This is a genomic window from Arhodomonas sp. KWT2 (assembly GCF_041949875.1).
Taxonomy (GTDB): Bacteria; Pseudomonadota; Gammaproteobacteria; order Nitrococcales; family Nitrococcaceae; genus Arhodomonas; species Arhodomonas aquaeolei.
Map to the genome: position 1 here is coordinate 1 of NZ_JBHFPQ010000020.1, position 57,671 is coordinate 57,671.

The 57,671-nt window shown below is 68.6% G+C and carries 41 protein-coding genes, 1 tRNA gene, 1 CRISPR repeat array and 1 riboswitch (1 of these 44 running past the window's edge); of the genes, 24 read left to right on the forward strand and 18 right to left on the reverse strand.

The window, feature by feature from the left end; translation table 11 throughout:
- On the forward strand, positions 1–523 hold a 523-nt coding region (locus ACEZHJ_RS00965; protein WP_375036137.1), incomplete at its 5' end, for a 3-hydroxyacyl-CoA dehydrogenase family protein.
- Between the two features lie 3 nt (positions 524–526).
- On the opposite strand, the gene ACEZHJ_RS00970 is transcribed toward ACEZHJ_RS00965, so the two are convergent.
- Genes ACEZHJ_RS00970 through ACEZHJ_RS01010 form a run of 9 tightly spaced genes read right to left on the reverse strand, consistent with a single transcriptional unit; the run spans position 527 to position 12,360 of the window.
- The gene (locus tag ACEZHJ_RS00970) at positions 527–2,002 is read right to left on the reverse strand and encodes a cobyric acid synthase CobQ (protein ID WP_375036138.1); all 1,476 of its coding nucleotides are present in this window, start codon (positions 2,000–2,002) and stop codon (positions 527–529) included.
- Entirely contained in the window at positions 1,999–2,871 is an 873-nt protein-coding gene (locus tag ACEZHJ_RS00975; RefSeq protein WP_375036139.1) for a cobalamin-binding protein, read from the reverse strand. The genes ACEZHJ_RS00970 and ACEZHJ_RS00975 overlap by 4 nt, the downstream gene beginning before the upstream one ends.
- Positions 2,868–3,863, reverse strand: coding sequence for a threonine-phosphate decarboxylase CobD (gene cobD, locus ACEZHJ_RS00980; RefSeq protein ID WP_259202293.1), 996 nt, complete (start codon positions 3,861–3,863; stop codon positions 2,868–2,870). The genes ACEZHJ_RS00975 and cobD overlap by 4 nt, the downstream gene beginning before the upstream one ends.
- Entirely contained in the window at positions 3,856–4,755 is a 900-nt protein-coding gene (locus ACEZHJ_RS00985) for a CobD/CbiB family cobalamin biosynthesis protein (RefSeq protein WP_163141529.1), read from the reverse strand. Before ACEZHJ_RS00985 ends, cobD begins: the two co-directional genes overlap by 8 nt.
- On the reverse strand, positions 4,755–5,366 hold the full coding sequence (cobO, locus tag ACEZHJ_RS00990) for a cob(I)yrinic acid a,c-diamide adenosyltransferase (RefSeq protein ID WP_375036140.1): 612 nt from the start codon (positions 5,364–5,366) through the stop codon (positions 4,755–4,757). The genes ACEZHJ_RS00985 and cobO overlap by 1 nt, the downstream gene beginning before the upstream one ends.
- The gene (locus ACEZHJ_RS00995) at positions 5,363–5,662 is read right to left on the reverse strand and encodes a DUF2149 domain-containing protein (RefSeq protein WP_018719073.1); all 300 of its coding nucleotides are present in this window, start codon (positions 5,660–5,662) and stop codon (positions 5,363–5,365) included. Before ACEZHJ_RS00995 ends, cobO begins: the two co-directional genes overlap by 4 nt.
- Positions 5,649–6,098: a MotA/TolQ/ExbB proton channel family protein gene (locus ACEZHJ_RS01000; RefSeq protein WP_018719072.1), complete on the reverse strand. Its 450-nt coding sequence runs from the start codon at positions 6,096–6,098 to the stop codon at positions 5,649–5,651. The genes ACEZHJ_RS00995 and ACEZHJ_RS01000 overlap by 14 nt, the downstream gene beginning before the upstream one ends.
- Before the next feature lie 25 nt (positions 6,099–6,123).
- Complete coding sequence (locus ACEZHJ_RS01005; RefSeq protein WP_375036141.1) at positions 6,124–10,560, reverse strand: cobaltochelatase subunit CobN; 4,437 nt, start codon at positions 10,558–10,560, stop codon at positions 6,124–6,126.
- Between the two features lie 9 nt (positions 10,561–10,569).
- Positions 10,570–12,360, reverse strand: a complete 1,791-nt coding sequence (locus tag ACEZHJ_RS01010; RefSeq protein ID WP_026321203.1) for a TonB-dependent receptor domain-containing protein — start codon at positions 12,358–12,360, stop codon at positions 10,570–10,572.
- A 112-nt stretch (positions 12,361–12,472) separates the two neighbouring features.
- Positions 12,473–12,711: riboswitch (cobalamin riboswitch) on the reverse strand.
- A gap of 172 nt (positions 12,712–12,883) precedes the next feature.
- On the opposite strand from ACEZHJ_RS01010, the gene ACEZHJ_RS01015 reads away from it, so the two are divergent.
- The 7 genes from ACEZHJ_RS01015 (at position 12,884) to ACEZHJ_RS01045 (ending at position 18,982) form a co-directional block, all read left to right on the forward strand.
- Positions 12,884–13,090 (forward strand): DUF1289 domain-containing protein, encoded by a 207-nt coding sequence (locus ACEZHJ_RS01015; protein WP_018719069.1) that lies wholly within the window; start codon positions 12,884–12,886, stop codon positions 13,088–13,090.
- Complete coding sequence (locus tag ACEZHJ_RS01020; protein ID WP_018719068.1) at positions 13,090–13,752, forward strand: GntR family transcriptional regulator; 663 nt, start codon at positions 13,090–13,092, stop codon at positions 13,750–13,752. The genes ACEZHJ_RS01015 and ACEZHJ_RS01020 overlap by 1 nt, the downstream gene beginning before the upstream one ends.
- A gap of 30 nt (positions 13,753–13,782) precedes the next feature.
- Complete coding sequence (locus ACEZHJ_RS01025) at positions 13,783–14,199, forward strand: cobalamin B12-binding domain-containing protein (protein ID WP_018719067.1); 417 nt, start codon at positions 13,783–13,785, stop codon at positions 14,197–14,199.
- Positions 14,200–14,254: 55 nt separating this feature from the next.
- Positions 14,255–15,688, forward strand: a complete 1,434-nt coding sequence (locus ACEZHJ_RS01030) for a phenylacetate--CoA ligase family protein (RefSeq protein ID WP_259202288.1) — start codon at positions 14,255–14,257, stop codon at positions 15,686–15,688.
- Positions 15,681–16,658: a methylmalonyl Co-A mutase-associated GTPase MeaB gene (gene meaB, locus ACEZHJ_RS01035; RefSeq protein WP_375036142.1), complete on the forward strand. Its 978-nt coding sequence runs from the start codon at positions 15,681–15,683 to the stop codon at positions 16,656–16,658. The genes ACEZHJ_RS01030 and meaB overlap by 8 nt, the downstream gene beginning before the upstream one ends.
- Entirely contained in the window at positions 16,648–18,342 is a 1,695-nt protein-coding gene (locus ACEZHJ_RS01040) for a methylmalonyl-CoA mutase family protein (protein WP_018719064.1), read from the forward strand. The genes meaB and ACEZHJ_RS01040 overlap by 11 nt, the downstream gene beginning before the upstream one ends.
- Positions 18,343–18,409: 67 nt before the next feature.
- Positions 18,410–18,982: a cob(I)yrinic acid a,c-diamide adenosyltransferase gene (locus ACEZHJ_RS01045; RefSeq protein ID WP_018719063.1), complete on the forward strand. Its 573-nt coding sequence runs from the start codon at positions 18,410–18,412 to the stop codon at positions 18,980–18,982.
- A 540-nt stretch (positions 18,983–19,522) separates the two neighbouring features.
- On the opposite strand, the gene ACEZHJ_RS01050 is transcribed toward ACEZHJ_RS01045, so the two are convergent.
- Both ACEZHJ_RS01050 and ACEZHJ_RS01055 read right to left on the reverse strand, forming a co-directional pair.
- Positions 19,523–20,290 (reverse strand): ABC transporter ATP-binding protein, encoded by a 768-nt coding sequence (locus tag ACEZHJ_RS01050; RefSeq protein WP_375036143.1) that lies wholly within the window; start codon positions 20,288–20,290, stop codon positions 19,523–19,525.
- Positions 20,290–21,276 (reverse strand): iron ABC transporter permease, encoded by a 987-nt coding sequence (locus ACEZHJ_RS01055; protein ID WP_018719060.1) that lies wholly within the window; start codon positions 21,274–21,276, stop codon positions 20,290–20,292. Before ACEZHJ_RS01055 ends, ACEZHJ_RS01050 begins: the two co-directional genes overlap by 1 nt.
- A 242-nt stretch (positions 21,277–21,518) precedes the next feature.
- Between ACEZHJ_RS01055 and ACEZHJ_RS01060 the strand changes: the two genes are divergently transcribed.
- From ACEZHJ_RS01060 to ACEZHJ_RS01075, 4 genes are read left to right on the forward strand one after another with little or no spacing between them, the layout of a single operon-like run.
- Positions 21,519–23,696, forward strand: coding sequence for a type I secretion system permease/ATPase (locus ACEZHJ_RS01060; RefSeq protein ID WP_240466154.1), 2,178 nt, complete (start codon positions 21,519–21,521; stop codon positions 23,694–23,696).
- Between the two features lie 35 nt (positions 23,697–23,731).
- Entirely contained in the window at positions 23,732–25,105 is a 1,374-nt protein-coding gene (locus ACEZHJ_RS01065) for an HlyD family type I secretion periplasmic adaptor subunit (RefSeq protein WP_018719058.1), read from the forward strand.
- Positions 25,106–25,107: 2 nt separating this feature from the next.
- Positions 25,108–25,731, forward strand: coding sequence for a hypothetical protein (locus tag ACEZHJ_RS01070; protein ID WP_156831255.1), 624 nt, complete (start codon positions 25,108–25,110; stop codon positions 25,729–25,731).
- Positions 25,731–34,778, forward strand: coding sequence for a calcium-binding protein (locus tag ACEZHJ_RS01075; RefSeq protein ID WP_240466156.1), 9,048 nt, complete (start codon positions 25,731–25,733; stop codon positions 34,776–34,778). The genes ACEZHJ_RS01070 and ACEZHJ_RS01075 overlap by 1 nt, the downstream gene beginning before the upstream one ends.
- A 174-nt stretch (positions 34,779–34,952) precedes the next feature.
- Here the strand turns inward: ACEZHJ_RS01075 and trmB are convergent, their stop codons facing one another.
- From trmB to ACEZHJ_RS01095, 4 genes are read right to left on the reverse strand one after another with little or no spacing between them, the layout of a single operon-like run.
- Complete coding sequence (trmB, locus tag ACEZHJ_RS01080; protein ID WP_163139310.1) at positions 34,953–35,648, reverse strand: tRNA (guanosine(46)-N7)-methyltransferase TrmB; 696 nt, start codon at positions 35,646–35,648, stop codon at positions 34,953–34,955.
- A gap of 54 nt (positions 35,649–35,702) precedes the next feature.
- Positions 35,703–36,485 carry a thiazole synthase gene (locus ACEZHJ_RS01085; RefSeq protein WP_163139311.1) on the reverse strand — a complete coding sequence of 261 codons (783 nt, stop codon included), beginning with the start codon at positions 36,483–36,485 and terminating at the stop codon, positions 35,703–35,705.
- Between the two features lie 43 nt (positions 36,486–36,528).
- The gene (gene thiS / locus ACEZHJ_RS01090; RefSeq protein ID WP_018719053.1) at positions 36,529–36,750 is read right to left on the reverse strand and encodes a sulfur carrier protein ThiS; all 222 of its coding nucleotides are present in this window, start codon (positions 36,748–36,750) and stop codon (positions 36,529–36,531) included.
- Positions 36,751–36,801: 51 nt separating this feature from the next.
- Positions 36,802–37,674 (reverse strand): AEC family transporter, encoded by an 873-nt coding sequence (locus ACEZHJ_RS01095; RefSeq protein WP_163139312.1) that lies wholly within the window; start codon positions 37,672–37,674, stop codon positions 36,802–36,804.
- A gap of 273 nt (positions 37,675–37,947) precedes the next feature.
- On the opposite strand from ACEZHJ_RS01095, the gene cas1f reads away from it, so the two are divergent.
- Genes cas1f through cas6f form a run of 6 tightly spaced genes read left to right on the forward strand, consistent with a single transcriptional unit; the run spans position 37,948 to position 46,216 of the window.
- On the forward strand, positions 37,948–38,925 hold the full coding sequence (cas1f, locus tag ACEZHJ_RS01100) for a type I-F CRISPR-associated endonuclease Cas1f (RefSeq protein ID WP_163139313.1): 978 nt from the start codon (positions 37,948–37,950) through the stop codon (positions 38,923–38,925).
- Positions 38,922–42,257: a type I-F CRISPR-associated helicase Cas3f gene (gene cas3f, locus ACEZHJ_RS01105; RefSeq protein ID WP_375036144.1), complete on the forward strand. Its 3,336-nt coding sequence runs from the start codon at positions 38,922–38,924 to the stop codon at positions 42,255–42,257. Before cas1f ends, cas3f begins: the two co-directional genes overlap by 4 nt.
- Before the next feature lie 38 nt (positions 42,258–42,295).
- A complete protein-coding gene (gene csy1, locus ACEZHJ_RS01110; RefSeq protein ID WP_375036145.1) occupies positions 42,296–43,612 on the forward strand; it encodes a type I-F CRISPR-associated protein Csy1 in 1,317 nt (438 codons plus the stop codon).
- A complete protein-coding gene (csy2, locus tag ACEZHJ_RS01115) occupies positions 43,605–44,579 on the forward strand; it encodes a type I-F CRISPR-associated protein Csy2 (RefSeq protein ID WP_163139315.1) in 975 nt (324 codons plus the stop codon). The genes csy1 and csy2 overlap by 8 nt, the downstream gene beginning before the upstream one ends.
- Before the next feature lie 25 nt (positions 44,580–44,604).
- A complete protein-coding gene (gene csy3, locus ACEZHJ_RS01120) occupies positions 44,605–45,645 on the forward strand; it encodes a type I-F CRISPR-associated protein Csy3 (protein WP_163139316.1) in 1,041 nt (346 codons plus the stop codon).
- Between the two features lie 4 nt (positions 45,646–45,649).
- Positions 45,650–46,216 (forward strand): type I-F CRISPR-associated endoribonuclease Cas6/Csy4, encoded by a 567-nt coding sequence (gene cas6f / locus ACEZHJ_RS01125; RefSeq protein ID WP_375036146.1) that lies wholly within the window; start codon positions 45,650–45,652, stop codon positions 46,214–46,216.
- 130 nt (positions 46,217–46,346) lie between these two features.
- Positions 46,347–47,812: direct repeats of the CRISPR family, unit length 22 nt; unit sequence GTTCGCTGCCGCGTAGGCAGCT.
- A 61-nt stretch (positions 47,813–47,873) separates the two neighbouring features.
- Here the strand turns inward: cas6f and ahpF are convergent.
- A complete protein-coding gene (gene ahpF, locus ACEZHJ_RS01130; protein WP_163138821.1) occupies positions 47,874–49,472 on the reverse strand; it encodes an alkyl hydroperoxide reductase subunit F in 1,599 nt (532 codons plus the stop codon).
- Between the two features lie 114 nt (positions 49,473–49,586).
- On the reverse strand, positions 49,587–50,153 hold the full coding sequence (gene ahpC / locus ACEZHJ_RS01135) for an alkyl hydroperoxide reductase subunit C (RefSeq protein ID WP_018719044.1): 567 nt from the start codon (positions 50,151–50,153) through the stop codon (positions 49,587–49,589).
- Positions 50,154–50,437: 284 nt separating this feature from the next.
- Between ahpC and ACEZHJ_RS01140 the strand changes: the two genes are divergently transcribed.
- Positions 50,438–50,511 (forward strand) — tRNA-Gly (locus ACEZHJ_RS01140).
- Positions 50,512–50,525: 14 nt separating this feature from the next.
- Here the strand turns inward: ACEZHJ_RS01140 and ACEZHJ_RS01145 are convergent.
- A complete protein-coding gene (locus tag ACEZHJ_RS01145; protein ID WP_163138820.1) occupies positions 50,526–51,812 on the reverse strand; it encodes an MFS transporter in 1,287 nt (428 codons plus the stop codon).
- Between the two features lie 290 nt (positions 51,813–52,102).
- Between ACEZHJ_RS01145 and ACEZHJ_RS01150 the strand changes: the two genes are divergently transcribed.
- From ACEZHJ_RS01150 to ACEZHJ_RS01170, 5 genes are all read left to right on the forward strand, one after another.
- The gene (locus tag ACEZHJ_RS01150) at positions 52,103–54,055 is read left to right on the forward strand and encodes a serine protein kinase (RefSeq protein WP_018719042.1); all 1,953 of its coding nucleotides are present in this window, start codon (positions 52,103–52,105) and stop codon (positions 54,053–54,055) included.
- A 37-nt stretch (positions 54,056–54,092) separates the two neighbouring features.
- Positions 54,093–55,271, forward strand: a complete 1,179-nt coding sequence (locus ACEZHJ_RS01155; RefSeq protein WP_018719041.1) for a DUF444 family protein — start codon at positions 54,093–54,095, stop codon at positions 55,269–55,271.
- Position 55,272: 1 nt separating this feature from the next.
- Positions 55,273–56,673 carry a SpoVR family protein gene (locus tag ACEZHJ_RS01160; protein WP_018719040.1) on the forward strand — a complete coding sequence of 467 codons (1,401 nt, stop codon included), beginning with the start codon at positions 55,273–55,275 and terminating at the stop codon, positions 56,671–56,673.
- 189 nt (positions 56,674–56,862) lie between these two features.
- The gene (locus ACEZHJ_RS01165; protein ID WP_018719039.1) at positions 56,863–57,411 is read left to right on the forward strand and encodes a cytochrome b; all 549 of its coding nucleotides are present in this window, start codon (positions 56,863–56,865) and stop codon (positions 57,409–57,411) included.
- Between the two features lie 44 nt (positions 57,412–57,455).
- A protein-coding gene (locus ACEZHJ_RS01170; RefSeq protein WP_018719038.1) for a YceI family protein crosses the window boundary here: on the forward strand, positions 57,456–57,671 show its 5' portion. The gene runs 372 nt beyond the window's last position; the window shows 216 of its 588 coding nt (coding positions 1–216); the start codon lies at positions 57,456–57,458; its stop codon lies beyond the right edge, outside the window.

A 57,671-nucleotide genomic window follows, 5' to 3' on the forward strand; every position in this document is an offset into this window, starting at 1 on the left:
GGCCTCCAATACCTCCTCGCTGTCGCTCACGCGGCTGGCGGAGGTGACCGGCCGCCCGGAGCGGGTCGTGGGGATGCACTTCTTCAACCCGGTGCCGGTGATGCCGCTGGTGGAGGTGATCCGCGCCCGGCAGACCGCGGATAAGGTGGTCGAGACGGTGGAGGCGCTGGCCCGGGACCTCGGTAAGACCCCGGTGCGCATCGGCGACAGCCCCGGCTTCGCCGTCAACCGCATCCTCATCCCGATGATCAACGAGGCGGCGTTCGTGGTCGAGGAGGGCGTCGCCACGGCCGAGGCGGTGGACGAGGCCATGCGCCTGGGGGCCAATCACCCCATCGGCCCGCTGGCGCTGGCGGACATGATCGGCGTGGACGTGGTGGTGGCCATCATGGAGGTCCTCCAGCAGGGCCTGGACGAGGCCAAGTACCGGCCCTGCCCGCTGCTGCGCCGTCTCGTCGACGAGGGGCACCTTGGCCGCAAGAGCGGCAGGGGCTTCTACGAGTACCCGCCGAAGGGGCGCTGAGCCTCAACCCGCCCCTGCCCGGTCCCGGGTGAGCCCGATGGCCCGGGCGAGGGCGGTCAGGTCCAGGTGGCCAGCGACCGCATCCGCCAGGCGGTCGATGCCGGCCTCGCGCTCGGCCTCGTAGTCCGTGGCCCGCGGGTCGGCGAGACCGGCCCAGCGCAGCAGTGCGGTGCGTGCCTCGGGGTGCTCGAAGACCCCGTGCAGGTAGGTGCCGGCGACCCGGCCGTCCGCGCTGACGGCGCCGTCCGGCGTGCCGTCCGGGAGCCGGGCGAAGGGGTGCCGCCGGTCGCTGCCGTCGGTTTCGCCCATGTGGATCTCGTAGCCGTCCACCGCCGCGCCGCCCGCCAGGCTCGCGCGGACCCGCGTGAGGCGTTTGTCGGCGGCGAGGGTGGTGGCGACGTCGAGCCAGCCCAGGCCCATGCTCTCCCCCGCGGGGCCCTCGACGCCACCGGGGTCGGCGATCCGGTGGCCGAGCATCTGGTAGCCGCCGCAGATACCGAGCACCCGGCCGCCGTAGCGCAGGTGGCGGGCGAGGTAGCCGGGCCAGGCGTTGTCATGCAGCCAGTCGAGGTCGGCGCGCACGGACTTGCTGCCGGGCAGGATCACCAGATCCGCCGGTGGCGGGGTCTCGCCGGGACCGACGAGGTGCACGGAGACGTCCGGGTGCAGGCGCAGCGGATCGAGGTCCGTGTGGTTGCTGATCCGCGGCAGCGCCGGAACGACCACGCGCAGCGCGGCGTCGCCGGCGGCGCGCTCCCGGGGCAGGGCGTCCTCGGCCTCCAGGTGGAGGCCGAGGAGGTAGGGCAGCACCCCGAGCACCGGCACGCCGGTGTACTCGCTGAACCACGTTAGCCCTGGATCGAGCAGGGCCCGGTCGCCGCGGAAGCGGTTGATCACCACGCCGACGACACGGGCGCGCTCGCTCGCCGAGAGCAGCGCCAGGGTGCCCACCAGGGTGGCGAACACGCCGCCGCGGTCGATGTCGGCGACCAGCACCACCGGGCAGTCCACCGCCTCGGCGAAGCCCATGTTGGCGATGTCGCCCTCGCGGAGGTTGATCTCGGCGGGGCTGCCGGCGCCCTCGGCGACGATCAGCCGGTGACGGGCGGCGAGGCGGGCGTGGGCGGCGAGGACGGTCCGCCGCGCGGTGCGCCTGTAGTCGTGGTAGTCGAGGGCGTCCATGTGACCGTGGGCCCGCCCGGCGAGGATCACCTGGGCGCGGCGGTCGGCGCTGGGCTTGAGCAGCACCGGGTTCATATCGGAGTGGGGCTCGATGCGGCAGGCCCGGGCCTGCACGGCCTGGGAACGGCCGATCTCGCCGCCGTCGACGGTGACCGCGCTGTTGAGCGCCATGTTCTGGGGCTTGAACGGTGCCACGTTGACCCCGCGGCGGAGGAACGCACGGCACAGACCGGTGGTCACGGCGCTCTTGCCCGCGTCGGAGGTGCAGCCCTGCACCATCAGCGTGACCGCGCTCATGGCCGCCGCCCCCGGGCCGTCTCCAGGGCCTGGCAGACCCGGGCAGCGCCGGTCAGAATGCGCGGGCTGGCGCGGTGGATCACGTCCGGGTCGACGTTGAAGAGGTTGTCCCGGGCCACTGCGGTGATCGACGGCCACTGCTGCCAGTCGTCCAGCCACTGCGGGCGCTCCCTGCCCCGTCCGGCGGCAATGATGACCTCGGGATCGGCGGCGATGACCGCCTCGGTGCCCACCCGCGGCACCAGCGGGTCGAGGTCGGCGAAGACGTTGCGCCCGCCGCAGAGGTCGATGACACGGCTGATCAGGTGCTCGCCGTTGACCGTGATCATGGGATGGTTCCAGATCTGGAAGAACACGGACACGCTCGGCTGTCCCGAGTAGCGTTCGGCGAGGTGGTCGCGCTCACTGCGGAAGCGGGCCGCGGTGGTGCGGGCGGTCTCGGGGGTGCCGGCGAGCCGGCCGAGGCGTTCGACGGTCTCGGGGATTGCCTCCAGCGAGCGCGGTTCGCTGACGAACACGGTCAGCCCCAGCTTGCGCAGCCGCGCCACCGTCTCCTCGCCGTTGCCGCTGCGCCAGGCGACGACCAGGTCGGGGTCGAGCCCGAGGATGCGCTCGTAGTCGACCGCGTCATAGCTGCCCACCCGGGGCAGCTCCCGGGCCGCCGGGGGCCAGTCGCTGTAGCTCACGGCGCCGACCACGTGAGTCCCGGCGCCGGCGGCGTACAGGATCTCCGTCGCATGGGGGGCGAGACTGACGATGCGCTCTGCCGGCTCCGGCAGATCAATGCGGCGGCCATCGTCGTCGACGGCGCTCACCGCCGCGGCGGCCGCGGCGTGGAGCAGGAACAGGGCGGCGAGCAAGGTCCTCATGCGGTGATCTCCCCGAGGGCGGTGTCCAGTCGGCGCCAGGCGCCGGCCGTGCCGGGCAGGCCGAAGCGCAGGGCCGGCGGATCGTCGAAGGCCCGCACCAGTATGGCGCGCCTGGCGAGCGCCGCGGCGAGTCCACGGGGCGCGGTGTGCGGGACGTAGCGGAACAGGGGTGTGCCCCCCGCCGGGGGCAGCCCGTGGTGCCGGAGGATGCGCTCGAGCCGGCGGGTGGCGGCGGCCAGCCGGCGGCGTTGCCGGCTGCGCCATCGCCGGTCCGCGAGCGCGCGGGTACCGAGCCAGCGGGCCGGGTGGCTGACCGCCCAGGGGCCGAGCTGGCCGGCGATGGCCTCGCGAACGGGTGTCGGCGTGCCGACGAAGCCCAGGCGCAGGCCGGCGAGGCCGTAGAACTTGCCGAGCGAGCGCAGTACCACCAGGCCTGGCCGGCCGGCGAGGGCGGCCACGGTGTCGCCGCCGTCGGCGTCGGCGAAGGCCTCGTCCACCACGAGCCAGCCGCCGCGGCGGGCGAGCCGGGCATGCAGCGAGGACAGCCGATCCGCGTCCAGGTGCCGTCCGGTGGGGTTGTCGGGATTGACGACGACCAGGGCATCCGCGGTGTCCGCGGCGTGCCGCAGCGCCGCGTCCGTGACCGCCGCCGGCGTGACGCCGGCGTGTTGCCAGGCCGCCGCGTGGCCAGCGTAGCTGCCCGCGGTGCAGGCCACGCGGGTGGCGCCGAGCACCCGCGGCAGGCACTGGATCGCGGCCTGGGAGCCCGGTACGGCGAGCCATTCACCGCCGCCGTAGGCCTGCGTCGCCGCGGCCTCCAGGCCGTCGTCCGGCTCCGGCAGCCGCTGCCAGACTGTCGCCGGCAGTGGCGGCGATGGCCAGGACCATGGGGCGATACCGGTGGAGAGGTCCAGCCACTGCGCGGGCGCGATGCCGTAGCGTTCCGCCGCGGCGTGCAGCCGGCCGCCGTGCTCGACGTCGTGCTCAGCCAAGGCCGGCCCCCAGGGTGATTACCATCAGCCAGGCGGCGGTGCCGCGGTCCACGAGGGCGACGGCGCGGTGCAGGTCGCCGGCGTCCGGTGCGGGGCCGGCGCCCAGCGTGGGCCGTTCGTGGTGGACGCCGTGGTAGCTGGCGGCGCCGCCGAGCTGCATGCCCAGGGCCCCGGCGCCGGCGCCCATGACCGCACCGGCATTGCCGCTCGGCCACCCCCGGGCCCCGGCGAGGCCGTGCCGCCAGCCGCCGCGGCGATCGCCGAGGAGGGCGTAGGTCGCTGCCGTCAGTCGCGCGGGAACGAAGCCGAGCATGTCGTCGAGCCGTGCTGCGGCGGTGCCGAAGCGGGCGAAGCGTGCGTTGCGGTGTCCCCACAGGGCGTCCAGGGTGTTGGCGAGGCGGTAGACGACGGCCCCGGCGGGCCCGGCGACGACGAACCAGAACAGCGTGCCGAAGACGGCGTCGTGACCGTTCTCCAGCACCGATTCCGCCGCCGCGACCGCGCAGCCGTCCGCATCGAGCACGTCGGTGTCCCGCCCGACCATCCGTGCGGTCGCCGCCCGGGCCGCCGACAGGTCGCCCGCGGCCAACGGTGCGGCCACCGCGCTGCCGTGGGCGGCGAGGCTGCCGCCCCCCAGGGCCAGCCACAGCAGTGCCACCGACGCCACCGGGCCGGCGATGGGCAGTGCGCCCGGCAGCGCGGCGATCACCGCCGCCGGCACGAGCAGGGCCGCCACCGCGAACGCGCCGCGCACACGGGGCCGGTGGCCGTCGTTGAGCCGCCCCTCCAGCGCCGCCGCTGCGGCGGCGAAGGCATTGAGCGGATGACGCCGGGGCTCCGGCAGGAGCCGGTCCAGCGCCACCGCCAGGGCACAGGCCAGTGCCGCGGTCACTACAGCTCGACCCCTTTCTGGGCGCGGACGCCGGCCTTGAAGGCGTGCTTGACGGCCTTGTGCCAGCTCACCGTGTCGGCGGCCTCCACCAGGGTGTCCGGGGCGTTGCGGCCGGTGATCACCACGTGCTGCATCTCCGGGCGTGCGCTCAGGGCCTCGAGTACCGCCGGCAGCGGGACGTAGTCCTTGTCCAGGGCGATGTTGAGCTCGTCGAGCAGCACCAGGCCGTAGGCCGGGTCGGCGAGCATCGCGGCGGCACGCTCCCAGGCCGCGGTGGCGGCGGCGGTGTCCCGCTCCGGGTCCTGGGTCTCCCAGGTGAAGCCCTCGCCCATGACGTGGTAGTCCACGCCGTGGATCCCGCGGAAGAACGCCTCCTCGCCGGTGGCGTAGGCGCCCTTGATGAACTGCACGACGCCGACGCGCATGCCGTGGCCCAGGGCGCGGGCGACCATGCCGAAGCCGGCGCTGCTCTTACCCTTGCCCTTGCCGGTGTGCACGACGATCACGCCGCGGTCCTCGCTGGCCCGGGCGATGCGGGCGTCGACCAGGCGCTTGGTGCGTTCGGCCTCCGCGCGCCGTGTGTCGGTGGTCGTGGTGCTGTCTTCGCTCATTGGGATTCCCCCACCATGATGAGTTTGCCCGTCTCCGGGTCCCGGTAGACCTCGCCCACCGGCTGGAGTCCGCTGCCGCCGCCCTCGACGCCGGCCGGCGGCTCGGCGAGCTCGTGGCCGCGGTCGACCTCGCGGCCGCCCCGGAGGGCGTCGTGGACGTCCTCGCTGCGGGCGGCCAGTGCCACGAGCAGGCCGCAGACGAAGACCAGCATGATGTCGACGAGGTTGGCGAGCGGTCCCATGGGATCGCGCTCCTGGTCGTCGAAACGGCCGGTCAGGCGCCTACGCCGGCTCATGTCCCGCCTCCATGCGATCGAGGAGCTCCTCGTACCAGCGCCGGCGCAGCCGCGCGACGACGAAGCCGGCCAGGCCGGCGAGCAGCCCGACCACCGTGGTATCGAAGGCCACGGTGACCGCGGTGGCGAGCACGTCCAGCTCGCCGTTGCCGAGTGCGCTGAGCCCCGGGCCGAGGGGGATGAGCGTGCCCATGAGTCCGAGCATGGGGGCGCCGCGGGCGAGCAGGTCGGCGCGGTCGATGCGCCGCCGCGCCAGCCGTTCCGCGGCGTCCGCCGACCCCCGGGCGAGCCGGCGCAGGGCGAACGCGCGCTCGCCGGCGGCCACCCCCAGTTCCCAGACGGTGAGCGCGACGGTCACCGCCAGCAGCGCGAGCACGGGCTGCAGGAGCCAGCCGGTGACCCGGTGCAGCAGGTCGATGAAAACACTGTCGAACATCGTTCCTCCTTGGTGTGGGGCGCCCTCAGCGGGCGCGGCCCAGTCCGCCGCGGATCACCCCGCCCGCCAGCAGCACGCCGAGGCCGGCGAGCAGCCAGTACGGCGACCACGGCGGTGTCGGGGCGTCGTCGTCCCGCTCGCGGGCGTCGCGCTCCCCGGCGGACTTGCCGGACTCGCCGCGTTCGGCGTCGTCCGCGGGACGTTCGCCGGACCTCGCCGGGGATTCGCCCGCGGTCGTCGCCGGGGTGGACGGTGTCGCGGCGTTCTCCTTCGGCGCGTCGGAAGCGGCATCGTCACCGGCCGGGGTGATCTCGGCGACGGTGGTCACGGTCGGCCCCGACGGCTGCGGCTCGCCCCGGGCGGCGGCGATGCGTGCGCTGAACGGACCGCGCAGCGATTCGGGCAGGCGCGGCGTCACCCACTCCAGCATCGGGTGCTCCGGGGCGGTGTGGCCGCTGCCGGGCAGGCCGTTGGCGATCACCGAGCGGGCGAACTCGGTGGCGAGCTGCTCGACGGTGGCGTCGTCGGCGTCCCAGAAGCCCTTCTGGATGGCGACCAGCATGATCGCGAGCATGTTGGTGCGCACGTGCACGTTGTTGCCCTGGCGGAGGAATTCGTCGAGGCCGAGGTCGTTGGCGTCGTCGATGTAGACCCGCTTGACCGCCTCCCAGGCCCAGGAGCGCACGATCTGCGGGTTGGTCACCTGCCAGCCCCAGAGGTATTCCATGAACTCGCTGCCCATGGTGCGGGCGCCGGCGTAGCCGTGCTCCATCAGCCCGCGGATCCAGGCTGGATTGAGGTAGCGCCCGCGCAGCTCCTTGAGCAGTGCGGTCTCCAGCGGCTCGACGCTGGCGTCGCCGGGGTCGGCGAGGTGGACGACGCTGTTCGCCGGCGCCTCGCCGGTGAGGGTCTCCACGGCGAGGCTGAGCCCGCCGAGGTAGTCGAAGGCGTCGTTGTTGTCGAGCAGGCCGTAGAGGTTGCTCGCGCGGCCGAGATAGCTGCGCTCGACCCGGCTCAGGGCCCGGCGGAAGCCCTGCCGGGTGGCCTCCCCCTGGATGCCCGCGCCGTAGGCGTGGCCCAGGCGGCGCAGGTAGGTGTCGGCCAGGCCGCTGCGGTCCTGCCAGCTCCCCGAGCGCTCCACCAGACGGTTGATGCCGGCGCCGTAGCTGCCCGGGGCGTCGCCGTAGACGCGGCGCACCGAGCGCTCGCCGGCTTCCGTCGCGGTGAGCCCCTGCGACAGCGCCGCGCGGGTGTCTTCGACCCAGTGGGCGGCGACGCGGTTGCGTGCCAGCGGCTCGTCGCCGGGCCGGCCCAGCTCGTCCACCGGCCCCAGGGCCGTGTCCAGCGCCACGGTCAGGGCCGGATGGCGTTCGCGGATGGTCTGCGCCGAGCCCTGCAGGGCGAGGCGGGTGCCCCGGTCCAACCAGACCAGCAGCTCGCCGTAGAGGTCGCGGAACAGCCCGGAGGTGGTGAACACCACGTCGCGGCGCTCGCGGCCGTCGGCCAGCGGGACGCGCTCGAGCCCCTCGACGATGCCGCGGGCGTTCCACACCGGCCTGACCCCGAGCATGTCCAGGCCGAAGGCGACCATCGCGCCTTCGTCACGGACCGTGTCCGAGGCCCACAGGACCACCGCCTCGCTGCCGTCGCCGCCCTTGCCGAGGGCCTCGGCGGCCATCTCCGAGCCCAGCGACCAGCCGACCCGGGTGGGCAGGAGGTTGCCGTTCAGGCCGTGGAAATTGCGCCCGGTGGGCAGGACGTCGGGGCTGCGGATGGGGTCGTTGCCCGGTCCCGGCGGTACGAAGTGTCCGTCGAGGGCGGCGAGCAGGGCCTCGCGCTCGTGCCGCGGGGAGGCGGTGAGCTCCGCGCGGGTGTCCGGGCTGGCGTCGTCGCCCATGGACTCGAGCATCATCGACACCGCGTCGTTGTCCCACTCGCGGCCGAAGATGTGCAGCCCCTCCGGCATGAACGATTCCTGCAGCGTGGTGAGGTAGTGGCCTACCTCGTGAACGAGGAGCGCCGGGTCCAGGGTGTCCAGATCGAAGGTTTCCGTGCCCCGCTCGGCGGCGATCTGCGCGGCGAGCTCGCCGCCGAGGTCGAGCTCGTCCAGCCGGGTGCGGATGCGCCGCACGGAGCGCTCCCGGGCGGGACTGCCCGGCTCGGCGGACTCGAAGGACTCCACCAGCTGGCGCAGCCCGAGCAGCTCGTCGTAGAGCGGTGTGGTCCGCAGCGGCGGGGTCAGGTGATCGACCATCACGGCGAGGCCGCGGCGCTTGGCCTGCAGGCCCTCGCCCACGCCGTCGACGATGTAGGGGTAGACCCCGGGGATATCCCCCGCGATCAGCGACGGGTAGTCGCTGGTGGTCAGCCCCGTGCGCGGGCCGGGCAGGAACTCGTAGGTGCTGTGCCGGCCCAGGTGGACCAGGGCGTCGGCACCGAAGTCCGTGCGCAGCCAGTGGTAGAAGGCGAGGTACTGGTGCGGCGGCGGGAAGGCCAGGTTGGCGTGCAGCAGCTCCTGGCGCACGCCCCAGCCCCGCGGCGGCTGCGGGCCGACGAACACGTTGCCGAAGGTCAGCCCCGGGAGGAGCAGCCGGTCGTCGTGGGTCATCACCCAGCCCGGTGCCTCGCCCCAGCCGTCCAGGCCCGGCACGCCGGTATCGCGCAGGGCCTGCGCGAGTCGCTCGGCGCGGTCCCACTCGCCGCTGTCCAGGGCCTCGCCCGCCGCCGTCTCGAGCTGCCCCAGCAGGTCCATGGCGCGGGGGGCGGCGGGGTGTTTCGCCTCCTCCAGCAGGTGGCGGATGTCGCCGGCGGTGCGCGTGAGCAGGGTCTGCGCGGTCTCCGGCCGGTCCAGCGTCAGGGCCCGGCGCAGTCGCGGAACCAGGGCGGCGACCGGGCCGCCGGAGACGGCCCGGCGCACGGTCGCCGGCAGGGTGTCGAACCAGCGCCGGTAGGTGGCGGCGTCCATGGTGTTCACCCGATCGGCCATCCCGGCGAGGGCGTCGGACTGTTCGGGGAGGTTCACGCCCCGTTCCTGAAGCCGTTCGACCATGGCCTCGGCGTCCCCGGGGATGTCGCCGACGCGGTAGCCGGCGGCCTTGAGCCGGCGGAGGATGGTGACCAGGGAGGCGGGGACGTCGAGGTTGTCCGCGCCGATGTTGTGCCGCCCCGGCGGGTGGTTGTAGTAGATGATGGCGATGCGCTTGTCGGCGTTGGCCTTGCGCTGCAGCGTGATCCAGTTGCCGGCACGGCGGGCGATGGCATTCACCTGTGCGGGCAGCGGGTGGGTCACGGTGAGCTCGATGCCGGTGAGCGGATCGATCCGGGGCGGCTCGGCGGCGGCGAGCACCATGGGCTGGCTCACGCCCTGGAACTCGGGCATGGACAGCCGATAGTGGACGCTGTCGACGGGCAGGCCGTCCGGGGAGAGCCGCCATTCGCCCTCGGTGCGTTTGCTCAGGCGGATGCCCTGGAGCACCGGCACGTCCAGCGACTCCAGCGCCCGGGTGGCGGCCTCGCGGCCGTCGCCGCCGCCGATCACGAACCCCTGGAGGCTGATGATCGCGCCCAGCGGGGCGTCGCCGAGGCGCTGCTCCAGGGTCTCCAGCGCGGTGACGCTGGCCCGCCCCCAGCGTGCGAGCAGCACCAGGCACTGGGGGCCCTGCTCGCGCACTGCCTCGCACAGGGCGTCCAGCAGGGCGCGCTGGCCGGCGCTGTCGCCGGTGTCGTGGTCCAGTACGGCGACCACGGGACGCCCCGCCTCCAGGCCGAGGGCGTCCGCCGGGACGACCTCGCCGTCGTGGTAGTAACGCAGCGGCGCCCGGGGCTGCGGCTCGGGTACGCGCACGTCCGCACCTGCCTCCCGGGCCAGGTAGGCGAGCAGGCCGGCGGCATTGGCCGCACCGCGGCCGCTCCAGTAGGCGTGGGCGGCGAGCCAGCCGGCCTGGGCCGGGTGCTCGGCGGCGAGCCGCCGGCGCATGGCGGCGGGGTCCTCGTCCGCGCCGGGATTGGCCGTGAGCGCGTCCAGGGTGGCGTCCTCGAGCCCCGCCAGCGGCTGCCTGCCGCCGAGCCGCGTGAGCCGGTTGATGGCGCGGTCGCTGCTCACGCCGATCACGGCACGGGGGCCGCGGTCCCGCTGCACCAGCCGGCGCAGGCGTGGCACCACCGCGTCGCCGAACACGGCGGCGAGCAGCACCGCGTCGGCGCGCTGCCACAGCGCGGCGAGCTCGGCGTCAGAGAGTCCGGCGATCTGCCCGGTGGTGCGCAGCACGATCTCATGGCCGGTATGGTCGGCGGCATAGCGCTCGGCGCCGGCGGCCAGCCGGGGGGCAGAGCGCTCGGAGACGATCCCCAGCAGGACCGGGCCGTCGCCGTCATCCGCGGCCGGCGAGGGGCCCGGGACTAGCCCCAGGAGGAGGAGCGCCGTGGCGGCGAGCCGCCGCCACGGGAGACCGGTGATGGACATGGCCGCGGCTTAGCTGCCCGGCTGCCAGGTCACCGATACCAGCGCCGCCCGGCCGGGCATGTTGTAGGTGTCGGCGGTCTGGTAGTCCTCGTCGAAGAGGTTGGTCACCCGGCCGCGCAGGGTCCAGGCCTCGTCGATCCGCCAGGCGGCGGTGAGGTCCACGACGGTGTAGGCGTCCAGCTCCGTGGTGTTGGCGGTGCTGTCGTAGCGCTCGCCGCCGTAGTGGATGCTGGTGCCGAGGGTCGCCCGCCCGAAGGTGCGGCGCACGCTCAGGGTGGACTTGAACGACGGCCGGCGGCCGAGCTCGTTGCCGGTGTCCTCGTCCTCGGTGTGCATCCAGGTGGCGGTCAGGCGGGTGTCGAAGCCGGCCACGCTGCCACGCACCGTGCCCTCGACGCCGCGGATCAGGGCCTCGTCGACGTTGACGTAGGTCGAGCTGTCTTCGGACAGGGCGATCAGGTCGTCGATATGGGTCTGGAAGGCCGCCACGTCCCAGCGCCAGTCGTGGCCGCCCTTGAGCCCGAGCTCCCAGCTCTGCGACTTCTCCGGGTCGAGGTCCGGGTTGCCCTGGTACATGCCGAAGTAGCCCGGGTAATAGAGGTCGTTGAAGCTCGGCGCCTTGAAGGCGGTGCCCCAGGAGACATAGGTGCGCATGCTCTGCGTCAGGCGGTAGCCCGCGGCGACGCTGCCGGTGGTCTCGCCGCCGTAGACCTCGTTGTCGTCGTAGCGCACGGCGCCCTGAAGGTCGAAGGGCCCGGCGAACCACTGCTGCTGGAGGAAGGCCGCGAGGTTGTCCCGGCTGGTGCGGTCGTAGTCGGTGGTGCTGTCGACCTGGTCGTCGTAGTAATCGACGCCGACGGTGGTGATCAGGTCCTCCGAGAGGAAGAGATCGTTCTGCCAGGTGACGCTGTCCCGGGTGGTGGTGTAGCGGTCGTCGGTCTCCGGGCGCAGGTCGTAGTCGTCCAGCGCGCGGCCCACGGACAGCTGCGAGCGCCACATCGGGGAGAGGCGCCAGTCGGCGGTGGCATTGACCGACTGCTGCACGGTCTCGTCGGTGCCCGCGTCGTACTCGTTGTCGCCCTCGGTGCGCATCACCTGGCCACGGAGGCTCAGGGCATCGGTGACGTCGTAGTGGCCGTTGGCGCTCAGCGAACGGCTGTCGTAGCCGTCGCGGTCCGGCTCGTGGCTGAACGCCCGCTCGTCGGTGGCGTCGAAGCCCTGCGTGGACTCGCCGGAGAGGTTGATACCGAAGCCGCCGCGGCCGATCTCCCGGGCGACGCCGACACCGGCCTCCCAGGTGTGCTGGCTGCCGGCGGCGACCCGGGCGTGGGTGGAATCGCGGTCGGTGAAGATCTGGATGACGCCACCGATGGCGTCCGCGCCGTAGAGGCTCGCCCGGGGGCCACGCACCACCTCGATACGCCGGATCTGGCTTACCGGGATCTGCTCCAGCGGGGTGCTGCCCTGGGTCGCCGAGCCCATGCGCACGCCGTTGATCAGGACCAGGGTATGGTCGCTCTCGGTGCCGCGCAGATAGACGCTGGCGGACTTGCCGCGCCCGCCGTTGCGGCTGATGGATACGCCGGCCAGATCGCGCAGCAGCTCGACGGCGTCGGCGGGCTGGCGCCCCTCGATGTCCTCACGCGTGATCACGTCCACGGCGGCGAGGGCGTCGTCCGCCGTGATCGGGGTCCGGGTCGCAGTGACCTGGACCGGGGCGGTGACCTCGGCGCCCTGGACGGTGGTGGCGAACGTGGCACCGACGGCGGCGGCCACGACGAGGCTGGTTCGGGTTCTCATTGTCTTCCCCCCTGATGCGCACACCCGCGCATGTTCGTGATGAGCGGCGCGGGAGGGCGGCGGGGAGACGACGCATTAGAGGGCCGGCAACCCGGACACCGCCCCCCGCGGCGTCGACGGATGCGCTACAGGCCGGTCTCCGGGCTCGCGAGTCCGACCTGGGGGTCGCGGGTCGAGCCTTCCCACGTCGCAGCGACGCAGTGGCGGAATTCGACCCGTGGCGCGCCGTGACGGCGCCCCGACTCGCTTACCGTTGCGGGGGCAGCGCCGGCCTTGCCGTCGACTGACGGCGCACCGGCTTCCCGTTTAACCCGTGGCGTGATCACGGGAACCTGAAGCGATTGGAAGGCAGGAACGTACCGGCAAACGGCAGGGGGGTCAACGTCGGGTTGAGCCCTGCGGGGGCGCTCTCGGGGGCGTTCGAACCCGGCAAAACCGGTGTACAGGGACGATGTGTCAGGGGTTTACGCGCTTTTTTGATTACTGTATACAGTATTCCGAATGCATAAGGACGGTGATGCCGATGGCTGATGTCCCCTCCCCGTGCATCGGGGTCTGCGCCCTGGACGAGACCGGTGCGCAGTGCCGCGGCTGCGGCCGCACGCTCGATGAGATCGCGGCCTGGCCGGAGCTGGACGACGCCGGCCGGCGGCGGGTGCTCGAGCGGCTGCGCCGCCGGCGCGGGGACACGACTGGGCAGGAGGCAGGAACGATGGAGGACTCGCGCTGATGCAACGGATCGACACCCCCAAACCGCTGCCGGAGCTGGTCTACGACGCGGTCCTCAATGCGATCTGCGAGGGGACGCTGCCGCCGGGCGAGCGGGTGACCCAGGAAGGGGTCGCGGCGCGTCTCGACGTCTCGCGTCTGCCGGTGGGCCAGGCGCTCAAGCGGCTGGAGGCGGAGGGCTTTCTCTGCCCGGCCGGACGGCGTGGCTTGCGCGTCGCGCCGCTGACCTCGGAGCTGGTCCGCGAGCTCTACGGCCTGCGCGCCGGGATCGATCTGATCGCGGCGGGGGAGGCGGCACGCCGCTGCGACGCCCGCTTCCGCCGCGAGGGTCAGCGGGTCCTGGACGACGGCCGCTCGGCGCTCGCCGCCCATGACGTGCCGCTGCTGATCTCGGCGGACGAGGAGTTCCACTGGCTGATCTACGAGACAGCCGGTAACGCCCGGATCCTGGAGGTGATGGCCACCCAGTGGCACCACACCCGCCGGGTGATGCACCAGGTCATCGATGACGTGGCCAACCAGGGTCCCATCTGGGACCAGCACGAACGTATCTATCGGGCCATCGCCGACGGCGATGCGGCGTCAGCGGAGCGGCTGGCCCGCGCGCATGCCGACGAGGCCTCGGGCTGGCTGCAGGAGGCCGCCGAGCGGCAGTCGGCCTAAATCGTGAGAACACAACGAGGAGGAGAGGAAATGGCTCAAAGCGAACCGGTCATCCGGGTACTCCTGGCCAAGGTCGGCCTCGACGGCCACGACCGCGGTGTGAAGATCGTCGCCCGGACCCTGCGGGATGCGGGTATGGACGTCGTCTACACCGGCCTGCACCGCACCCCCGAGGAGGTCGTGGATGCCGCCCTGCAGGAGGACGTGGACATCCTCGGCATCAGCCTGCTCTCGGGCGTGCACATGACCGTCTTTCCGCGGGTGCTGGAACTGCTCCGCGAGAAGGGCGGCGAGGACATCATCGTTGCCGGCGGCGGGGTGATCCCCGACGAGGACGTCACCGAGCTCGAGCGCATCGGTGTCTCGAAGGTCCTGCTCCAGGACACCCCGCCCCAGGAGATCGTCGACGCCTTCCGCTCGCTGGTCGCCGAGCGCGGTCCGCGCTGACGGCAGCCGGCCTGCGGCGCGATACGACATAACGACAGAGCTGGAGGAGGAGATCATGGAGCAGTGGCAGTTCCCGCCGCGCTACGACGGGACCTACTTCCCCGCGCCGGACCAGCGCTACTGGTTCCCGGAGCGCGAGACCATGGACCCGGAGCGCCGTGACGAGGCCATCGTCGGGCGACTCCGCGAGGTCATGCACTACGCCTGGGAGCACGCGCCGTTCTACCGGCGGAAGTGGTCCGAGGCCGGGATCCACCCCGACGACATCCGCAGCCTCGCCGACTTCGAGCGGGTGCCGGTGGTCACCAAGGACGAGCTGCGCGCCTCCCAGGGCGCCAATCCGCCCTTCGGCGACTACCTGTGCGTGCCGGACTCCGAGGTGCACCACATCCACGGGACCTCGGGGACGTCCGGGCGGCCCACGGTGTTCGGCATCTCCCGCTCGGACTGGGACACCATCGCCAACAATCATGCACGGATCATGTGGGGCATGGGCCTGCGCCCGGGGGACACGGTGTTCGTCGCCGCCATCCTGAGCCTGTACATGGGCTCCTGGGGGGCGCTCATCGGCGCCGAGCGGCTCGGCTGCAAGGCCTTCCCGTTCGGTGCCGGCGCGCCGGGGATGACCTCCCGCGCGGTGACCTGGCTGCGCATGATGCAGCCCGCCGGCTTCTACAGCACGCCCTCGTACGCCCAGCGCCTCGCCGAGGTCGCCCGCGAAGAGGGCGTGGACCCGCGGGAGTTCGGCATCCGCGTGATGTTCTTCTCCGGCGAACCCGGCGGCTCCATCCCGGGGATCCGCGACAGTATCGCCGAGACCTTCGGCGCGCGGGTGGTTGACTGCGGCACGATGGCCGAGGTCACCCCGTGGATGCACGGTGCCGGCAGCGCCGACACCGACGGCATGCTGCTGTGGCAGGACATCGTCTACACCGAGGTCTGTGATCCCGAGAGTTTCCGCCGCGTGCCCTACGGCAGCCAGGGGACGCCGGTCTACACCACCCTGGAGCGCACCTCCCAGCCCATGATCCGGCTGTTCTCCGGCGATCTCACCCACTGGGTGATGGAGGACAACCCCTGCGGCCGGACCTATCCGCGCCTGCCCCAGGGCATCTACGGGCGCATCGACGACATGTTCCAGATCCGTGGCGAGAACGTGTACCCCAGCGAGATCGCCGCCGTGCTCACGGAGCTGGCTGGCTACGGCGGCGAGCACCGCATCGTCGTCTCCCGCGAGGGCGTGATGGACGAGCTCGCCGTGCAGGTGGAGGCGGACACGGCCACGGAGTCGGCGGGGGCGCCGGCGATGGAGCGCTTCAGCGAGACCGCGGCCGCCGCCCTGAACCGGGTGCTCGGCCTGCGCGTGGCCATTGAGGTGGTCTCCCCCGGCACCTTCGAGCGCACCGACTTCAAGGCCAAGCGCGTGATCGACGACCGCGATCTCTACCGCACGCTCAACCGGCGCGCCGGGAGCGGCACCGATGGCTGAGCGCATCGCCTCCGAGGCGCTCGCCGAGCGCGTGTGCGACGGTGATCTCCGGGCCATGGCGCGGCTGATCACCCGCACCGAGGGCGGCGAGCGCGAGTGCCGGGACGCCCTGGCGGCGCTGTATCGGCGCACCGGCCGCGCCCACGTGGTCGGCATCACCGGCGTGCCCGGGGCGGGCAAGTCGTCGCTGGTCAGCGAGCTGGCGCGCACGGTGCGCGGCAGTGGCCGGCGGGTCGCGGTGATCGCCATCGATCCGTCCAGCCCGTTCTCGGGCGGCGCGATCCTCGGCGATCGCATCCGCATGTCGGAGCTGGTGAGCGACCCGGGGGTGTTCATCCGCAGCATGGCCACCCGCGGGAGCCTCGGCGGGCTCGCCCGTCCGGCCCTGGACGCGGTGGACGTGCTCGACGCCGGCGGCTTCGACGTCGTGCTCATCGAGACCGTGGGTGTGGGCCAGGACGAGGTGGACGTGGTGCGCGCCGCGCACACCACCGTCGTGGTCAATGCCCCCGGGCTGGGTGACGACATCCAGGCCATCAAGGCGGGGATCCTGGAGATCGCCGACGTGCACGTGGTCAGCAAGGCCGACCGGCCGGACGCCAACCGCACCGTCCGCGAGCTCAAGTCCATGCTGATGATGAGCATGCCCGAGGGGCCGGACGCCTGGCACGTGCCGGTCATCCCCACGAGCACGGAGGAGGGGAGCGGCTTCGACGAGCTGCTCGCCGCCCTGGACCGCCACCGGGAACACCTTAACCGCACCGGCGAGATCGATACCCGGCGCCGCCGCATCGCGAGCACCCGGGTCGTCAAGATCGCCGAGGAGATCGTGCGCGACAGCTTCCTCCGGGCCCACCCGGAGCGCATCGACGCCATGCTCGAGCGCGTCGTCGAGCGTGAGCTGGACCCGCACGGGGCCGCCCTGGAACTGCTGGACACGGTCAAGGAGAGGATTCGTTATGACGAGTGAGCTGTACAACGATGCCGCGGTGTCGCGCATCGACGCCGAGCGCCGCGACTGGGAAGACAACGAGGTCGCGGGCTTCATCCGCCGCATGCCCGAGAGCCGGAGCGAGTACCGCACCGGGGCCGGGCTGCCGGTCAACCGCGTCTACACGCCGGTGGACATCGCCGACACGGACTACGCCGACATCGGCCTGCCCGGGCGCTACCCGTTCACCCGCGGGCCCTACCCGACGATGTACCGCGGCCGGCACTGGACCATGCGGCAGATCGCCGGCTTCGGCACCGCCGCGGAGACCAACGAGCGCTTCAAGTACCTGCTCTCGGTGGGGCAGACGGGGCTGTCGGTGGACTTCGACATGCCCACCCTCATGGGCTACGACTCCGACCACGGCATGAGCCACGGCGAGGTCGGCCGCGAGGGCGTGGCGATCGACACCCTCTCGGACATGGAGACGCTGTTCGAGGGCATCGACCTGACCAAGATCTCGGTGTCGATGACCATCAACCCCTCGGCCTGGATCCTGTACGCGATGTACATCGCCCTGGCCCAGAAGCGCGGCTACGACCTCAACGACCTCTCGGGCACGATCCAGAACGATATCCTCAAGGAGTACATCGCCCAGAAGGAGTGGATCTACCCGGTGCGGCCGTCGGTGCGCCTGGTGCGCGACTGCATCCAGTATGGCGCCGAGCACATGCGCCGCTACAACCCGGTGAACATCTCCGGCTACCACATCTCCGAGGCCGGGGCGACCGCCGTGCAGGAGGTCGCCTACACCATGGCGACGACCATCCAGTACGTCGAGGAGGCGATCAAGGCGGGCGTGAGCGTGGACAACTTCGCGCCCAGGCTGTCGTTCTTCTTCGTCAGCCAGGCGGACTTCTTCGAGGAGATCGCCAAGTTCCGTGCCGCCCGCCGGGTGTACGCCAAGATCATGGCCGAGCGCTTCGGGGCGCAGAAGCCCGAGTCCTGCCGCCTGCGCTTCCACGCCCAGACCGCCGCGGCGACCCTGACCAAGCCGCAGTACCAGGTCAACATCGTGCGCACCGCCTTCCAGGCGCTCTCCGCGGTGCTCGGCGGGGCCCAGTCGCTGCACACCAACGGCATGGACGAGGCCTTCGCCATCCCCACCGAGGAGGCCATGCGCATCGCCCTGCGTACCCAGCAGGTCATCGCCTACGAGACCGGCGTGGACCAGGTCATCGACCCCATTGGCGGCTCCTACTACGTGGAGTCCCTCACCGACGAGATGGAGCGCCAGATCAACAGCATACTGGCCAAGGTCGACGAGATGGGCGGCACCCTCAAGGCCATCGAGGACGGCTGGTTCCAGAAAGGGATCGCCGACTCCGCCTACGACTTCGCCATCCGCAAGGCGAGCGGCGAGCGGCCGGTGATCGGGGTCAACTGCTTCGTCGAGGAGGAGGAGAAGGTCGACATCGAGACCCATCCCCACGACCCGGAGACGGAGCGCCGCCAGATCGAGCGGCTCGAGCGGGTGCGCCAGGAGCGCGACGAGGCCGAGGTGCAGCGGCTCATCGAGGAGCTGCGGGAGACCGCCGAGGACGAGTCGCGCAACATCATGCCGGTGACCATCGAGCTGGTGAAGGCGGGCGCGTCCATGGGTGATATCGTCGAGACCCTGCGCGAGATCTGGGGCACCTACCGCGAGACCCCGGTGATCTGACGCGCCCAGCGACGCAAACGGGACAGCAAGGCCGGGCCGCGGGCCCGGCCGGAGAGAGGCGTGCACCATGGTCCGTCTGACCAAGATCTACACACGAACCGGCGACGCCGGTGACACCGCCCTCGTCGACGGCAGCCGCGTGCCCAAGGACGCGCCCCGGGTGGCGGCCTACGGCACCATCGACGAGCTCAACGCCACCATCGGCCTCGCGCGTGTCGGTGCCGCGGGACGGCTGGAGACCGAGCTGGAGCGCATCCAGAACGACCTCTTCGACCTCGGCGCCGACCTGGCCACGCCCATGGAGGCGGCGCTCAAGCACGAGCCCCTGCGCCTCGACCCCGCGCAGGTGGCGTGGCTCGAGGGCTGCATCGACGCCTACAACGCCGAGCTGGAGTCGCTGCGCTCGTTCATCCTGCCGGGGGGCGTCGCCCGCGCCGCCCACCTGCACATGGCCCGCACCGTCGCCCGCCGCGCCGAGCGCAAGCTGGTCACCCTGCAGCGCGAGAGCCGCATCAACGAGGCGGCGCTGGGCTACGTCAACCGCCTTTCCGACTACCTCTTCGTCGCCGCGCGCCACGTCAACGCCAGCGAGGGCGACGGCGACCTCCTGTGGGTGCCGGGCCGCTACCGCGAGGGCTGACGCGGCGGGGGCCCGCGTAAGTCGCGCACGGCTGCGGGCCGTGTGCGACATTCCCGCGAGACCACCTGGATGTCGCACGCCTTGCGGTGCACGACCGGCGCGTGTGCGGCGCTGGATTCACACGACAGGCCGACCCGGGTCATTTCCCGTGGGAACGCGCGGTCGGCTTCGGTTCGGGTAGGTCGGTTGCTCCTGGCAACCGACAGCCGCGGTCGTGTCGCACGACGGCAATGCTGGTCCACATGAACGGCCGCTGATCCCGTCCCTCGGGCCGGTGGCTACCGTAACCGCCATTCTTTCCCCGGCGATCGAATGCGCCGTCGGATTCAGGCCGGCAGGAAGGCCCGCCGCTCGCCGTCGTCGATGATGCGGATCGGGTGGCCGTAGTTCGGGTAGGTCGGTTGCTCCTGGCAACCGACAGCCGCGGTCGTGTCGTACGCCGGCAATGCTGGTCCACACGAACGGCCGCTGATCCCGTCCCTCGGGCCGCTGGCTACCGTAACCGCCGTTTTTCCCCGGCGATCGAATGCGCCGTTGGATTCAGGCGGGGAGGAAGGCGCGCCGCTCGCCGTCGTCGACGATGCGGATCGGGTGGCCGTAGAGGCGTTCCAGCACCGTCTCGTTGAGCACGTCCGACGTCTCGCCGAAGCACGCCTGCCCGTCACCGAACAGCAGCAGGACGTGATCGCAGAAGCGCGCGGCCAGGTTGATGTCGTGCAGGCTCATCACCACCGTGCGCGCCTGCTCCCGGCCGCGGGCGGTGATCAGCTCGAGCACGCGGATCTGGTGATGGAGGTCGAGGTGGTTGCTCGGTTCGTCGAGCAGCGCGATCTCCGGGTCCTGGGTGAGCAGGGTCGCCAGCGCGAGGCGTCGGCGCTCGCCGCCGGAGAGCGTGTTCACCGGCCGGTCCGCCAGGCTGGCGAGCCCCACGTCGGCCAGCGCGGCCTCCGCCAGCGCGGTGTCCTGCCGGCCTTCCCATTCCCACGTCCCGAGCCACGGGTGACGGCCGATCAGCGCCGTCTCCAGCACCGTGGTGGGAAAGGCGTCGTGGCTGTCCTGGGGCATCAGCCCCAGCCGCCGCGCCAGCGCCCGCCGCCGGATGCGCGGCAGGGACTCGCCGTCCAGGCGCAGCTCGCCGCCCTGGGCCGGGCGCAGGCCGGCCAGGGTGTGCAGCAGCGTGGTCTTGCCGGTGCCGTTGGCGCCCAGTATGCCCCAGCACTGCCCGGGCTGGAGGGCGACGCTCAGCGCGGTGCACACGCCCTGGCCGGCGATGCGTACGTCCAGGCTGTCGGCCTCCAGGACTGCCATCACGCCGCTCCCCGGCCGCCGCGATAGAGCAGGAACAGGAACACCGGCACCCCGATGAACGCCGAGAACACGCCAACGGGGAGCTGCTGCGGCGCAAAGGCCGTGCGTGCCAGCGTGTCCGCGAGCACGATGAAGCTGCCGCCGAGGAGCACGCAGCCGGGCAGCAGCACGCGGTGGTCGCTGCCCATCACCAGCCGCAGCAGGTGGGGCACCACCAGCCCGACGAAGCCCACCGTCCCGGCGACGGTGACCGCCGTGGCCGTGAGCAGCGAGGCGAGCACGTAGATCAGCAGGCGCAGCCGGCCGATGGCCACGCCCAGCGCCTGGGCCTGGAGCTCGCCGCGGGCGAGCAGGTTGAGATCCCGCGCCACCGCCAGCGTGGCCGCCAGCCCGATCGCCAGGACCGCCGCGGGCCAGCCCGCCGAGCCCGCCCCGGCGAGGTCGCCCATCAGCCAGAAGAGCATCCCCCGCAGCTCCGTGGGCGGTCCCACCGAGAGCAGGAAACTCACCACCGCGCCCCAGCCGGCGGCGACCACCACGCCGTTGAGCAGCAGCCGGGTCGGCGTCCAGCCACCGTGGCCGTGGGAGAGCCCGAAGACCAGGACCATGGTGATAGCCGCACCGGCGAAGGCGCTGCCGGACATCCAGAACGCGCCCAGGCCGAGCAGGGTCGAGCCCAGTGCCCCCACCGCTGCGCCGCCGGAGATACCGAGCACGTACGGGTCCGCCAGGGGGTTGCGCAGCAGCACCTGCATCAGCGCACCGGCCAGCGCCAGCAGCCCGCCGGTAACGAAGCCCGCCGCCGCGCGGGGCATGCGCAGCTCACGGATCACGGTGGCCGCGGTATCGGAGGCCCCGCCCCCGGTCACCGCCAGCCACACGTCGTGCGGCGCGACCGCGACACTCCCCGAGGAGATCGCCGCGCACAGGCTGACGAGCGTGATGACCGCGAGCGTGCCGAGGCCGACGGCGGCGCGTGCTGGCATGCGAGAAGGTTCCGTAGTAAACCTCTAAGTATAACCGCTGTATGTCGGCGCAGCCCAAATGGGGGCCGCCTATCGTTGTTTCAGGGCGATGCCGCGCTGCCCCGCGCGTTGCGCGACTGGGGTGTCACCCTGTACACAGGGGGCTAGAGACGCAAAAAACTGACAAACGGTCGATGCTCCAAGGATGGCATCGGCTACTGTTATAGACAGTTTCTCCGTCGAGGATGAACAGGGATGTTGTTGTGGGTGACACGGAAGAGCCCTCGGTAGGGGCCGTCGACACCGGCCTTGCGTGTCTGAGGCTGGTTTCACGTTACTACCAGCTGCCGGCAGACGAGCGCCAGCTCAGGCGGGAGTTCTCTCCAGCCGGTGAGACGGTGGACCCGCTGACCCTGATCAGGGCGGCGCGCACTCTCGGTCTCAGGGCCAAGCGTGCCCACGGGCGGGCATTGCGCCTCGCCACCATGCCTTTGCCGGCGATCGCCGAGTTGACGGATGGGACTTTCGTCGTCCTGGCCCGGGTAGGCGATGATCGCGTTCTGATCCACGATCCGCGGGAAGGCCGCCCACGTTCCGTAAACGTCGAGGACTTTCAGGCGGAATGGACGGGCCGCGCCATTCTGATCACCCGCCGCGCCCTCGCCGAGGAACTGCGCCGGCGGTTCGACATCCGCTGGTTCCTGCCTGTCATCGCGCGTTACCGCCGTATTCTCGGTGAGGTGCTGGTCGCCTCTTTCTTCATCCAGCTCTTTGCGCTGGTCACGCCGTTGTTCTTTCAGGTCATTGTCGACAAGGTCCTGGTTCACAAGGGGCTGACGACGCTCGATGTCCTTGCCGCCGGGTTTCTGATCGTCGCGCTGTTCGACGTGGTGCTCGGCGGGCTGCGGACCTATCTGTTTTCCCACACGACCAACCGGATCGATGTCGAACTGGGGGCGCGGCTGTACCGGCACCTGCTCTCGCTTCCGGTCAGCTATTTCGAGGCCCGGCGTGTCGGGGACTCCGTGGCCCGCGTGCGGGAGCTGGAGACCATCCGCAACTTCATCACCGGGTCGGCGTTAACGCTGGTCATCGACCTGTTTTTCACGCTCGTCTTTCTGGTGGTCATGTACTTCTACAGCCCGACGCTGCTGATGGTCGTTCTGGGCAGTATTCCGCTATACGTGATCCTCTCCGTTCTGATGACGCCCGTTCTGCGTGCACGGCTGGACGAGAAGTTCCGGCGTGGCGCGGAGAACCAGGCCTTCCTCGTCGAATCGGTGAGCGGCGTTGAAACGATCAAGGCCATGGCGGTGGAGCCCCAGATGCGAGCCCGCTGGGAGGAGCAGCTGGCCGGCTACGTCCGGGCCAGTTTCCGTGCCACCAACCTGGGGAACGTCGCCAACCAGTCGGCCAGCTTCATCAACAAGCTCACGACGCTGCTGATCCTGTGGATCGGTGCCCGGCTGGTGATCGACGCAGAGCTGACCGTCGGCCAGCTTGTCGCATTCAATATGCTTGCCGGACGGGTCAGCGGACCGATACTCCGGCTCGTCCGCCTCTGGCAGGACTTTCAGCAGGCCGGCATTTCCATAGAGCGGCTGGGGGACATACTCAACGCGCCCGCGGAGCCGGGATACAACCCCAACCGGGCCGCCCTGCCCTCCGTCAGGGGCGACGTCCGCCTGGAGCATGTCACCTTCCGCTATCGGCCGGATACGCCTGAAATCCTCTCCGACCTCAGCCTCCATGCCGAGCCCGGCGAGGTCATCGGTATTGTCGGCCGATCGGGTTCCGGCAAGAGCACACTGACCAAGCTCATACAGCGACTGCATGTGCCCGAGTCGGGGCGCGTACTCGTGGACGGCGTCGATCTGCGCATGGTCGACACTGCATGGCTGCGGCGGAATATCGGTGTCGTGCTGCAGGAAAGCCGGCTGTTCAATCGAACGGTGCGGGAGAACATCGCGCTCGCCGACCCGGGGCTCTCAATGGAACGCGTGATTGCCGCGGCGAAGCTCGCCGGGGCCCATGACTTCATCCTGGAATTGCCGGAAGGCTACGACACCATGGTCGGGGAGCACGGCGCCAATCTTTCCGGTGGCCAGCGTCAGCGTATTGCCATTGCACGGGCGCTGATCATGGATCCGAAGATCCTGGTTTTCGATGAGGCCACCAGCGCGCTCGATTACGAGTCGGAACGTCTCGTCCAGCAGAACATGCGGCGGATCGTGCGCGGCCGGACGGTGTTCATCATCGCGCACCGGCTCAGCGCCGTGAGAGACGCGCACCGCATCATCGTCATGGAAAAGGGCCGTGTAGTGGAATCAGGGAGTCATGCTGAGCTGCTGCGCCACGGAGGTCACTACGCCCGGCTTCAGGCGTTGCAGGACAGCGCGGCTCCGGATGAAGTCGCCGCGGCCGGTGCCGGTGGCCGGTAATTTACCCCGGCGTTTCAGAGGGCAGGCAAACAGGGATGTCGACCAGGGAAGGAAAAACGACGGCGCTCGTCAGGCGTCGAGATGGCACGGAGCGGGAATTCCTGCCGGCAGCGCTGGAGGTCCAGGAAACGCCGCCGTCCCCTGCCGGCCGTGTCATTACCGGGCTGATTGTCGGCGTTTTCGTCGTCGCCGTCGTATGGAGCTACGTCGGGCACGTGGACGTTGTCGCCACGGCGACCGGCAAGATCGTGCCGTCCGGCCACGTCAAGGTCATTCAGCCCATGGAGCAGGCCACCGTAAGGGCTATCCGGGTTGCCGAGGGGCAGCGCGTCGAGGCCGGTGACGTGTTGGTGGAGTTCGATCCCACGATCGGCCGCGCTGACCGGAATCGCCTGAGGGAGCAGCTGATGGCCGCACGCCTGGACCGTGCCCGATTACTTGCGGAGATCGACGCGGTCGATGGTAGCGACAGGAACGCGGCCGGGATGGCCGACTGGCCGAAGGGGGCCGACCCTGCCGCCGTAGCCACACAAAAGCGACTCTTGAGCGGTGAACTCGCGGACCATCGTGCCTCCGTCGCGGCCCTGCAGGCCGAGCTCGTGCGAGCCAGGGCGGAGCGGAACAGTACCGCGCAGGACAAGCGGCGGCTTGAATCCACGCTTCCGCTCATTGCCAAGCGTGCAGCCGCGCTGCATTCGCTGGCCAGCCGGGACATGGCCTCCGAATTCGAGTACCTGGACGTGGAGCGCACCCGTCTGGACCACACAGGGCAGATCCGCACGACGGACGCCAGGTTGGTGGAACTCGACGCACGTATCGATGCCGTCCGGCGCCGGATTGACGCGCAAAGGGCGAAATTCCGGAAGGATGTGGCCACAGATCTGGTGGATGCCCAGAAGCGGATAGCGACGACCCGGGAGGAGTTGAGAAAGGCCATGGCCCGGGCCGAATGGAGCACGCTCCGCGCACCGATCTCGGGCTTCGTACAGGGGCTGAAGATTCACACTACCGGTGGCGTGGTCGAGCCGGCGCAGGAGCTGATGCGTGTCGTCCCGGAAGGCGCGGAGCTGCAGGTCCAGGCCTGGCTGGCGAATCGCGACGTCGGCTTTGTCGACGAAGGGCAGACAGCCGAGGTCAAGGTGGAAACATTCCCTTTCACCCGTTACGGCACCCTGCACGCCACGGTGACCCATGTTTCCAACGACGCGACCGCGCAGGAGAACGGTGGCCTCATCTATGAAACGACCGCCGCCCTAGAGCGTAGCTGGATCGAAGTCGATGGCCGTCAGATTCCACTCAGCCCGGGCATGACCGTATCGCTGGAAATAAAGACAGGGCAACGGCGGGTTTTGGATTTTGTCCTCGCACCGCTGGTTGAGCACGTGGATGAAAGCGCAAGGGAACGTTAGACGTGAATGAAAGTGACCGTGATGACCGCCAATCTGCCTCCAAGCAGTCTGACGGTCGGGAAATAGTGATAGTCAGGCCGAATCATAAACGCCTGCCCTACCTGTATGGATCGAAGTGGCTCTATGCCGGTTTCGTGGCGTACTGGGCGACCGTTTGTCTGTTGCCCTGGCGGGCGATCGGCCGGTCAGACGGCGTCCAGATGTTTGTCGATGTGATGGCATCTCTGATTCCCAGCGTGGTCGGGTTAACGAACGACGTCCACTTCATGCCCGCGCCAGCCCTGGAGGCGCTGCTGGCTTTTCTTCACCTGTCAGGGTGGCTGTTTCTGGGGGTAATGGCATTTTTTCTGTATCCGGTTGCATTCAGGCCGAATGTCAAGCCCAGTCGGTGGAAGTTATTAAACGCGGTTGGGGTGTGCGGAGGGGTATTCGCGTTTTTGGTGGCTATTTTGCACTGGTCGCCCGGTATTACACGCGGGGAAGCAAGTGATGTGTTTCACGACAGTCTTGTTAGGATCACCTTCGCGTATATGTTTTTTTATTGGGTCATGGGTGGGATGTTGGGCATTTGGGGAGGGGCGTTGATTTCCCTTTTTCTTCCCTTGAGAGTCGAAGGAGATGACTGATGGCCAAGGAAGAGTCTCAGCCTATTTCGGGTGAAGCTGCAGCAGGTTCCGTGCTGGACGGGCTGTCGCAGTTCTCCAATGAGAGTTTCGATACTGCGGCCGCGGAGCGGAAGCTGAACGACGCATTGAAGAGTGCGGAAAGTGCTGGTGATCGCCTGAAGCAGGCCAGGCTTCGGGAAATGCGTCATTTGATGCAGAAGGCCAATGATCCGGCAACGCAGGATGCGTTGCGTCAGAGTTATGGAACGCTGAAAGGCCAAATTTCGGATTCCCTGGCGTATGCGGAGAGTCAGGCTGCGAAACACGGCGGGACGCTGAGTAACCGTCAAAGGCTTAATCTGGTGGCGGGGCGGCTGGGAAAGCTGGCCGGATTCTCCGGCTCGATGCTCTCCTTTGGGCAGGCACTTTCGGACGTTGTGCAAGGCGATGGAGAGGGGGTGGGGCAGGATGCCGTTTCCGCGGTCTTGGGGGGCTTGGTCGGGACTGCGGTGACTGGTGTTGCGACGAGTTTGGGATTGCCCGTTATTGTTTCGGGTGCGTTAGTTGGCGGTGCTTCCTTGTTGGTGGGAATGGCGGTTGATGAATTCCTCCCGGATAGCTGGGCGGAAACAATTGGCGGTCCTGTTGTGGACGTCTATGATTCGGCGGTTTCGGGCCTGACCGATTTTCTTGAGTGGTGGGATCCGGCTGGAATCATGCCCGATACCAATTCCAGCTACCTCAATGCGTACGGGTGGGTGCGGATGCGCGATCCCCTTACGGTCGATCTGGATGGAGACGGCCTGGAAACGGTGGGAATCGATACGGGGCGCCCTATCCATTTCGACCATGACGCCGATGGGGTCAAGACGGCCAGCGGCTGGGTTGCGCCGGATGACGGGTTTCTGGTGCTGGACCGGAACGGCAATGGCACCGTCGATTCCGGGGCGGAGCTCTTCGGTGACAGCACGGTTCTCGCGGACGGTAGCGAAGCGGCCGACGGATTTGCGGCCCTCGCGGAACAGGATACTAACGAGGACGGGCGGGTCGATTCCGAAGACGCCCACTGGTCGGCGTTGCGCATCTGGCGCGATCTGAATCAGAACGGCATTTCGGAAGCCGACGAGCTGCAGAGCCTGGACGAGGTGGGTATCGCGTCGCTGGATGTCGACGCGCAGTCCCACAGTCAGGCGCTGGGAAACGGTAACCAGATCGCTGACGTGGGGCGCTTCACCTGGACAAGCGGCGAGACCGGCGAGATCGAATCGGTCACGGGCCGTAGCGGTGACGTCGATCTGGCCGAGAACCCGTTCTACCGGGAATTCGCCGACCCCGTAACGTTAACGGAGCAGGCGATAGCGTTGCCTGCCATGCGCGGTTCCGGGTCGGTCCGTGATATGCGCGAGGCCGCGAGCCTGTCATCCGGTTTCGCCCAGACGCTGACCGATTACAGCCAGGCGTCCACCCGTGACGGCCAGATCGCGCAGTTGGACGGCCTGGTAAAGGCCTGGGCCCGCACCTCGAACCAGTCGAGTAGCGCGGAGCTGGCCGAAGACAAGGGCTACCGGCTTATCTACCTGGTGCCGGGAATGAGCGCGGGGGACTACGAGAACTATCTGCCTTACCTGGAGGGTGACATGGCGCCTCCGGGCGACATGTCCGATGAGGATCGGGCGCACCTGGCGGAACTCAAGGCCGAGCAGAAACAGGTAACGGAGTGGATCTCGACGCTGGAGCGTTTCAACGGCCAGCCGTTCGTTGAGGTGGAGAATTCCGGTGTGTTGTTTGCGTCCGGGCGCCGGGCGACCGTGAGTTCGGGGCCCCGCATCGGTGTCAGGCGCGCGTATGTGTCGATTTCGTCGGCGCAGAAACAGATGCTCGACCGGTCGTACGAGGCTATCCGTACGTCTGTCTATGAGGGATTGATTAAACAGACCCGCCTTGCTCCATACCTGGAATCAATGGAATGGAGTTACGACGAGGTCGCCGGGGTGTTCGGAGTGGATTTCTCGGCGCTCGAGTCCAGGCTGGATGCCGCGAATACTAACGATCCGATCAACGCCCTGGTCGACCTGATCGAACTGACGCGATATGCCGGCGAGTCGCTGCAAAACACGGGTTGGGATGCGGAGGGCTATCTACGCGCCCGGCTGGACGATTTGGCCGCGAATCCGGAATTGACTGAATCGTTGGCGACGACCCTCGATGAGCTCGGCGTGGTTACCGGAACCGGCGAGCTAGAAGGAAGTGCCTCGCGGAATACATTGCTGGGAGGGGCACAGGCGGATCGTCTTGACGCTCGCGACGGCGACGACTGGCTGAGCGGTGCCGCAGGCGATGATCGACTGTACGGTGATACCGGAGACGACCTGCTGCAAGGGGATGCGGGGAACGACCGGCTCTACGGCGGCCGTGGTGACGACGTCCTCGACGGTGGTGATGGAGACGATCGTCTGGACGGCGGCTATGGTGACGATACCTATCGTTTCGGATTCGGTTCGGGGCAGGATTTGATCGCGAGCTATGACCGGACCTCGGGCAAACAGGACATCGTGGTATTCGATGAAAGCGTAACCACCGCGGACGTAGCCCTCTTGCGTTCTGGGAACGACCTGTTGATCACACTGGGTGATGGCACGGACACGCTGACGGTTCGGAACCACTTCAGCTATGACGGCGACGATCGTCACTCCCGTATAGAGGCGCTGCGCTTTGACAGCGGTGCCGTATGGGATGTGGGGGATATCAGGCAGGCGGTCTTGATGAGTGGGGACGCCACTGAAACGCTCATCGGTTATGAGACAGACGACGTCATCGATGCCGGTGACGGCAATGACCACGTTTACGGGCACGAGGGTAACGACACCCTCTCGGGTGGGGCAGGTAACGATGAGCTGCGTGGCGACGAAGGCGATGACACGCTGATTGGCGGCGCCGGTGTCGACTATGTCTTCGGAGGTGACGGAGACGATGAACTGTTTGGTGGGGTGGGCGACGACTACCTGAGAGGCGGAGAAGGCAGCGATCTTTTCCACTTCGGGGTCGGGTCTGGGAGCGACCGGATCAACAGCCAGTACCACCAGTCTACCGACAAGACCGATGCGGTCCTGTTCGATGCCGAGGTTGATCCGGCGGATGTTGCCGTCCGGCGATCCGCCAGCAATCTGGTGCTGTCGCTGGCGAATGGCGTCGACCGGCTGGAGGTATCCAACTATTTCCACAATGATGCCAATACCGGCGAATACCGTGTCGAGGAGTTCCGTTTCAATGACGGCACTGTCTGGACGGTGGACGACATCAAGCAAAAGGCGCTTGTCAGTTCCGACGACGCAGAGACGCTTATCGGGTATGCAACGGACACTGCGCTCGATGGTGCCGGCGGAGATGACACGATCTATGGCCGTGCCGGTGACGATACCCTACGCGGGAGTGCCGGGGACGATCGGCTTTACGGCGAGGAGGGTGCGGATACGTTATCAGGCGGTGCCGGCTACGATCGCCTCTCGGGAGGTGATGGCGACGACATCCTGGAAGGCGGCGCCGGCGATGATTGGCTGTCCGGTGATGCCGGGAATGACGTCTATCGATTCGGTCACGGGGGTGGGCACGACAGGATAAGGAACTACACCTACCAGCCCGGGGAAACCAAGCTGGATGCAGTGCAGTTCGACAGTGATATCGCTTCGTCGGACGTGGCGCTGGTGCGCACGGGCAATGACCTGCGTATCGAGCTGAATGGTGGCACCGATTCGGTGACGATCGATGACTACTTCTGGGGTGACGCCTTGACCGGGGCTTACCGCGTGGAAGAGCTTCGATTCGGCGATGGTTCGATCTGGACCGTTGACGACGTCAAGCAGAGGACGCTGGTAACGGGAAATGGTGACGACGAGGTCATCGCCTACGATACGGATGACACGCTCGATGGTGCGGCAGGGGACGACAGCATCCGTGGTCGTGGTGGGAACGACACGCTCTCGGGAGGTTCGGGTGCCGATCGGCTTTACGGTGAGGAAGGCGATGACAGCCTGGATGGCGGGGCCGGAGGTGACACGCTCCAGGGAGGCAACGGTGTGGACACGCTCTCGGGCGCTGATGGCGACGACGATCTCCAGGGGGGAGGCGGTGATGATGTCCTAAGCGGTGGTGCGGGCAACGACCGTCTCGATGGTGGCTATGGCAGTGACGTGTACCGGTTCGGGTACGGTTCGGGTAGCGATACCGTTGACGAGCGGACCTATAACCCCGCGTCCACCAAGGTGGATGCCGTTGAGTTCGATACCGATGTCCCGCCCTCGGATGTGACGTTGCGTCGATCCGGCAACAATCTGGTTGTTTCCCTCGGTGATGGAACGGATCGGCTGACCGTCGACGATTACTTTCGCAACGATGCCAATAGCGGTGAGAGTCGCGTCGAGGAGTTGCGCTTCTCTGACGGCACGGTGTGGGACGTCGACCATGTCAAACAGGCGGTGCTTGCCGGGACGGATGCGTCGGAAACGCTCATTGGCTATGAAGTGGCGGACGCGATTGACGGCGAGGCCGGGGATGACGTGATCTTCGGGCGCGGTGGCGATGACCGCCTTACCGGCGGTCAGGGGGATGACACGCTGGAAGGCGGCGCAGGAAGCGATACCTACGTTTTTCATGGCGGCCATGGTGCGGATGAGATAAACGCCTTCGATACCACGGCCGGTCGTCAGGAAGAGGTCGAGTTCTCCGCCGCGATCGCGCCCGACGATATCCATGCCCGCCGTCGAGGCGACGATCTGTTGCTACTCAACGTCAATGGAACGGACCAGGTCACTATTCGTGGGCATTTCCGCGACGAGACCCGCAACGACTCCACCATTCAGGCAGTCCGGTTCAGCGACGGGACCGTCTGGAACCTGAGCGATTTGAACGAGCTCGTATTGCAGGGATCGGCGGGCGACGACGTTCTTGAGGGCCATCTTGCAGACGATGCGATAACGGGCGGTGCCGGAAGCGACACGCTATATGGGCGTGACGGTGCAGATTCGCTTTACGGGGACGCCGGTGCCGATACGCTGTACGGCGAAGTCGGCGGAGACACGTTGATTGGTGGTGCCGGTGGCGATCGCCTTGAAGGCGGCCAGGGCGATGACGTCTACGAAATGGCGGCGGCCGACGGGGCCGACCGGATTTTCGATACACAGGGTAACGATCGGCTGCGACTGACCGACACCTCGTCCGCCGATGTTGTGTTGCGTCGGGACGGTGGGGATCTGGTGGTCCGCCTGGGTACCGGTGTGGTCCTTGCGCGTGTGCTCGGTCAGTTTTCCGATGAGGCCGGGGTTCAGGGGGGCACGCCTCTGGAGTCGATTGAGTTCGCCGATGGCGCAATCTGGGACTACGACACCATCAAGCTGCAGGCCATCGCGGGGACGACCGGGGGTGACGTCATCCAGGGGCACGCCGACGCGGACGTTATTCAGGCGCTCGCGGGGGACGATACGGTGACCGCCGCCGCCGGAGACGACGAGGTCTACGGAGGTTCCGGGGCCGATACGCTGATCGGCGGCCAGGGGGGCGATCACCTTGTGGGAGGCGTCGATGGCGATTCGCTTTTTGGCAACTACGGCGAGGATGTCCTGGAAGGCGGTGCTGGTGATGACACGCTGGAGGGAGGTACGGGAGATGACACTCTGCGTGGCGGTGCCGGTGTCGACACGCTTGACGGCGGGACAGGTGTGGACCTGCTGGAAGGCGGTGCTGGCGGCGATACGTTACGGGGTAACGGCTCGCTCTACGGCGGTGACGGTGGCGACACCCTGAACGGAACAGGGCTGCTTTCCGGTGGAGATGGTGACGACACGCTCACCGGTCTGGGAAGGGACGAGTTGCTCGGTGGTGCCGGTGATGACGAGCTTACGGCGAACGGGGATCCCTGGATATCCGGCATGGGCTCGTTCCTTGAGGGCGGAACGGGAGACGACACGCTCTATGGTTCCTTCGCTGACGACACGTACCGGTTCGGGCTCGGCGATGGTCAGGACCGGTTGATCGAACGCCGGGCGGGGGAGTCCTACAGCAACGTCGATCCCTCGCGGGACACCCTCTCATTCGGGGCCGGCATCGCCGTGACCGATCTGGCCTTTGAGCGACACGGTGATGATCTCGTCATTCAGCACGCCAACGGGGCGGACCGCATCACCATCGAGCGCTGGTTCGAGGAGCCCACGGAACACTTCAAGGTCAACCGCTTCGTGTTCGAGGATGCCACCGAGCTGACCGATTCCGACGTCGAGGCTGCGGTGGTGACATATGGCACGGCTTCCGCCGATACGTTGTCCGGCTATCGCGCGCTGGACGAGCGGCTATATGCCGGTGCCGGCGACGATCAGGTTTGGGGGCGAGCTGGTGATGACGTGCTCCATGGCGAGGCCGGTGATGATTATCTGGACGGTGAAGCGGGTAACGATCAACTGATCGGCGGTATCGGCGAGGACAATCTGCAGGGACGTGACGGCAGTGACATGCTGGACGGTGGAGCCGACGCGGATAGTCTTAGCGGTGGCCTCGGCGAAGATGGTCTCTTCGGCCGTGCCGGTGCGGACAACCTGTTCGGTGATGAAGGTGCCGATTACCTCGAGGGAGGATCGGGAGACGACTACCTGTCCGGTGGTGATGCGGACGACGTCCTTCTTGGCGGAGACGGTAACGATCAGTTGCGGGGCGATACCGGCGATGATCACCTGACCGGCGGCCTGGGGGACGATAAGTACGTCCACGGGAGCGGGCAGGGGGCCGACACCATCGACAATCGCGACGGTGGTTACGACGGGGTGTTTTTCTCCGACGTCGGCGCTGATCGGCTGAATTTCATCCGTGACGGCGATGATCTCCTGATTACCGTGGATGCCGATTCGACCCAGTCCGTACGCGTGCTCGACCATTTCCTGGGGGGCGATGCCGCAATCGATTACGTCCAGCCCAATGGTGGGGCAATGCTGGATACCCGGCACATTGCCGACATCGTTGCGGCCAAGGGCGTGACGGGCGAGTTCGCCACCGCTGTTGTCGGCACGGGCGGGGACGATGAGCTGTCGGCTTATGCAACGGACGACCTGCTCCAGGGCCTGGAAGGCGACGATACGCTATGGGCCTTTGCGGGGGCCGACCGGCTCGAAGGCGGCAGCGGTGACGACACGCTGTATGGCGGGGACGGCACCGGTCAGGGATCGGGGGCGGATCAGCTCTTCGGTGGAGCCGGGCACGATATCCTGTACGGCGAGGACGGTGACGACGTGCTGTCCGGTGGCGCCGGCAGTGATGACTATTACTACTCGGCCAATGGTGGCGTGGACGTCATCGACAACACCGGCGGAGGAACGGATACCGTCTTCTTCCTCGGCGGTATCGACCGTTCACGGATCTCCTTCCATCAGGACGGCGAAGACCTGGTAATGCTCCTCGATGGTGACGTGGCCCAGCAGGTTCGGGTAACGAACCACTTTCTGGGTGGGGATGCCGCGATCAGCTACGTCCAGCCGACTGATGGCGGCGGCGCGATAGCGGCCAACGAGATCACCGGTTTGCTGACCGCCATGCCTGACGACCCCGCCGACGGCTCCGGCGACGACGGGGATGGGGGGACGACGAACCCGCCACCGGATGATGGTGGTGAAACGCCGCCGCCCGCCCAGACCGGCGGTTCGGACAACCTCGTCGGTACCACCGGCGACGATGTCCTTCTCGGAGGTGCCGACGCCGATACCCTGGATGGGCAGGGTGGTAACGATCTTCTCCGGGGTGGGACGGGAGATGACACCTATCGTTTTGGTGGCGGGCAGGCCGTTCTGCAGGAAGACGGCGGTAACGATACCTTGCTCTTCACGGACGGTATTGCCTTCAGCAGTGTTTCGTCAGGCTTGATGAAGTCCGGCGACGACCTGGTGTTGAGTGTCGATGGTGGCCCCGATCAGGTGACACTCTCCGGTTTCTTCCGGGGCGGTAGTGAACTCGTCGAGACCATCAGTTTCGAGAGTGGCGGGTCGTTGACCTCGGCGCAGATTTTCGGCGCGTTCGGTTTGCCCGTCCCGGACGGGTCATCGCCTTACGCCGGTACGCTTGTGGGAAGTAACGGTGATGATGCCCTGGTTCAGGGGGGCAGCGATGCCGAACGTCTTTTCGGTCTCAATGGTGACGACTCGCTTGAAGGTGGTGCCGGAGACGACTTGCTGATCGGTGGGCGCGGTGACGATACGTATGTCTTCCGGACCGGTGACGGACAGGATTGCATCGATAACACCGGCGGCGGTACGGACCAGTTGCAGTTTGCGGATGCGGGTTTCAACGACGTCGCGAGTGGCCTGACGAAGTCCGGCGACGATCTCGTGCTGAAGGTCGGATCCGGTGGTGATCAGGTCACGGTGGGCGGGTTCTTTCGGGGTGGAGACCTCGCCATCGATGCCCTGACCTTCTCCGATGGCGCCCAGCTGAGCAAGTCGCAGATCTTTGGTGCGTTCGGTCTTGCCGATCCGGATCCGGACGGTTCACCGGATTACACTGGGCTTCCGGATGAGCGGGCCTATGGCACTGTTCAGGCTGCACGCAGCGCAAGTGAGACCATCCTTGGCTCGTCGGATGCCGACCTGATCGATGGTGGTGCCGGCGCAGACATTCTGAATGGTGCGCAGGGCGATGACTGGCTGATCGGCGGCCGCGGGGACGACGAATTCATCCAGAACCGGGGAGGAGGGAACGACTCGATCACCGCGTATGACCCCAAGGCCGGCAAGACCGACGTCCTGAGCTTCGGTGACGATGTGGCCCACGATCAGCTCTGGTTCCAGCGGGAGGGAGACGATCTCTCGGTGGGGATCATTGGCACGGATGACGGAGCGACCATCAGCGGCTGGTACCTCGGTGATGCCCATCACGTCGAACAGATACAGGCGGCGGATGGATACACCTTGCTGGATTCCCAGGTCGATAGCCTGGTGTCCGCGATGGCATCGTTCGAGCCGCCGTCCTCCGGTGAGATCGTGCTGTCGCCCGATTATCAGGAGGAGCTGCAGCCGACCATCAGCGCGAGCTGGCAGTAAAGCCGATCCCTGGAATCACCGGAGCCTGTCCTGCAGACCCTCGGGTCTGCAGGACAGCATGGGTAACCGTCATTTGGATGAGGGGGCTTTGGTCCGTCGGCAGATGCGTGCAGCCAGTCGCCTCGGGGCTCCGTGTTCGTCCTGGTCGTGACGATTCCCCATCCGCGGGATCAACTACCCCGTCCTGTAGACGATGAGGTCCCAGACCCCGTGTCCCTTGCGGCGGCCGCGGCGTTCGAACTTGGTGACCGGGCGTTCGCCGGGGTCGGGGGCGTAGCCGCCGTGGGGGTTGTCGAAGTCGGGGCTGGCGCTCACGACCTCCAGCATGTGCTCGGCGTAGTTCTCCCAGTCGGTGGCGAGGTGGAGGAAGCCGCCCGGGCGGAGGCGTGAGGCCACCAGCGCCAGCCATTCGGGCTGGACCATGCGGCGCTTGTGGTGGCGCTTCTTGGGCCAGGGATCGGGGAAGAACAGGTTCACGCCGGCGAGCCCCGCCGGGGCGATGTGCTGGCGGAGGATGGCGACGGCGTCGGCGTCCATGACCCGGACGTTGTCGATGCCGTCCTCCTCCAGGCGGCGCAGCAGCCGGCCGACGCCGGTGCGGTAGACCTCGATGCCGAGGTAGCTGCGCTCCGGGTGGGCCTGCGCCATCTCCGCCAGGGCCTCGCCGTCGCCGAAGCCGATGTCGAGCACCACCGGCGCCTCCCGGCCGAAGGCCGCGGTGAGGTCGATAACCCCCTCGCCCGGCTCGATGCCGTAACGCGGATAGAGCCGTTCCAGCGCCCGCTGCTGGCCGCCGGTGAGGCGGCCCTCGCGGCGCACGAAGGAGCGGACGGGGCGGCGGGTGTTCCGGGTGGTGGTCTCGTCGTTCACGGGGTCATCCGGTTGTTCTGTCTCACGCACCGTGGCGACACGGCGGGCAACGTCCTAGAAGAACGTCCCTTCGAGCGGCGAGGAGGCGCTGGCGAAGCGCTTGCGCGGGATGCGCCCGGCGAGGTAGGCCTCGCGGCCGGACTCCACGGCGAGGCGCATCGCCCGGGCCATGCGTACCGGCTCCTTCGCGCCGGCGATGGCGGTGTTGAGCAGCACGCCGTCGCAGCCGAGCTCCATGGCGATGGCGGCGTCCGAGGCGGTGCCCACGCCGGCGTCCACGAGCACCGGCACGCCGGCGTTCTCGATGATGGTGAGCAGGTTGTAGGGGTTCTGCACCCCGAGCCCGGAGCCGATGGGGGCGGCGAGCGGCATGATCGCCACGCAGCCGATCTCCTCCAGCCGTTGGGCGATGATCGGGTCGTCCGAGGTGTAGACCATGACGTCGAAGCCGTCGGCGACCAGCTCCCGCGCCGCCTCGATGGTGGCGGTGACGTCCGGGTACAGGGTGCGCTCGTCGCCCAGCACCTCGAGCTTCACCAGGTTGTGCCCGTCGAGCAGCTCCCGGGCCAGCCGGCAGGTGCGCACCGCGTCCTGCGCCGTGTAGCAGCCCGCCGTGTTGGGCAGGATGGTGTAGCGCGACGGCGGGACGACGTCCAGCAGGTTGGGCTCGTCCGGCGACTGGCCGATGTTGCTGCGGCGGATCGCCACGGTGACGATCTCGGCGCCGCTCGCCTCGATCGCCTCGCCGGTCTCGGTGAGGTCGCGGTACTTGCCGGTGCCGACCAGCAGCCGGGAGCGGAACTCGCGCCCGGCGACGGTGAAGGTATCTCCTGCCATGGTGTATCCCGGTGATTGCTCGGATGCGCGGGCCGCGCGGCGGTCAGCCCCCGCCGATGGCGTGAACGATCTCCACTCGGTCGCCGGCGGCGAGTTCGTGGGCCTGGAAGTCGCTGCGCGGCACCAGCGCCTCGTTCACCTCGACGGCGATACGCCGGTTCGTGAGCCCGAGGTCGGCCACGAGCCCGCCGACGGACTGCCCGGGACTGACCTGCCGGGGCTCGCCGTTGACGACGATCTCGATGGGTGCGCGTTGCTCCTGCATAGCGCCACCATTGTACACCCGCCGCCCGTGGCGGTGGCTACCCGGGGCAGGTCAGTGCACGTAGGCGAGCAGGGCCGGCAGCAGGGCGAAGACGAGCAGCGTGGAGAGCACGATCATGCCGGCGATATCCTCCACCGGGCCGTCGTAGCGCTCGGCAAAGAGGTAGTTGAACACCGCCACCGGCATGGTGCACTGGATGATCAGCGTGCCCGCGGCCACCGGACCGAGCTCGAAGAGCGTCGCCACCGCCACGCCCGCGCCGAAGCCGATCGCCACCCGCGCCACCGCGAGCGCCGAGCTGCGTGGCAGGCGGTGCAGCCGCACGCCGCTGAGCGAGGCGCCGAGGGAGAGCAGCATCAGCGGGATGGTGATGTCCCCCACCAGCGAGATGCTGCGCATCAGCGGCTCCGGCGGGGTGACGCCGAGGGCGTGCAGCGCGAGTGCCGCGACGAAGGCGTGGAGCAGGGGCATTCGGTAGAGCGAGCGCGCGGACATGCCCGCCCCGGCGAGCGACGCACCGATGGTGAAGTGGCCGACCTTCACCAGCGTGGAGAAGGCCACCCCGAAGGCGAGGCCGGTGGGCCCAAGGGCCAGGAAGACCACCGCCAGCCCCAGGTTGCCGGTGTTCGGGAACATCAGCGACGGCAGGTAGCCGCCCAGCGGCAGGCGCATGGCTCGGAGTACCCCGGCCCCGGCCACGGCGAACAGCGCGAGCGCCGTGGTCCCCGCCGCGAGCATGCGCAGGATCTCGCTCATGGCGAGCTCCGCCTGGAGCACGGAGCTGAACACCAGTGCCGGGGCGCCGACGTTCATCACCAGCGCGCCCACGAACCGCCGGTCGAAACCGGACACCCGCGATATCAGCAGCCCGAGCGCGGGGATGAGGAACACGGGTGCGACGGTGGGGAGGACGCTGGCGTACATGGCGCAGTCTGGGCGGTGATCCTGGCGGAACCGGGCACGGTGTGGAACCCGGGATGAACGTCCGGGATTCTAACGGGCCGGGATCAGGACGTCACAAACCGGCAGGCCCTTATCCGGGTTTGCCGATATGGACTGCCGTGTTCATCGCGGAGTAAGGTCCGGTTCACGGGGTCCGGAGAGGGGGCCGGACCTGCGGGGCGGTGGCGTGTCGGTCCCCCGCCCGGGCTGGTGCGAGCGCCACCGCCGTGTTCCTACCCCCGGCAAGGCCCAGTCATGGACGACTTCTCCGCCGGCGACCTCAAGACGATCCTGCACTCCAGGCGGGCGAACATCTACTACCTCCAGCACTGCCGCGTCCTGGTCAATGGCGGGCGGGTCGAGTTCGTCACCGACGAGGGCCGGCGCTCGCTGTACTGGAACATCCCCATCGCGAACACGACGACGGTCCTGCTGGGCACGGGGACCTCGATCACCCAGGCAGCGATGCGCGAGCTCGCCCGGGCCGGGGTGCTGGTCGGGTTCTGCGGTGGCGGCGGGACGCCGCTGTTCAGCGCCAACGAGATGGACGTCGAGGTCGCCTGGTTCAGCCCGCAGAGCGAGTACCGGCCGACCGAGTATCTGCAGGCCTGGGTGGCGTTTTGGTTCGACGCGTCACAGCGCCTCGAGGCCGCACGGCGCTTCCAGTGGGCGCGGCTGCAGCGGATACGCGGGAACTGGCTGGATAACCGGGCGCTCACGGACGCGGGCTTCGAGGTGGCACGGGAGCCGCTGACGCATCTCGTCGAGCGCACGGAGGCGGCGGTGGCCGCGGCAGCGGACACGGTGGAGCTGCTGACGCTGGAGGCGCGGCTCACCAAGCAGCTGTTCGCCATGGCCGCCGGCGCGGTGGACTACGGCGAGTTCGTCCGCGCCAAGCGCGGCAGCGGCACGGACCCGGCGAACCGGTTCCTGGATCACGGCAACTACCTGGCTTACGGGCTCGGTGCGACCGCCACCTGGGTGCTGGGGCTACCGCACGGCCTGTCGGTCCTCCACGGCAAGACCCGGCGGGGCGGGCTCGTCTTCGACGTGGCCGATCTCGTCAAGGACGCGGTCATCCTCCCGCAGGCGTTCATCTCCGCCATGCGCGGCGACGAGGAGCAGGAGTTCCGTCAGGCCTGTATCGAGCAGCTCACCCGCACGGAATCGCTCGATTTCATGATCGATACGCTGAAATCCGTGGCCGTGACGCTCGGGACGCCCGCCCGATGAACGTGCTGCTCGTCTCCCAGTGCAGCAAGAACGCCCTCAAGGAGACGCGGCGGATTCTCGACCAGTTCGCGGAACGCCGTGGCGAGCGCACCTGGCAGACGCCCATCACCCAGGCCGGTCTGGACACCCTGCGCCGCCTGCTTCGCCGCAGCGCGCGCAGGAACACCGCCGTGGCCTGCCACTGGATACGCGGGCGCGATCACAGCGAGCTGCTGTGGATCGTCGGCGATGCCGGGCGGTTCAACGCGCGCGGCGCCGTGCCCACGCAGACCACGCGCCGGGACATCCTGCGGCGGGCGGACGAGAACGACTGGCACACCGGCGAGGACATCCTCCTGCTGTCGAGCCTGGCGGCCCTGCTGCACGACCTGGGCAAGGCGTGCGCCGCGTTCCAGAGACGCCTGCTCGACCCCGCCGGCGCCACCCGCAACGTCTACCGGCACGAATGGATCAGCCTGCGGCTGTTCGAGGCGTTCGTCGCCGGTGACGACGACGCCACGTGGCTCGCCCGGCTGGCCGAGCTGGATGCGGATGACGGGCCCTGGCTGGAACGGCTGGTGCGGGACGGCCTGGACGACGGCCCTGCCTCGCCGTTTTCCTCGCTGCCGCCGCTGGCGGCCGCCGTGGGCTGGCTCATCGTCACCCATCACCGCCTGCCGGTGATGCCGCGATCCGCCGACGACAGCGGTTTCCAGGCCGCGCAGCTGCGGGATCTGCCAGCGCTCATTACCGCGGACTGGAACGACGATGTCGTGAACGGGCGCGATCCCCGCGAGCTCCCCGGCTATTGGCGGTTCGATCACCCGTTGCCGGTGACTACCCAGAAGTGGCGCAACCGCGCCGCGCACCTGGCCGGCCGGCTGATTCGCCGTCTCGATCACTATCAGCAGCCGTGGCTGGACAATCCCTACGTCATGCACCTCGCCCGGCTGAGCCTGATGCTGGCGGACCACCACTACTCCAGCCTGGAGGATCCCGGCCAGCGCACGCGCGGCGAACGGGGTTATCCCCTCTACGCCAATACCGTGCGCCGCACCGGGGCGTTCAACCAGCCCCTCGACGAGCACCTCCTCGGCGTGGAGGCCGGGGCGCGCCGGGTCAGCGGCACGCTGCCCGGTGTCGAGCGCTACCTGCCGCGGCTGGCCCGCCACCGCGGATTCCGCCGCCGCAGCGCCGACCCGCGCTTCCGCTGGCAGGACCGCGCCTACGACCTCGCGGCCTCCCTGCGTGAACGCACGCAGGCGCAGGGGTTCTTCGGCGTCAACATGGCGTCGACGGGGTGCGGGAAGACCCTGGCCAACGGCCGGATCCTGTATGCCCTCGCGGACCCGGACAGTGGTGCGCGATTCTCGATCGCCCTTGGTCTGCGCACGCTCACGCTTCAGACCGGGCGGGCGTATCGGACGCTGATGAATCTCGGCGACGACGAGCTCGCCGTGCGTACCGGCGGGGCGGCGGGCCGCGCGCTGTTCGAGCACTTCGAGGCGGAGGCGGATGCCAGCGGCTCGGCCTCCAGCCAGCGCCTCATGGAGGAGGACGCCCACGTCTATTTCGAGGGCGATTTCGGCAACCATCCCCTGCTGCGCCAGCTCGCCCATGACCCGGGTATGCGCGCGCTGATCGCCGCCCCGATCCTCGCCTGCACCGTGGATCACCTCGTGCCCGCCACCGACGGGCTCCGCGGTGGGCGCCAGATCGCCCCCATGCTGCGCCTGCTCAGCGGCGACCTCGTGCTCGACGAGGTGGACGACTTCGACCTGGACGACCTCCCCGCGCTGACGCGCCTGGTCAACTGGGCCGGCATGCTCGGCACGCGGGTGCTGCTCTCCTCGGCGACCCTGGCGCCGTCGCTGGTGGAGGGGCTGTACCAGGCCTATCGGGCGGGGCGTGCCGTGTATCAGCGCAACCGTGGTGAGCCGGGGCGGCCGGTGAACATCGCCTGCGCCTGGTTCGACGAGAGCGACCGCCGGCACGCGGACTGCCCGGATGCCGCGTCCTTCACTGCTGCCCACGAGGCGTTCGCCGGCCGGCGCCGGGCGCGTCTGGCCGAGGCGGCGGTGAGGCGCCGGGCGGCCCTGGTGCCCGTCCCGGCATCCCGCGAGAGCGGGGCACCGACCATCGCCGAACAGATGGCGGCACAGATGCGCCGGCAGGCACTCGAGCTCCACCAGCGGCATCACAGCGTCGATCCTCGCAGCGGCAGGCGGGTGAGCTTCGGGCTGATCCGCATGGCGAACATCGAGCCCCTGGTGCAGGTCGCCCGGGCGCTGCTGGCGGCCGGCGCGCCGGAGGGCCACCGCATCCACCTGTGCGTGTATCACGCGCAGTTCCCGCTGGTCATGCGCTCGACCATCGAGCGTCATCTGGATGGTGCCCTCGATCGCCGTGACGAGATGGCCGTGTTCGAGCGCCCGGAGGTGCGGGCCTGCATCGACGGCGCCGACGAGCCGGATCAGCTGTTCGTCGTCCTGGGCTCGCCGGTGACGGAGGTCGGCCGGGACCACGACTACGACTGGGCGGTGGTCGAGCCCTCGTCGATGCGCTCGCTCATCCAGCTCGCCGGCCGGGTGCGGCGGCACCGGGTCGCCCCCTGTGAAACCGCGAACATCGCCCTGCTGGCCAGCAACTACAAGGCCATGGAAACCCCCGGCAACGTCGCCTTTACGCACCCCGGCTTCGAGGGCGCGGCGCGATGGCGGCTCAGCAGTCACGACCTGCACGAGCTGCTCGCGCCCGACGAGTACGAGGTGGTGGACTCACGGCCGCGCATCACCGAGCGCGGCGAGCTGCGCCCCCGCGACAGCCTGGTGGACCTGGAGCACGCCCGCCTGCGTGCCGCCCTGCTGCCCGGCGAGTCTGGGCCGGGCCGCGCCATGACGGCGCGGGAGCGGCGCGCCATGAAGGCGCCACCCACACCGCCGCTCAACGCCGCGAGCTGGTACGGCCTCCCGCGCGCGGACCTCAGCGGCGTGCTCCAGCGCAAACAGCCGTTCCGGCGGCAGACCCGGGAGGAGGTCGAGCTGGTGCTGATGCCCGACGACGCGGGCGAGCACTGGCACCTCAGGGAGCTGTGGCACGAGCCCGGCAGGCGGGGCGCCCCCCTCTATCTGGAGGCGGATGGCCGGCTGGAACGCACGACCCTGGAGGGCGTGCCGGGCGAGCGCATCACGCCCTGGATCGGCGCCGGCTACCTCGACGCCCTCGCGGCCCTGGCGGAGGACCTGGATCAGCCGCTGGAGGCGTGTGCGCGTCAGTTCGGCGTGGTGACCGTGCCGCAGAATGATCAGGGCTGGTGTTACCACGAGCTGCTGGGGTTTACGAAACGCCGCTGACGGCCCGGACCGTTGCCGAAGGCAAGGAGAAGGCACCCATGGAGAGAACGATGCCGGACGATACCGACAGCACCCTTCGCGACACCGTGGAGGCGTTCATAGACGAGCGATGTCAGGCGAAGCTCGACAAGCTCCGGCAGGACGATGACGGCTACCACGAAAAGCGTGCGGCGGTCGTCGAAAATCATCGCAGGGAAAACTGGCTCGCGGACGCCACGCGGCGCGTCGCCCAGCTGCAGGTGGTCACCCACGCGCTCAAGGCCACGCACCCGGACGCCCGGGGCACGAGCCTGTTCGCCCCGCCGGAGACGTTGCCGGCGCATCCGGCCGTGGGCACTCACGTCCTCGGCGACGGCGCGCCGCGGGACGTCGTGGGCAATGCCGCGGCGCTCGATGTCTACAAGTTCCTCCAGACCGAGCACGACGGCCGCTCCATGCTGGATCGTGCCCTGGCCGGCGAGGCGGCCTTCGCGGCGGCCCTGAGCGACGATCCGACGCAGGGGCAGGCGTGGATGGAGGCGTTCGCCGGCATCACCCGGGCCGGTCACGATCCGGCGAGCCATACCCGCGCCAAGCAGGTCTACTGGCTCGTCGGCGACGACCCCACCGACGATCGGGGGTTTCACCTGCTGGCGCCGCTGTACGCGACGAGCCTTGCGCACGCGGCGTTCCGGGCGATCAACGAGGACCGCTTCAGCGAGGTGGCGAAGGCGGCGCGGACGGCCCGGCGCGAGCGGCGTTACAGCGCCGTCGAGTCCCGCGAGTATCCGAAACTGGCCGTGCAGAAATTCGGCGGAACCAAGCCCCAGAACATCTCCCAGCTCAACAGCGAGCGGCGTGGTGGCAACTACCTCCTCGCCTCGCTGCCGCCGGACTGGCGTTCCGCGGACGTACGGGCACCGCTCCACACCGACTCGGTATTCCCGCTCTTCGGCCGCCGGCGGCCCGTGCGCTCGGCGGTGAACGCGCTGTTGCGCTTCCTGCGCTCGGAGCCGAAACCGAACGTCGCGACCCGCCGCCACCGGGACGAGCTGCTGGCCGAGCTCACCGACGCGCTCCTGGTCTTCGCCGCCGAGCTGTCGGCACTGCCGCCGGGCTGGAGCGCCCACGCCGACTGTCGCCTCGTCGAGGCGGAATGCCTGTGGCTGGACCCGGACCGGGCGGCGGAGGACGCCGAGTTCGCCATGCGCCGGGCGCAGGTGGACTGGCCGCGGGAGGTCCGAGAGCGCTTCGCCGCCTGGCTCAACGCTCAGCTCCAGGGCCCACTGCCGGTGGCCGACCCCGAACGGCGCTTCTGGGCGGAGCGGCTGGAGGTGGAAATGGACGAACTGGAGGAGACGCTGCCCCATGTCTGAGAGTCATTCGCTCCTCGTGCTGCCCCACGTGCGCGTGCAGAACGCGAACGCCATCTCCAGCCCGATGACCTGGGGATTCCCGGCAATGACCGCGTTCGTGGGCCTGATGCATCTGCTCGAACGCCGCCTTGCCGAGCGGGACATCCCGCTCCTGTTCGAAGGGGTCGGCGTGGTGTGTCACCACTGCGAGCCCCAGGCGAGCCATCGTGGCTATACCCACGCCTTTCATCTGACGCGTAACCCGGTGGGCAGGGACGGTGACACCGCCGCCATCGTCGAGGAGGGACGCGTGCACCTGGACGTCAGCCTGGTCTTCGCGGTGCGCGGCGATGCCTGCGCCGCGCCCGCGGAGGAGCGTGCCGCCATCGCCCGGGAGGTCGGTGAGCTGCTGCTCACCCTGCGGGTGGCCGGCGGCACGGTGTTGCCGGGCTCGTTCCGGGGGCGCCGCTGGAACGGCCCCGAGCTGATCCCCCTGGACGAACAGGAGGACGAGCGCCGCCAGCAGAGCAAGCGCCTGCTGCGGCGGTGGCTGCCCGGCTTCGCCCTCGTCTGCCGGGACGACCTGCTCCACGAACGGCACGCCGAGATGCGTGCGGACGACCCGGACACCACCCTGCTGGATGCCTGGCTCGACCTCTCGCGGCTGAACATGACCTGCCGCGGCGGGGAAGACGACGGCGAGGAGACGATTCGCTGGGAGGCGCGCCGCCGGCCGGGATGGTTGGTGCCGATCCCCGTGGGATACGGCGCGCTCGGGCCTTTGCAGGCGGGCGGCGACGTCCGGCGGGCCCGGGACACGGCCACCCCGCTACGCTTCGTCGAGAGCCTGTACTCCATCGGCCAGTGGGTGAGTCCCCATCGGCTGGACAGCCCGGAGCGGCTGCTCTGGTACGTCGACAACCGGCTCGACGAGGGGCGCTACCGACTGCGCAACGACTATATCGACAACGCCGCCGAATTTGTCTGATCTGCACCAGGAAGGAGCCTGAATCATGGCCAAGACCGCCGAGCTCAAGACCGCCTCCGTCCTCGCCTTCGAGCGCAAGCTCGATCCCTCGGACGCCCTGATGTTCGCCGGCCACTGGAGCGAGCGCGACAGCGCCGCGGAGTGGCCCGGCATCGCCATTCGCGCGAAGTCCGTGCGCGGCACCATCTCCAACCGGCTCAAGGCGAAAGACCAGGACCCCGCGAAGATCGATGCCGCGATCCACAATCCCAACCTCCAGACCGTGGACGTCGCGGCCCTGCCCACGGATGCCGATACCCTGCTGACGCACTTCACGCTCAAGGTCCTGGGCGGTGCCGGCGAGCCCTCCGCCTGCAACAGCGCGGCCTATCACGAAAAGCTCCGGGCCGCGGTGGACGCCTACGAAACCGAGCAGGGCTTCGACGAGCTGGCCCGGCGCTACGCCCACAACCTCGCCAACGGGCGTTTCCTCTGGCGCAACCGCGTGGGTGCCGAGGCCGTCGAGGTCCGGGTGAGTCACCGCGAGCACGGCGAGCTCGCGGCGAGCTGGACGTTCGACGCCCTCGATCTGTCGCTGCGCGATTTCGAGCCCACGGCGGGGACCCGGGACGATCTCGCCGGCCTCGCCGCCCTCATCCGCCAGGGGCTCGCCGGTGAGCGTCTCGTGCTCCTGGAGGTGAGCGCCTTCGCCCGGATGGGTGCCGGCCAGGAGGTCTTCCCCTCCCAGGAGCTCATCCTGGAGCGGGGTCGGAACGACAAGAGCAAGACGCTCTACAGCGTCAACGGCGTCGCCGGCATCCACTCCCAGAAGCTGGGCAACGCGATCCGCACCATCGACACCTGGTATCCGGAGGCGGAGACCGCCGGGATCGGGCCCATCGCCGTCGAGCCCTACGGCTCCGTGACCACGCGGGGGACCGCGTACCGCCAGCCCCGGCAGAAGGTCGACTTCTATTCGCTGCTGGACGACTGGCTGCTCAAGGACAGCAAGCCCGCGGTCACCGATCAGCACTACGTCATGGCCACCCTCATCCGCGGCGGCGTGTTCGGCGACAAGGCGGAGTGAGGCGATGCTGGATCACTACCTGGATATCCGCGTTCTGCCGGACCCGGAGTTTCAGCAGTCCATGCTGCTCGGCGCACTGGTGAGCAAGCTGCACCGGGGGCTGGTGGACATCGATGCCGACGATATCGGCATCAGTTTCCCCGCCCATCAGACCGATCCCCGTACCCTGGGCGACGTGCTGCGGCTCCACGGAACGGCGAACCGGCTCCATGCGCTGACCGGGCTCCGCTGGCTCACCGGCATGCGCGACCACGTCGATCACGGCGGGATCCGGGCCGTACCCGACGGGGCCGCCCACCGGGTCGTGCGGCGCCGCCAGTACAAGACCAACGCCGAGCGGCTGCGGCGGCGGCGCATGCGCCGGCATGGCGAGACCTACGAGCAGGCCTGCGCCCAGGTCCCGGACAGCGTCGAGCGGCGGGTCGCGACCCCCTTCGTCACCGTCCGCAGCAGCAGCACCGGCCGGGCGTTCAGCCTGTTCATCGAGCACGGAGACTGCAGTCCGGACCCCGTGCCTGGGGCTTTCAGCACCTACGGGCTCAGCCGCACGGCCACCGTGCCGTGGTTCTGACCCTTTTTCCGGCGGCCGATAACACGGCTCCATAAATCAGTCACTTAGAAAAGTGCCTGAAAAAAGGGTCAACGGCCGCCGGGCCCTCGTTGTTCTTTAACAAACAGATGATTACCGCGCACAGGCCCTAGTTCGCTGCCGCGTAGGCAGCTCAGAAATCGTCGAGCACGACGATAGCCCCGTCCGGAACGTTCGCTGCCGCGTAGGCAGCTCAGAAATTGCCCGAGCGCAGCCGCGAGCGGTGCGACCAGTTCGCTGCCGCGTAGGCAGCTCAGAAAACCGGGGTGACCGCAAGGGCCGCCCCCATGGAGTTCGCTGCCGCGTAGGCAGCTCAGAAAGCTGGTCTGCGCGAAAGTGACCACGGGGGTGACGTTCGCTGCCGCGTAGGCAGCTCAGAAATTTCCCCCCACCGAAGGGGCGTCGAGTACGCCGTTCGCTGCCGCGTAGGCAGCTCAGAAATGGATGGCATCGGGGTTCAACGACGCCCGAAGGTTCGCTGCCGCGTAGGCAGCTCAGAAAAGGTGGACGCCGGTAAGCGTCGTAAAATTATTCGTTCGCTGCCGCGTAGGCAGCTCAGAAAACGCCATCGCGGCGCTCGATACGCACGCAGTCGTTCGCTGCCGCGTAGGCAGCTCAGAAATGGACACGCTCGTCCAGGTTGACGAGAGCATCGTTCGCTGCCGCGTAGGCAGCTCAGAAAGATCCCACGCCTCGGCATCAGCGACGCCGAGCGTTCGCTGCCGCGTAGGCAGCTCAGAAATTGGCGCGGATGTCTTTGAACGTCCAGTCGAAGTTCGCTGCCGCGTAGGCAGCTCAGAAAGCTGAAAGCGGTCCACTGGAGGAAGCTATGGAAGTTCGCTGCCGCGTAGGCAGCTTAGAAATGGGTGCCACGGCGGGCCGGCGGGCGTAGACGGTTCGCTGCCGCGTAGGCAGCTTAGAAATAGCCTTTATTTCGATGAGTGGGAGTAGGGACGTTCGCTGCCGCGTAGGCAGCTTAGAAAAGGCGCCACCCTGGGTGCGGTAGAGGCGGATCGTTCGCTGCCGCGTAGGCAGCTTAGAAAGGCATGGCTCCCGCGGTCTGCGAAGAAGTACTGTTCGCTGCCGCGTAGGCAGCTTAGAAATCGGCCTCGCGCTGGGCGCGGACGGTGGCCGGGTTCGCTGCCGCGTAGGCAGCTTAGAAAATGAAGACGCTGCGCGACGCCGGGTTCGGCGGGTTCGCTGCCGCGTAGGCAGCTTAGAAATCGGAGATTGGCGAGGAGATCCTGGAGATGGCGTTCGCTGCCGCGTAGGCAGCTTAGAAAAGTGACGAGACGCTGGCCGTGCTCGGACTCCCAGTTCGCTGCCGCGTAGGCAGCTTAGAAATAGGTAATAGCCTGGGACGGTGTAGACGATGTGTTCGCTGCCGCGTAGGCAGCTTAGAAATCGATGCGGAGCGTGCCCTCCCCATCCGCCAGGTTCGCTGCCGCGTAGGCAGCTTAGAAAAGGCCACGCCAGCGCCTTGCGCGCGACCGGCCGTTCGCTGCCGCGTAGGCAGCTTAGAAATGCCGGACACGCTGATCGAGATCCGTGAGCTCGTTGGCTGCCGCGTAGGCAGCGCAAAGACAAAGCCCGGCGGGTGCCGGGCTTCGTGGGACTTGCGGGTAGTGTCTTGTCCGGCTCAGGCGGCGGCGTCTTCTTCCTCGGAGACGCTGTTGCGGATGAGGAAGTCGAAGGCGCTGAGGGCCGCCTTGGAGCCTTCGCCCATGGCGATGACGATCTGCTTGTACGGCACGGTGGTCGCGTCGCCGGCGGCGAAGACACCGGGCACGGAGGTCTCGCCGCGGGCGTCGACCTCGATCTCGCCGTACTTGCTCAGCGCCACGCTGCCCTGGAGCCATTCGGTGTTGGGTAGCAGGCCGATCTGCACGAACACGCCGGCGAGCTCGACGTGGTGCATCCCGCCGGTCTCGCGGTCCTTGTAGTCGAGGCCGTTGACCCGGGAGCCGTCGCCGGTGATCTCGGTGGTCTGCGCCGAGCAGATCACGTCCACGTTGGGCAGGCTGTGGAGCTTCTTCTGCAGCACGGCGTCCGCGCCCAGCTTGTCGGCGAATTCCAGCACCGTGACATGATCGACGATGCCGGCGAGGTCGATCGCGGCCTCGACGCCGGAGTTGCCGCCGCCGATCACCGCCACGCGCTTGCCCTTGAACAGCGGGCCGTCGCAGTGGGGGCAGTAGGCCACGCCCTTGTTGCGGTACTCCTCTTCGCCGGGCACGCCGAGCGAGCGCCAGCGCGCGCCGGTGGCGAGCACTACGGTCCGGCCTTTTAGGCTGGCGCCGTTGGCGAGGCGCACCTCGTGGGGCCGGCCGGGCTCCTCGGCCGGGATCAGCGCCTCGGCGCGCTGGCGGTCCATGATGTCGACGCCGTACTCCTTGACGTGCTCCTCGAGCGCAGCGGCGAGCTTCGGCCCCTCGGTATAGGGCACGGAGATGAAGTTCTCGATGCCCAGGGTGTCCATCACCTGGCCACCGAAGCGCTCGGAGGCCACGCCGGTGCGGATGCCCTTGCGCGCGGCGTAGATCGCCGAGGCCGCGCCACCCGGACCGCCGCCGACGACGAGAACGTCGAACGGGTCCTTCTCGCGCATCTTCTCCGCATCGCGGGCCTCGGAGCCGGTGTCCAGCTTGGCGACGAGGTCCTCGAGGGTCATGCGCCCCTGGGTGAAGGGTTCACCGTTGAGGTAGACGCTCGGCACGGCCATGATCTCCTTGGCCTCGACCTCGTCCTGGAACAGCGCGCCGTCGATGGCCTCGTGCCGGATGCGCGGGTTGATGACGCTCATGAGATTGAGCGCCTGCACCACGTCCGGGCAGTTCTGACAGGACAGCGAGAAGAACGTCTCGAAGTGGTAGTCCCCATCGAGCGCCTCGATCTGCTCGATGATCTCCCGCGATGCCTTGGACGGGTGGCCGCCCACCTGCAGCAGCGCCAGCACCAGCGAGGTGAACTCGTGACCCAGCGGGATGCCGGCGAAGCGCACACTGATGTCTGTGCCCGCGCGGCGGATATCGAAGGAGGGCCGACGCACGTGGGTGTCGTCGTCCTCGTCCTCGCGGCGCAGCAGGCTGATCTTGTCCGAAAGGGACTCGATCTCCCGCAGCAGCTCGTCGAGCTCCGTGGACTTGGCACCATCATCGAGGGAGGCGACCAGCTCGACCGGCTGGGTCACGTTCTCGAGATAGGCCTTCAACTGGTCCTTGAGCTTGTCGTCCAACATGACGATGCCCCCTTGGTTCGGATTCGGTGGGCGTGCCGGCCCCGGCGGGGCCGGACACGCTCTTGGGATGCGTGCGGGTCCGGCGGTGCGGACCCGCGGTCGGCACCGGTGTGCTTAGATCTTGCCGACCAGGTCCAGCGACGGCTCGAGGGTGGTCTCACCCTCCTTCCACTTCGCCGGGCAGACCTCGCCGGGGTGGTTGCGCACGTACTGCGCCGCCTTGACCTTGCGCAGCAGGTCGGTGGCGTCGCGGCCGATGCCCTCGGCGGTGGTCTCCATCGCCTGGATGACGCCGTCCGGATCGATCACGAACGTGGCACGGTCGGCCAGGCCCTCGCCCTCGCGCATGTTGTCGAAGTTGCGCGTGATCTCACCGGTGGGGTCGCCGACCATGGTGAACTTGATCTTGCCGATGGCCTCGGAGGTGTCGTGCCAGGCCTTGTGGGCGAAGTGGGTGTCGGTGGAGACGCTGTAGATCTCGACGCCCAGCTTCTGGAACTCGTCGTAGTGGTCGGCCAGGTCCTCGAGCTCCGTCGGGCAGACGAAGGTGAAGTCCGCCGGGTAGAAGAACACCACGGACCACCCGCCGCGCAGGTCCTGGTCGCTGACATCGAAGAAATCCGCGCCAGCCTTGAACGCAGTGGACTTGAACGGCTTGATCTCGGTGTTGATGAGAGACATTGGTATCGACTCCTTTCCGTGACGTTGAACCTCGAGTGCACACCCTACTGGCGACCGATTGGTTGTTCCAATTGATTGTCGTTAAATTAGTGATAGTGTCTGTCTATCGTTGTGACCCGACACGGGGCGTCGCACCAGGCGGGCGCGTGGTGCTGTGCGTTCGCGGTGCATGGCCGCGCGGCCACCGGTGCGACCGCGGTGGCGGCCCGGAGCCGGCCGGAGTGCGCTTGCGTTTCGCCCCCGAAACCGGCTACAAATACGCGGGTGGGCGTTCGCCCCGCAAGGCGGCCGTAGTTCAACGGTAGAACCCGACCCTCCCAAGGTCGTGATGCCGGTTCGATTCCGGTCGGCCGCTCCAGATCCGCCGCCGCGTCAGGGCGCGGCGGCTTCCGTCTCCTGCGACGTCTGCATCTCCTCGATCCAGTCCATCTGCACCTGTTCCCCGGGATCGGCACGCGGGTCCATTTCGGTGATGACCGTGGTGGTGCGGGCCATGCTCACGAAGGCGGTCTGCTCTTCGTTGGGCACCTGTTCGCGCCGGGCGGCCAGGGTCGCGGCGGCCATCAGCACGGCGCAGGCGGCCGCGGCGTGGAACAGCCCCTCGGTGCCGAGGAGGTTCATGAGCTGGCCGATGGCGATCGGGCCGACCACCGCGCCGATTCCCCAGAGGAAGAGCAGCGCGCCGGCGACGCCGACGAAGTTGTCCGAGCGCACGCGGTCGTTGATATGGGCCACGGCCAGCGGGTAGAGCGTGAAGGTCAGGCCGCCGTAGCCCAGGCCGACCGCGGCGAGCACGGTCAGCCCGCTGTTGGCGACGAACAGCATCACCACCGCGAAGGCGGCCAGCGCCAGGTTCACCGCCACCAGCAGGCGTCGCCGGTCGAAGACGTCGGAGAGGTGGCCGATGGGGTACTGCAGCAGCATGCCGCCGAGGATCACGGCGCTCATGAACACGGCGACGCTCTGCAGGCCCACGTGGTCGACGATGAACAGCGGTGCCAGCGCGAACGCGGAGCCGTTGACGATGCCCGCCCCCAGGCAGATGAACACCCCGAGCGGAGAGCCGCGGCAGACCAGCGCGAGCGCCATAGGCGTGCGCTCCGGCGGTGTCGGGTGGATGGCGCGGGTGAGGCTCACCGGCACCAGGCACAGCGCCAGCAATACGGCGTTGAGCATGAACAGCTCCGGTCCGCTCGCCGGGCGCACGGAGATGAGGAGCTGACCGAGGCCCAGGCCGAGGTAGCTGGTGGCCTGGTAGAGGGAGAACAGCCGGCCCCGGGCGCCGCCGGCGCCACGCTCATTGAGCCAGCTCTCGATGACCATGTACAGCCCGGCCAGGGAGAAGCCGCTGATCACCCGCAGAGCGCCCCAGACCCAGGGGTCGATCCACAGCGCGTGCACCAGCGTGGCGGCGGTGACCAGTGCGGCGAAGACCGCGAAGGCGCGGATGTGCCCGGCCCGGCGGATCACCGCGCCGGCGCCGAGGGCGCCGAGCATGAGCCCGGCGAAGTAGGCGGACATCACCAGGCCCGTGATGCCGGGGCTGTACTGCTCGATGCCCATGCGCACGGACAGCAGTGTGCCGAGCAGCCCGCTGCCGGTCATGAGGATGACCGTCGAGCCGAGCAACGCCGTGATGGAGACGATGAGCGCGCGCATCCGCCTGGGTATCCGTTGCTATGTTGGGAACTGCCGCCGTTCCGGGCGGCAGGTAGAGGTCCCGATCGGCGAAAGTACGCCTTCCCTGCACGCCTGTGAAGTGTTCGACGTGAGACCCCGTCCCTGTCACCTGCGCCGCGGCTGTGTGCTACAAGTTCCGGTAGGGGTGTGATAACGCGGCGGACGGGAAACCTTGAGCGCGCCGGCGCACTCTAACCATCACAGGCCCTCGTCCCGAGGGTCTCCACAGGGGGCGTCCCGACGGGCGAATCCGTGACGGAGGAGATGGTATGTCGAGCACGAACGGCAATCCGCGCGAGCGGCATGAGCAGTTCCTGGATTCCCTGAGCGCCTTCACCCGTGAGCACCGGGCGAAGCAGTGGGAGGGCACGTTCGCGGATTACCTGGAGCAGGTCGTCGTGCAGCAGCCCGGGCTGGCTACGCGCAGCAGCCACCAGTATGTCTGGGACATGCTGCGCTGGATGCAGCGCCGGGAGGCCGAAGCCACGCCCGAGGGGGAGGAGTTCCGGCTGTTCTCCCACGAGCTCTTCGGCATGGACCGGCCGCTGCGCCGGATCATGGACTACTTCAAGGCCGCGAGCGCGGGCTCCGAGGTCGGCCGCCGGCTGCTGCTCCTGCTCGGCCCGCCCTCCGGCGGCAAGTCCAGCCTCGTGATCCTGTTGAAGCGCGGGCTGGAGGAATACAGCCACACCGAGGAGGGGGCCCTCTACGCGCTCAAGGGCTCGCCGCTGCACGAGAACCCGCTGAACCTCGTGCCCTACACCCTGCGTGCGGAGTTCCGCGAGACCTACGGCGTGGACATCCAGGGCGATCTCTCGCCGTACTGCCGCTCGGTGCTCGAGCGCGAGTACGAGGGCGATTTCATGCAGTACCCGGTGGAGCGGGTCTTCCTCTCCGAGGCCAACCGCGTGGGTGTCGGCACGTATGCCCCTCATGATCCGACCACGGCGGATATCGCCGATCTGATCGGCTCCGTCGACCTCGCCAAGGTCTCGGAGTACGGCGACGAGGGCGACCCGCGGGCATGGAGCTGGTCCGGTGCGGTCTACGCCGCCAGCCGCGGGCTGCTGGAGATGATCGAGATCCTCAAGGTCAAGCGGGAGTTCCTCTACCTCCTGCTCACCCTCACGCAGGAGAAGAACGTCAAGGTCTCGCGTTTCCCGCTGATCCACGTGGACGAGACCATCATCGCCCACACCAACCTGGCGGAGTTCCGCAAGTTCCTCCAGGAGAAGGAGAACGAGGCCCTGCTCGACCGCATGGTCATCATCCAGGTGCCCTACACCCTCAACTACCACGATGAGGCCCGGATCTACCGCAAGCTCATCGCCCAGGCCCCGACCTTCCAGCAGGTCCACCTCGACCCGCATGCCCTGGAGGTGGCGGCGGTGTTCGCGGTGCTATCGCGGCTCAAGCCCTCCGAGCGCGAGGACCTGGACCTCTCCAAGAAGGTGCACCTGTATGCCGATGAGGGGGTCGAGGGGGTCTCGGCGAGCGAGAAGGAGCGGGTGCAGCACGAGCACGAGGACGAGGGGCTCTCCGGCGTGTCGCCCCGGTTCGTGGTCAACGCGCTGTCCAACGCGATCTCGCGCAGCGACGTCAGCAGCCTCACCAGCATGGAGGTGCTGGTCACCCTCAAGGATGCCATCGAGAACGACGCCCGCATCGAGTCCAAGCAGAAGCGGGCGTGGGTGGACTTCCTCGTCACCGCGCGCAAGGACTTCTACAACCACTGGGTCAAGGAGGACGTGCACAAGGCGCTGTTCGTCTCCTTCGAGGAGGAGAGCGCTAGCCTGCTGGAGAAGTACCTCGACGAGGTGGAGGCAACCCTGGACAACCGCGAGGTCAACGACCCCATCACCGGCGAGTCGCGGCCGCCGGACGAGCGCTTTCTGCGCTCGGTGGAGGAGAAGATCAACATCTCCGACGCCGGCAAGAACACCTTCCGCCAGGAGGTGGTGCGCAAGGCGATGGTCGCCTACAAGCGCGGCGAGAGCTTCACGCTCGACTCCCACACCCGGCTCAAGGAGGCCATGGAGCGTTATCTGTTCGAGGAGCGCCGCGACGTGCTGCGTCTGGTGACCTCGGTGACCCGCCCGGACGAGGAGGCGAAGGAGAAGATCGCCGCCGTCGAGGAGCGGCTGATCGGCGACTACGGCTACGACCGTCACGGCGCACGGGAGGCGCTCAACTACGTGACCACGCTGCTGTCCCAGGAATAGCGCGAGACAGCCCGCATCGGCGGGCGAGGAGGGCGCAATGACGCTCATCGAGACCCACGGCAGCGACGCCGACGGCCACTGGTACGACCTCTTCTCCCGGGGCACCCGGGACTGGCTCCGTCACAACCGCCGTGTGCGCGAGGCGGTGCGCGAGCAGCTCCCCGACCTGGTGGCTGGCTCCGACATCCTGTCCCGGCCGGACAACCGCACCGTCCAGGTGCCGGTGAAGTTCATGGAGCACTACCGCTTCCGGCTCCGTGACCCGAGCGAGCAGGAGGGCGCTGGCCAGGGCCAGGCGGAGCCCGGTGACGTGCTTCGTCCCGCCCAGCCGGGGCACCCGGGGGCCGGCGGCGAAGAGGGCGCGGGCGAGGGCGACGGCGGCGTGACCTTCGTGCTGGAGTTCCGCGTCGACGACATCCTCGACTGGCTGTGGGAGGAGCTGGAGCTGCCCAATCTCCAGCCCAAGCAGGGCGACAGCGTCGAGACCGACGAGCTGATCCGCGAGGGCTGGGACCGTCGCGGGGCGCGCTCGCGGCTCGACCGCCGCCGTACCATGCGCGAGGCGATCAAGCGGCGCAGCGCCACGGGCCCCGGGGCGGTGCCGATCAGCAACGACGATCTGCGCTTCCGCCAGCTCGCACGCCGGCGCAAGCCGAGCACCAATGCGGTCGTCTTCCTGTTGCTGGACGTCTCATCGAGCATGGACGAGCATTGCCGCAAGCTCGCCAAGACGTTCTTCTTCTGGGCCCTGGCGGGCATCCGCCGGCAGTTCTCCGCGGTGGAGACGGTGTTTGTCGCGCACACCGTGGAGGCGTGGACCTTCGAGGAGGAGGCCTTCTTCCAGGTCCACGGCCAGGGTGGCACACGCAGCTCCTCCGGGCTGCTGAAGGTCGAGGAGGAGCTGGAGGCGGGCTACGACCCGTCGCGCTACAACTGCTATCTCTTCTACGCCACCGACGGCCACAACTTCAGCGAGGATCGTGGCAAGGCGACGGAGATACTCGCGCGGCTGGCGCCGCAGATGAACTTCATGGGCTATGCCGAGGTGTCCCACGCCGGGCACCGGCGGCTCGATACCGAGGTCGCCATCATCTGGCGCGAGCTCGCGGCGCTGGGCGTGCCCTGCGGCAGCTACGCGCTCAGCGACGACGGCGATATCTGGCCGGCGATCCGGGCGTTCTTCACCGATCAGGCGGACGCGGCGGAGGCGGTTTGATATGACCCTGACCCTGGAGCAGGCGGTTCCGAGGATGGAGGCCCTGGCCCGGGAGCTGGGGCTGGAGCACTATCCCGTCGACTTCGAGCTGGTGCCCTCGGCATTCATGACCGAGATCGCCGTCTACGGGCTGCCGGTGCGTATGCCGCACTGGTCGTTCGGCGTGCGCTGGATCTACCAGATGGTCCAGCACCGTATGGGGCACTCGCGAATCTTCGAGGTGGTCTTCCCGGGCAATCCCAACCGGGCGTTCCTGGTGGACACCAACAGCGTCGAGGAGAACACCCTGGTCGTCGCCCACGTGCTCGGGCACGCAGACTTCTCGCGCAACAACCTGCTGTTCGCCCACAGCCAGTCCCAGGTGGGCTACCACATCGTCGAGCAGGCGGCGGCGCACGCGCACCGTATCGAGGAGGTGATCGAGACCGTGGGCGAGCGGCGCGTCGAGGCGGTGCTGGACGCGGCCCTGGCGCTGGAGCCGCACATCGACACCGACCAGCCCCTCAACCGCCCGCGCTACGAGAGCACCCGTTCCGCGGCCGGCGCCGGGACGGCGGAGGCTGACGCGGAGCCGGAGTTCCAGGACCGCTACGCCATGCTACCCGGGGAGGCGGAAGGGCTCGGCGACGCCCCGCAGCACCGGGCGCCGCCGAGGATCCCGCCGCACCCCGAGCGCGACCTGCTGTGGTTCATCGCCCAGTACGCCCCGGAGATGGAGGATTGGGAGCGCGACATCTTCCTCGCGGTACGCAAGGAGGCGTACTACTTCCAGCCGGTGTTCAACTGCCAGATCATGAACGAGGGCTGGGCGAGCTACTGGCACGCGCGGCTGCTGCGCGAGGCGGACTTCCTGCCCTCGCAGGCGTACGTGGACTGCATGAAGACGCATTCCGACGTGGTCCGGCCCTACGGCGGCGACAGCCGCATCTCACTGCAGGTCAATCCGTATCACCTGGGCTACGTGCTCTGGCAGCACATCGTCGAGAACGACGGCCTGGAGGCGGCCCGGGCGGTGATGAGCCAGGAGGACGACTTCGGCTTCGTGCGCAACTACCTCACCGCCGAGCGGGCCCGGGAGCTGGAGCTGTTCGTCTATGCGGCGCGCCAGGACGGCCAGATCCGGGTGACCGATTCCAACCTTGCCGAGCTGCACGAGACCCTGCTCGGGCCGAAGTACAACTTCGGTGCGCCGCGGGTGGTGGTCGAGGAGCTACAGCGCGACGGCGGCCTGGTGCTGCGTCAGAACGTTGCCGACGACGGGCGGGGGCTGGACCTGGCGCGGGCGCGCCATGTGCTCGACTACATTTACCGGGTGTGGCGCCGGCCGGTGACCCTGCTGACCTGCGACGAGCGGGGGCGGGAGCTGCGCCTCGAGCCCGACGGCGGTGGGGACGCGGATTAGCTCCGGCTTATCGTTTCCGCACTTTTCCGGCCGAACGGGCTGTGGCCGGCAATGGTTTCCATATGGTTAACAATATGTTGATGTGTGCCCGCTTGCCGGGCGCCGGCACGGTGCGGAGACTGACGGCGTCAGGCAGGCGGGGTCGCCAAGGCGGTCTGGCCTGCGCAACCGTGATCGAGGGACGCGACAGTGTGGCGCAATACGACATCGGCGTACGGACTGGTCAGCATCGTGCTTCACTGGCTCATCGCCGCGGCCATTCTCGGCCTGTTCGGCCTGGGGCTGTGGATGGTGGACCTCTCCTATTACCACCCCTGGTACACCACCGCCCCTGACATCCACCGCTCCATCGGCGTGCTCGTGGGTGCGGCCGTGCTCGCGCGCCTGATCTGGCGCGGGCTCAACCCGCGGCCGGCCTTCGAGACCGGCATGGCACGCTGGGAGCGCGCCGGTGCGCTGGCGGCCCACTGGGTCATGTACGCGCTGATGCTCGGTGTCGTCGCCGCCGGCTATCTGATCACCACGGCGCAGGGCGATGCGGTCAGTGTGTTCGGCTGGTTCGAGGTGCCGGCCCTCGTCTCCGGCGTGGAGCAGCAGGAGGAGCTGGCCGGTGCGATCCATTATTATGGCGCCTGGGCACTGGTGCTGATCGCCACGGTCCACGCCCTCGCCGCCCTCAAGCATCATTTCGTCGACCGGGACCGCACGCTGGTACGCATGCTCCGTCCCGGCCGGTGAGTTCCGAGCAATCCATCGAGAGTCACAATCACCAGGAGGGACCGATGAAGCGCATCCTGACGACAATAGCCGCCACGTTGCTGGCGTTCGGCGTCACCGCCGCCCAGGCCGCTCCCGAGCAGTACAAGCTCGATACGGCACATACGTTCATTACCTTCAAGACCAGCCATATCGGGTTCTCGTGGATGCCCGGGGTGTTCCACGACTTCTCCGGCACCATCACCTACGATCCGGAGGACCGTGCCGCGAGCTCGACGGAG

Bases quoted from the DNA above. Each gene is read 5' to 3' on its own strand.
- ACEZHJ_RS00970 (WP_375036138.1), bottom strand. From the start codon at position 2,002: ATGAGCGCGGTCACGCTGATGGTGCAGGGCTGCACCTCCGACGCGGGC.
- ACEZHJ_RS00975 (WP_375036139.1), bottom strand. From the start codon at position 2,871: ATGAGGACCTTGCTCGCCGCCCTGTTCCTGCTCCACGCCGCGGCCGCC.
- cobO (WP_375036140.1), bottom strand. From the start codon at position 5,366: ATGAGCGAAGACAGCACCACGACCACCGACACACGGCGCGCGGAGGCC.
- ACEZHJ_RS00995 (WP_018719073.1), bottom strand. From the start codon at position 5,662: ATGAGCCGGCGTAGGCGCCTGACCGGCCGTTTCGACGACCAGGAGCGC.
- ACEZHJ_RS01000 (WP_018719072.1), bottom strand. From the start codon at position 6,098: ATGTTCGACAGTGTTTTCATCGACCTGCTGCACCGGGTCACCGGCTGG.
- ACEZHJ_RS01005 (WP_375036141.1), bottom strand. From the start codon at position 10,560: ATGTCCATCACCGGTCTCCCGTGGCGGCGGCTCGCCGCCACGGCGCTC.
- ACEZHJ_RS01010 (WP_026321203.1), bottom strand. From the start codon at position 12,360: ATGAGAACCCGAACCAGCCTCGTCGTGGCCGCCGCCGTCGGTGCCACG.
- ACEZHJ_RS01015 (WP_018719069.1), top strand. From the start codon at position 12,884: ATGGCTGATGTCCCCTCCCCGTGCATCGGGGTCTGCGCCCTGGACGAG.
- ACEZHJ_RS01020 (WP_018719068.1), top strand. From the start codon at position 13,090: ATGCAACGGATCGACACCCCCAAACCGCTGCCGGAGCTGGTCTACGAC.
- ACEZHJ_RS01025 (WP_018719067.1), top strand. From the start codon at position 13,783: ATGGCTCAAAGCGAACCGGTCATCCGGGTACTCCTGGCCAAGGTCGGC.
- ACEZHJ_RS01030 (WP_259202288.1), top strand. From the start codon at position 14,255: ATGGAGCAGTGGCAGTTCCCGCCGCGCTACGACGGGACCTACTTCCCC.
- meaB (WP_375036142.1), top strand. From the start codon at position 15,681: ATGGCTGAGCGCATCGCCTCCGAGGCGCTCGCCGAGCGCGTGTGCGAC.
- ACEZHJ_RS01040 (WP_018719064.1), top strand. From the start codon at position 16,648: ATGACGAGTGAGCTGTACAACGATGCCGCGGTGTCGCGCATCGACGCC.
- ACEZHJ_RS01045 (WP_018719063.1), top strand. From the start codon at position 18,410: ATGGTCCGTCTGACCAAGATCTACACACGAACCGGCGACGCCGGTGAC.
- ACEZHJ_RS01050 (WP_375036143.1), bottom strand. From the start codon at position 20,290: ATGGCAGTCCTGGAGGCCGACAGCCTGGACGTACGCATCGCCGGCCAG.
- ACEZHJ_RS01055 (WP_018719060.1), bottom strand. From the start codon at position 21,276: ATGCCAGCACGCGCCGCCGTCGGCCTCGGCACGCTCGCGGTCATCACG.
- ACEZHJ_RS01065 (WP_018719058.1), top strand. From the start codon at position 23,732: ATGTCGACCAGGGAAGGAAAAACGACGGCGCTCGTCAGGCGTCGAGAT.
- ACEZHJ_RS01075 (WP_240466156.1), top strand. From the start codon at position 25,731: ATGGCCAAGGAAGAGTCTCAGCCTATTTCGGGTGAAGCTGCAGCAGGT.
- ACEZHJ_RS01085 (WP_163139311.1), bottom strand. From the start codon at position 36,485: ATGGCAGGAGATACCTTCACCGTCGCCGGGCGCGAGTTCCGCTCCCGG.
- thiS (WP_018719053.1), bottom strand. From the start codon at position 36,750: ATGCAGGAGCAACGCGCACCCATCGAGATCGTCGTCAACGGCGAGCCC.
- ACEZHJ_RS01095 (WP_163139312.1), bottom strand. From the start codon at position 37,674: ATGTACGCCAGCGTCCTCCCCACCGTCGCACCCGTGTTCCTCATCCCC.
- cas1f (WP_163139313.1), top strand. From the start codon at position 37,948: ATGGACGACTTCTCCGCCGGCGACCTCAAGACGATCCTGCACTCCAGG.
- cas3f (WP_375036144.1), top strand. From the start codon at position 38,922: ATGAACGTGCTGCTCGTCTCCCAGTGCAGCAAGAACGCCCTCAAGGAG.
- csy1 (WP_375036145.1), top strand. From the start codon at position 42,296: ATGGAGAGAACGATGCCGGACGATACCGACAGCACCCTTCGCGACACC.
- csy2 (WP_163139315.1), top strand. From the start codon at position 43,605: ATGTCTGAGAGTCATTCGCTCCTCGTGCTGCCCCACGTGCGCGTGCAG.
- csy3 (WP_163139316.1), top strand. From the start codon at position 44,605: ATGGCCAAGACCGCCGAGCTCAAGACCGCCTCCGTCCTCGCCTTCGAG.
- cas6f (WP_375036146.1), top strand. From the start codon at position 45,650: ATGCTGGATCACTACCTGGATATCCGCGTTCTGCCGGACCCGGAGTTT.
- ahpF (WP_163138821.1), bottom strand. From the start codon at position 49,472: ATGTTGGACGACAAGCTCAAGGACCAGTTGAAGGCCTATCTCGAGAAC.
- ahpC (WP_018719044.1), bottom strand. From the start codon at position 50,153: ATGTCTCTCATCAACACCGAGATCAAGCCGTTCAAGTCCACTGCGTTC.
- ACEZHJ_RS01145 (WP_163138820.1), bottom strand. From the start codon at position 51,812: ATGCGCGCGCTCATCGTCTCCATCACGGCGTTGCTCGGCTCGACGGTC.
- ACEZHJ_RS01150 (WP_018719042.1), top strand. From the start codon at position 52,103: ATGTCGAGCACGAACGGCAATCCGCGCGAGCGGCATGAGCAGTTCCTG.
- ACEZHJ_RS01155 (WP_018719041.1), top strand. From the start codon at position 54,093: ATGACGCTCATCGAGACCCACGGCAGCGACGCCGACGGCCACTGGTAC.
- ACEZHJ_RS01160 (WP_018719040.1), top strand. From the start codon at position 55,273: ATGACCCTGACCCTGGAGCAGGCGGTTCCGAGGATGGAGGCCCTGGCC.